The following is a 42,242-nucleotide window of genomic DNA, read 5'->3' as shown; positions in this document are numbered from 1 at the left end:
TCTCTAATTTCTTCTAAATCTACAGTATCAATAATAAATTCCATTTTTTAATCTCCCTTGATTATATTTTTTATTCCACTATCAGATACAATCTGATAGTAATGGCTTAATTCTTCCTGGCTATAGGCCACTGCATCCTCTTTGACACCATATTCAAATTCAGTCAAATCATATTTTGCGGATGCAAGAGGATTATAATTTAATAATTCATAACGTACTTCTGGATATAAACTATAAAGATAAGAGGCAATACTCTTAATATTGTCATCATCACCTGTATATCCAGGAATAAGTGGTGTTCTTACAATCACTTTATCTTTATGTTCACTTGTGAGTAAATAAGATAGATTTTCTTTAATAATTGTATTTGATACACCAGTCGCTTCTAGATGAGCTTTGTCATCTTCTATCTTTAAATCACAATAGATCTGGTCAAGATAAGGTGCTGCCTGCTTAACTAAATCTAAAGATGTATAAAGTGATGTTTCAATGGCTGTGTGTACTTTTGTATGAAGTTCCTCTAATAATTGTATCAGTTTTTTCTGCTGCATAAAAGGTTCTCCACCAGAAACTGTCACACCTCCACCATATTTAAAGAAAACTTCATCTTCCATCACCTTATCAACAAGTTCTTCTAAGCTATAATAAGAGCTATCATACTGAATCGCATCAGTAGGACAATACTTAAAGACTTCATCCAAATCATCTTCTATAAATACAGGTCTATCTTGATAGACTATTTTACCTGCTCCCTGCTTCTCACAGTTTCGACAATGCATGCACTTGTTTTCTAAGTAAATAGGTTTTCTTTGTGGTAAAAGTCCTTCAGGATTCTGACACCATCTGCATCTTAAAGGACATCCTTTAAAGAATATCGTAGTACGCAATCCTTCCCCATCATGTACCGCAAATCTTTTGATATCAAATACAAGATATTTAGATGTTATCATAGGTTGTTCTCGCAATAATTTCATCCTGTAATTTACCTGCCAGTTCTACAAAGTAGGCTGTATATCCAGCAACACGGATTGTGAGTGAACGATGTCTTTCAGGATGAGCTTTCGCGTCTAATAAATCTTTTTTATTCACGACATTGAACTGAATATGAGGTACATGCAAGTCTACAAAAGCACGAAGGAAATTTTCAAACTTCATACGTCCTGTTTCTGTTTTAAAGAAGTCTGGTAAGAACTTCATATTGAGTAATCCCCCATTGGTTGTGAGATCATCGTCGAGCTTAGAAACAGATTTCAAGACAGCTGTTGGTCCTGCTAAGTCTCTACCATAGACAGGTGACATACCACCATCCGCAAGAGGTGTATAAGCGTTTCTACCATCTGGAGATGCTCCTACATTTTCACCCATTGGAACATGCGCTGAAACAGTATACATACCTGTATGAATAGGACCACCACGATAATTCTTATACTCTTTCATCTTATTTCTAAAGTAACGTGCCCATTTAGCGCCGCATTCATCTACCCAGGCAATATCATTACCATATTTAGGTACTTTATTTAAAAGCATGGCTTGTGTAATTTCATGTCCTTTAAAGTCGTCCTGTAAAGCTGTAAGTAGTTCTTTTGAATCTAAGAGATGGTCTTCATAGACTAGCTTTTTAATAGCGGCAAGAGAATCCGCTAAGTTCGCAATCTGAATCATCTGGATACCAGATAAATTATACTTAGCGCCACCTCTTGTAACATCCATACCTTTTTCTAAACAATCATCAATGACACATGATAAGAAAGCTGTAGGTAAACATTCCTGGTGAACTCTTTCTACAACTTCTTCCGCTTTCATCATCATTTCAATAAAGTAATCAATCTGAATCTTGAAGGCTTTTTCTAATTGTTCATATGTCTTATATGTTTCAAGTGATCCCATATCCAGGCCAAGTTTCTGCCCCGTCAATAAACATTTACCATTATTTAAAGTAAGTTCTAATGCCTTATTGAGATTGAACATAGCCGCATCACTCCAGCCTAGATTATTGCCATGGGTTGTAAGTTCTACGCATCCTACAATCGCATAATTTAAAGCATCCTCGTGACGGATACCAAGTCTTTCCATTGCAGGAATAATGGCTTCATCATTAAAGAACTGAGGCATACCACTACCTAATGCAACAACTTCAATCGCCTTCTGCATGAGTTCATGAGATGTATTCTTATTAAGTCTCACTGATAGGTTAGGCTGAGGAAGACATAATTCCTTCTGTGCTTCTAGACAAAGCATGGATAAATCATTATATGTATCATGTCCTTTTTCATCCAAACCACCTACCGCAATATTAAACCCAATCGGAAATCCCGCAAAGTATTTAGCTGAATTACTGTTACGAAGATAAACAATCTGATTAAACTTCAACCAGAGACATTCTAATATTTCTAATGCATCAGTTTTCGTAATAAGTCCTTCTTTTAAATCATGTTCATAATATGGGTAAAGATACTGATCCATACGTCCTGGTGAGAACGAAGACGCATTGGATTCCATATGTAAAATCACAAATAAGAACCATAGAGACTGTACAGCTTCATGGAATGTTTTTGGCGGTCTTTGAGATAAAGAGAGGCAGTTATCTGCAACACGCCTTAAATCAACACTGTCATGATATTCAGGCATAGAGATAATATAGTCATGATATCTTTTCATGAAAATAATTGCCCCTTCTAATACAAGTTTCGTACATGTATAGAATTCTGTTTCTTGTTTTTCATTAATCTTATCTAATAATCCCTGAGGTCCATACTTTAACCATAAAGCAGAATCAGGACAGATATGACCCTGTGCATGGTCTTTCTGATTGATCTTGACTACTTTACTGATATGATCAATTTCTTTGCCATAGCGTATTCTAATGACATCCTCCATAGAATGTCCTTTCCAGTATGGGTAAATCGTTTCTCTAAATTCTTTGATATCCTCACTTCTCACTTCAAAGCGGTCCTGAGGACGGGTAGGAAGTGTTTCAAATTCTTTATCAATCCAAGAACAGCCGCTTTCAGGGAATACAACACCTGCACGTACACCTTTTGTACGATTTCCAACAATCAATTCTTCTTTTTCAACACCAATTTCTATTTCTTCTAACGCTGCTTTTAAAGAGAGGGCACGTTTCATAGGAACAGAAAGAGTTTCATTCTCTTTATAAATACGTGTTATGATACGCGCTTGCTCAATAGATGCATAACGTTTTTCATCAAGCATCTTCTCTTTTAATATTGTGATTCTGTTTCTCATACTCTTCTCTCCTTTTCAACTTAATTATACTTATAGAATTATTGTTTTCAATACTTTCATTATTGTTTTTGATAATTAAAAAGGCATGCATCACCTGCATACCTTATATCTTATCTCCTGCAATCAAATCTTCATGCTTAACGCTCTTTTCATGTGCATCTTCTTTCATTGTAGCAAGGAAAAGATAAAGTATTTCTATTACTGCAATGGCAATCACATGAGAACAATGGCCTTATAAAAACAAAATACAGAAGCTTGCACCACTAGCCTGTGACAAGTCTTCTATTATCATATTGACCACTTCACTTGTATGATGCATGATATATTTCGTATTTTTTCTGAATCAAAGAAATGATCATAGAATGAACAAATCTCTTCAATAACGTTCTTTGGCTCATTTACTCCTTTAATCTGTACGTAATGCTTTGACAGGATCCTCTTTAGCTGCTTTACGAGATGGAATTAATCCACCTAGTAATGTCAGCCCGATACTTAATAGTATAAGAATAATTGCACCACTTACTGGCAGCATCGCATTGATAGAGGCCTGGTTGGATACATTATGAATAATTATATTTGTAGGAATTAATAGAATCAAGGTAATACCAATACCCATGAGTCCTGATAATAAACCAACAATGAATGTCTCCGCATTAAATACCTGTGAAATATTATGTTTAGATGCTCCAATGGCACGCAGTATTCCAATTTCCTTCTTTCTCTCTAATACACTGATATAGGTGATAACACCAATCATAATTGAAGAAACCACAAGTGAAATACCCACAAAGGCAATAAGCACATAACTAATAACATCCACAATATCAGTGACTGAAGACATAAGTGTTCCAACAACATCTGTATAAGTAATCACTTTTTCTTCATCTATCTTTTTCATCTTCTCATTATAATGGTCTAAATAATCAAGGACTGACTGCTTCTTTTCAAAGTCCTGAGGATAAATACTAATACTACTTGGATCATCAAAGCTGCAATAACCGAATTTTTTCATATTATTATCATAGCTTGACTGCTCTGTATTCATCATTGATTTTAAAAGTTCAGTCATATCCGCACCATCTCTATTCATTTTAATGGCCTGTTTAAAGACATCTGGATTAAAAGTAAATGCCTGAGAAAGAGATGTGGACATCTGTTTTGTGACAGTCTGCATGTAACCTGACATAATTGTATTTAATTGTGCATCAAGATGATTATCCTTGATCACTTTATCAATAAACTGATTGATGACCTGCTTAGAATCCTGTGAATTGAGATAGTTCATCATACTATTCTGTAACCCTTGCGTAAATGAATTGATATCTTCTTTTGCATAATCACTAAAGTCATCCGCTACATTCTTCATAATCTTCTGCATCTGTTCTTCAGTGATCTTTATTTCACCATTTTCTCTAATTGCATCATCAATGCCTTTCTTGATTATATCAGATGCTCTTTTTGATTGAAGATATTTTTGAACCAGCGCATTTAAATTTTCTGCTTCTTTTAAAGGATGCTCCTTTAAATAATCGCTATAACCTGAAGTAAGAGTGGACATAAAAGCACTTGCATCTGTAGCAGAAATATCAATCTTAATCTGGCTTAATACCTGTGACAAGTCCATTAGTGGCATGGACATATTCACCTTGCTTGTATCAAACTGAAATGCATTCTTTAGTGCATTATTGTCTACTTGAAACATAGAAGATAAATCAAATGACTTTTGAGACTGATCATTAAAAGATTGTCCAGTAATCACATTTATATTTTTGTTTTCTAGCTGTTCTTTAACTATCTGGCTATTACTCGCATCTTTAATAGTAGAAGTGGCAAGTGAGTAAGGATAATAAATACCCATAGCAAGCATAGAAGCATTCATCGATTCTTTAGGTTGTACAACACCAACAATCTTTAAATCACTGCCATTTTGTACAAGTGAATCGATATAGTTTGTATCATTACTTTTATCTTTATATACCTTATATGTATCATCATATTGATAATAAGAAGAGGCATTCACTACTTTAAAAGTAATACCTAATAGATCTTTATAACGATAACCTTGTTTACCTGTTGTGACTTTAACACTTTTCTCTTCACTAAAAGCTTCTAACATCTGATCTAATTGTGCTGGGTCTCTTAAGCCTAATGTATAAAGCATAAAATCACTGATTCCACCTTTTTTAGAAAGAACCAAAACACACTCATTTTTATTTTTAGGCCAGTGCCCCGCTTTTACATCATATTGATCATCATATAAAGATGCATGAGATGGAAGAGAATAAAAAACATTCGTATTCATCATACTACTCATCATAGAATTACTACCTGTTCCCATTCCAAGCTTCTTCATAGTCGTATCAGGGTTCACCTGTCTTATACCATATTGGTCATTTGTATAGATCTGTGGTGAGATACCATAATCATATTCTACAGCACGGGCATATTGATTGATTTCTTTATGTTCTTCAATATAAGATTTTAAGTTCTTTAAATCATTAGAACCGATCTTAGAGAACATATTCTCCATCATATCCACAACCTTAACTTCACTGTTGTTTCTCTTCACAGGTTCACCCATCATCGCGCTCATATCAATTCCTGTAGATTGAATAGAGAGTGGATATTCTGATAACGTCTCTTTTTCAATGGATGAGATATAGGCATTCACACCAGTAGAAATAGAAAGAATAAGCGCAATTCCAATAATACCAATAGAGCCAGCAAATGACGTGAGTATTGTACGGGCTTTTTTTGTCTTAAGGTTATTAAAGCTAAGCATTAATGCGGTTAGGAAGTTCATAGATGTCTTTCCTAGATTTTTATGAACAGGCTTTTCTTCGTTAAAAGATACTGGATGAGAATCAGAGACTATCACACCATCTTTAAGAGTTACAATACGATTGGCATACATATGCGCAAGTTCTGGATTATGAGTGACCATGACTACAAGTTTTTCTTTCGCCACCTGTTTAAGAAGATCCATAACCTGTATACTTGTTTCACTATCGAGTGCACCTGTTGGTTCATCCGCAAGTAAAATATCAGGATCATTCACTAAAGCACGGGCAATAGCCACTCTTTGCATCTGTCCACCGGATAACTGATGAGGAAGCTTATGAAACTGTTCTCCAAGTCCTACCTGAGTCAGTGCACGTTTTGCACGACATGTTCTTTCTTCTCTAGAAACACCTGAAATTGTGAGAGCGAGTTCTACATTTGCAAGAATTGTCTGATGCGGTATCAAATTATAGCTTTGGAAAATAAAACCTATTGTATGATTTCGATAAGAATCCCAGTCCTTATCCTTATATTGTTTTGTGGAAATACCATTGATGATAAGATCTCCTGAATCATATTGATCTAAGCCGCCAATCACATTTAATAAAGTTGTTTTTCCTGAACCAGATGGTCCTAATATTGCGACAAATTCATTTTCTCTTAAACATAGAGATACATGATCAAGAGCTGTCTGAGTGAGTTCACCTGTATGATATTGTTTGCATACATCCTTAATTGTAAGCATTCTTCTCAACTCCTTTTTTCTATCATAACATAATATATTATGTGTAAAAACAAAGATGTTTCACTTAATTTTCACATATTTTAAATAGACACCTTATTAAAGGAGTTGTCAAAAGCATACATAACGCATTCTATTTTATAAATATATATAATAGTTATAGAGGTGAGAATTATGAAATCTTATTTATATGTTTATAAAATAAAAAAAGAAGAATCAAGTGATATCTTCCTAAGAATATGTCATTCTATAGAAAATAAACTTCATCCTTCTTTTATTGATCAACTGATTGTAGATTTTGATAAGTCACGTGTTCAACGTTATATATTTCCTAATAATCGTATATTACTTTATGATGATATACAATCAGATTGCGTTATCATGCAGACTGATCAGCCCTGCACGCTTTCTAATTTAAAGGAATAAATAATACATCATTGCGACCACCACAGATCATACCTAGCTTGGCACCTTCTTTATTGCTTAATTCATAGTGATGAGAACGAATACCTTCCTCATTTCTTGCATCGCGTATTGCCTGGTATTCTACACGTCCACCACCAATTGTTTCAATGATTTTTTCATCTGTAACAAGCATCATACTACCTACTCCTCGAGGTGCAGATCCTTCTTTAGATGTAATGATACAGAGAGTTCCTTTCTCTTCTGTATAATAGAGATCACTTGTCATTGTAGAGTATTGATGCGTATTTTTAATCTGTATAATTTCAGCCATAATACTTATCGCAATTTCTGCAGGTGTTTGTGAATGGATAGGAAGACCAATAGGTGCATGAACCTGTTTTAATAAAGATTCGTCATAACCTTCTTCTATTAAAGCATCCATTGTCTTTTTCACTTTGCCTTTGCTTCCAATCATACCTATATAAAGTGCTTTTTGATTAAGAACTTTTTTCAGACAGACCTTATCATCCTTATGCCCTCTTGTCACAATAACATAACATGCATTGTCTTCTTCAGGGAAATAGTGATCTGCTTCTTCATAGTTGACACAATGCACTTCCTGGGCCTTTGTAAAGATAGCTGAATTCGCAAATTCTTCACGATTATCAATGACTATTGTATAGAAATCTAATAGATGTGCTGTTTTTTCAACATACTGTGAGACATGTCCTGCACCTAGTAATACTAATTTTGGCTGAGGCATGAACCACTCTTTTTGTATACATGTCACATCTACGTTATGTTCTATTAAGGAAGCCAAAGCTCTTTGATAAAGCCCTTGCGGCTGTTTTACTTCTATAACTGCATCAGGATATCTTTTCAAATAATATCTTACGAGCTGCTGAATAAGTGCACCATCTACTATTTTTTCTGGATCAAGATGCAATAATTCAAAATGATGCACCACATCTTTCACACGTTTTCCTAAGCCTTTCATAGATGTAATCAAAATAATTTGATCTGTATCCTCATCTAAGACAGGTTCATAGTCTGCAGGCACCTTTAAAGGCATACCTCTAGAGCCATCCGCTTCAATTAAAATGACATCCACTTCTTTTTTTAATTGATTGAGTAAATCATGATCAAGTGCCTTGATTTTCTTTTCATTAAAACGATTTCCTGCAAAGGCATATCCTTTGTTTTTTAGTTCTTCATGAATTTCTTTATAACTTGGATCAACTAAAGTATCTTCTTCTATACGCATATGTGTAGAAGTCGTCATAAGAACTGTTTTTCCCTCTTCCTTATACTTAAAAAGCAGTTCCTTCATACGTGTTGTTTTTCCACCTGACCCAATAATACTAATGATCATTCCTCACTCATCTCCTTTAAGACATCAATGACAGTATTGACTTCTTCCATACTATTCATAAATGATAAGCTGAAACGTACAATACCTCTTTCTACTGTATTAAGATGTGTATGCATCAGTGGAGCACAATGGGCCCCACAGCGTGTAATGATATCATATTTATAACTTAAGACATCACTGATTTTAGATGAATCATAGTCTTCAATATTAAAGGCAATGATAGGTGTATGGCTACAGGTATCATAATCACAATAGAATGTGATTCCGTTAATACGTTTCATACCTTTATATAAAGCATCAAAAAGCTGTTTTTCTTTTTCTTCTATCTCTTTTTGATGTTCTAATAAATAAGTCATGCCTGCATTTAAAGAGGCAATACCTGGTATATTCAAAGTACCTGCTTCTAAGTGTTCAGGATAACTATCAGGCTGGTTTTTATTAAAGGAATCAATGCCTGTTCCACCTGTCTTAAGTGGGTGAATGAATATATCTGTATTGACACAGATTCCTCCTACCCCGCTCATTCCTAGTAATGCCTTATGACCACTAAAAGTTAGCAAGTCAATATGAGATTTCTGCATATCAATAGATATATGACCTGCACTTTGTGCACTATCAACCACAAATAGGATATGATTTTCATTGGCTATTTGACCAATGGCATCTATATCATAGAGTTCACCTGTCACATTAGAACTATGCGTCATAACAATCATCTTTGTGTCTTCTCTTATTTCTTTAAGAATATCTTCCTTATAAGGTGCTGTAACAGTTAAATCAACACCTATTTGACGAAGTGGTCTTAAGACAGAATTATGTTCTGCATAAGTTGTAATGACATGATCATCCTTTGATAAGATTCCTTTTAAACATGTATTCAAGCTTTCTGTATTACCACTATTGAAGATAACATGGTCAAAAGAAGGTAGATTAAAATACTGTGCAATGAGTTTACGAGTTGAATATAAAAGACGGTCCGTCTTAAATGCGCCTGTACTTCTTTGAGCATTCATATTATGGTCAAGTGCATCCATTACTGCCAGTTTGACAGAGGGCAGTTTAGGAAAACTTGTTGCCCCTTGATCAAGATAAATCATGCTGACCCCTTAAATAGAAAATAGCTTCTAATACACCACCTGCAATACATCTTGCTTTATCTGAAATAGTGAAGCAGTTCTCATATTCATCTAAACGAGGATCAATATCTGCCATCTTGAATCCCTTTGTGACATAATATCCTTCACGAATCAAACCTCTAAGTAACCCTGACATAGAAGCATATACAGGATGCTGTCCTTCCTTGTTTTCTATATAAGCAAGCACATCTCCTTTTTCAACTATATCCGTAATCTTCTTAACCTGATGAACAGTACCTTCTACTTCTGCATGAATGACACGTTCTTTTCCATACCCCTTAATAAGTCCTGGAATCCCTGTATTTTTCATTGCTGGTCCTTCTTCAATCAAGCGACCTAAGCGATGACCTCGCATTGTTTCAATCACGATATCTACATCTTTTCCTGCATTAAATCCAGGACCTAAACCTATCGTGATAGGCGCCATATTTCTTGAAGTACCCATATTCTTTTTCGCAAGTATCGCATCAATCATAATTTCTGGCTTTAAGATATCAATAGAACTCCCTTCAGGATCTACCATCATCGCAATCTTATTTTCTTTAAATACAGACTCTAATTCATTAAGTGAATGAATCAGTACGCATTCAATACCTTCTACTCCCTTATGACCATCATATACTGCTTCAGAGTATGCAACATTACGTCTAATCGCACTTGGGTGGGCAATCTCTAATACAAGAACATGAAACCCACAGCGGGCAAGCTTATAAATAGTGCCAGTCGCAATATCACCGCCACCTCTTACTACTACAAGATTATCCATATTAGTTAGGCTTGATGACTTTTTCAGCCTTTTCCATTCTTTCTACAATATCATACATATTTGTTATGCTGCCCACTTTTAAATCATCTTTTAACTTAAAGAAATCCAAGCATGTTCCACAGTTCACAATTTCAACACCAACAGAATCTAAGAATAATAAATCATTCACTGTATCACTTTCCTGTGTAGTGATCTTTACACCTTCATTATAGAAAAGAATTGTTTCTGGGAAGGCATCCTGCTTAGTAAGCGCAAATATGAAAGATTTCATTAAAATTTTACCTAATTCCTTGTCACTTCCTAAACTATTACTGCTTATTACAACAATCTGTCCTTTCAAGATATTGTCAGCCTTCTCTTCTTCTACAACCTGTTCGCCTGAACTGATTACTACAGTATAATCTTCGTTGACTTTACTACTTACGGCATCATAACCCTTTACTTTCGCAAACTTCTTTAGGTTTTCTACAGCTGTTTCATTATCTACTAATACTTCTACTGCTTCACTACTTTCCTTTAATAATTCCTTAGTCTTTACAACTGGTAATGGACATTCTAATCCTCTTGCATCTAACTTTCTCATTTTTATTCTCCAACATATATACTTTTATCTTTTAAATCAATAACCTCTCCAATGATATAACATTCTCTTCCTGCTTCTTTAAATGCATTCATTATATCATCTAAATCCTCTTTTGCGACACTTGCAAGTAATCCCCCACTTGTCTGAGGATCATACATAATTTCTTCTAAGAAGAAGTTTTCCTTCTCAAAAACAACTTCTTTTTCTACACTATTTCTATTTGTCTGAGCAGCCCCACTTAAATAGAATTCATCTACATAATAAGGACAATCTCTAAAATAAGGAATATTGTTTCCATAAAGCAGTGCACTCTTTTTATGATCTAACATCTCATTTAAATGAACCATTAAGCCAAAACCTGTGACATCAGTCAGTGCATGAACATCATATGGTTTCAGTAATTCTGCAGCATACTTATTAAGTGTTGTCATACTCTTAAAAACATCATCTAATACTTCTGGCGCCGCGTCTTTCATACGCATCGCATTGAGTGTCATACCTACACCTAATTTCTTAGTAAGTATAAGTACATCTCCCGTCTGGGCATTATTGTTTGTCTTAATAGAATCAACATCCACAATACCAGTCACGCTTAAGCCGTACTTAATAGAAGTATCTCTAATAGAATGCCCTCCAGATAGTGTTACATGAGCTTCTTTTAACTTATCATTGCCACCTTCGATAATTTTCCCTAATATATTTAAATCTTCTTCATCTGGGAAACAGACAATATTTAAAGCCGTTCTAGGCACACCGCCCATAGCATAGACATCGCTTAATGCATTAGTGGCTGCAATCTGACCATAAAGATAAGGATCTTCTACCATTGGAGGAAAGAAATCCAGTGTAGAGACAATTCCTTTATCTTCCGTTATCTTTAATACAGATGCATCATCATGACTATCAAAGCCTACTAACAAGTCTGGGTCTTCATACTTATCAATCTTTTCAAGGATGCGAGAGAGCTTCTTTGCGCCAAGCTTTGCGCTGCATCCTCCACCCTGACAGTAAATCTTTTCACTCATCAGAAAATCACCTCTTTCATATAAGCATATTGTACATGTTCTTCTTCTAAGAATTTATGCCATTTATCTTGGTTGAGTTCTAAAGAAGCAAAACATAGTCCACATCCTGCTTCTATTTCTCTTGGAAGAGGAATCAGCCTTCCCTGCATCTTATTTTTTGCTTTATCCTCTAAGTCTAGTGCATGGCTTGTAGAATCAAACGCAATAATCAAATATTTATCTTTCTTCATTAAATAGTTCTTGAAATGTTTCTTCTGCGAAGTCTTTCATTCTTTTCTGGAATTCATCATATTTCTTTAATAATGTCTTTCCTTCTTCGCTTAAAACACTTCCTCCTCCATTACTTCCTCCAGATACACGCTCTAATAACTTCATATCTAGATCTTCTTCAGCTCTCTTTAATATCTTCCATGCTTTAGAATGGGACATCCCCATAACCTCACACGCCTTACTTAAAGAGCCATATTCATCACATAAATGAAGTAACTGTGAGACACCTTTTCCAAAACAGGGTTCTTCATTAAAGAGTCTGACTCTAAAATCAAATTTTTCAGGATTATGATACGTCATCCTACCAGCCCTTTCCAAAACCACAATTTGGGAATGTACATTGTGGACAGTTTAAACATAAACCACCTTCACCAAGCATTGCAAGTTCATCAGCAGTGATTGGATCATTGGCTACAAGTCGAGGAAGAATTAAATCAAAGACTGTTCTTTTTGCATACATCACACATCCTGGTAAACCAACAATTGGTGTATCTCCCTTATATGACAATAAGAACATCGCACCTGGTAAAACAGGTGAACCATAACTAATAATATTGGCCCCTGTGTTCTTGATTGCGAGTGGTGTCTTATCATCTGGATCAACGCTCATACCACCCGTACAGATCACCATATCTACATGCATGTCAAGTGCTTCTTGTATAGCACTTGTCACCATATCCGGATTATCTGGACATAGTTTATGGAATACAACTTCTACATCATATTCCTTTAATTTATCAATAATAACAGGAGTAAATGTATCCTTGATACGTCCTTTATAGACTTCACTTCCTGTAGTAATAACGGCTGCTTTCTTAAGTACAAAAGGCTTTACTTCAAGTATTGGTGTATCGGTGATTTTTGATGCTTCTTCCATCTTTTCCTTTTTAATAACTAATGGAATAATACGCATACCTGCTAAATGATCACCTGAATGAACAACTGTATTTCCATTTCTTGTTGCAATCATCATTTCACCCATACGATTCACTTCTAATAACTTTTCTCTGTTCACTTTAAATAAGCCATCAATGGTGCTAATCAATTCTATTTTACCTTCTTTAATTTCTGTTGTAGACATATGATCATTTTGACACAACTTGCATAATACTTCTGCTGCTTCATTTTCATGCATCATTGTCTCATCATTTTCCCATACATAGAGGTTTTCTTTCCCTAAAGACAACAATACAGGAATATCTTCTTCTTTTACGATATGACCTTTTTTAAAGCGTGCGCCTTTTCTCACGCCTCTCACAATTTCAGTAATATCATGACATAATACTGCCCCTACTGCATCTTCTGTCTTGATTTGTTTCATGATTTGTCCTCCTAACAGTTAAAGTTTATTTCTTATTATACGTTGTGTCAATACTCACAAAAAAGGAGGTAAGCCCCCCCAACTACTACTTACAGATAGTAAAACCACTCTTCTTGAATGTTTCTTTCGATTCCTTAGTTTCTAAAAACTTAATTAAGTTATTTGCTTGTTCTTGATGTTTAGTTTTAGTTACTCGTCCTACTGGATAAATAACTGGTGTATCTAATAAGTTGTTGTTGACCTTTTCAAGTACTGTGACTTTAGAACTGCTGGCTGCATCTGTAGAATAAACAAGACCTACTTCAGCACTTCCGCTTTCTACCCAGCTTAATACTTCAGTGACATTACCACCTAATGAAATCTTATTCTGGATAGCTTCCCAAGAATTGGCTTTAGTAAGTGCGATTTTCGCATATTGACCTGCAGGTACTACTTCAGGATCACCTACCGCAATCATCTTCGCATCAGTGATGTTTGAAATACCTTTTACAGCGGTTTTTGTATCTTTCCCTTTGATTAATACAAGTTTATTCTCTAATAGATTTACAACACTCTTAGAATCAACAAGTTTTTCATCTACTAAGCTATCCATCTGTTTAGTGGCTGCACTAAAGAACACATCAGCATCTAATCCTTGTTCAATCTGAATCTGTAATTTACCACTACTGTCATAAACACCCTTTACGTTCACATTTGGATATTTCTTTTCAAAACGAGGAATAAGTGTTTCTTCAAAAGTCTTTTCCAAACTAGCTGCAGCCGCAATAGTAATTGTAACTTTCTTTTCAGGCTTCTTTTCTTCCTGTCCACATCCAGCTAAACCGAATACGAGCGCAAAAACACATAAAATACTAACTAATTTCTTCATGAGCCATTTCTCCTTTTTTTATAATATCCATTTCATGACTCAAAGTTTTGATTTCATCCTTATTATGGGATACAAAGACAACAGGTCGATGGTAAGCATCTAGTTTAGTCTTCATCTCTTTTAGAAGTTTCCCTTTTAAATCTTCATCCAAGGCACTAAATGGTTCATCTAAAAGAATTGCCTCAGCGTTGTAGATCAACAGTCTTGCCAGGGCAACACGCTGTTTCTGTCCCCCTGACAACTGTCTTGGATAACGCTTTTCTAATCCTTCTATATGAAACTCCTTCATCAGCTGAATCACTGAATCATGAATTATAGTCTTATCAAGTCTGCGAGCCACAAGAGGTGAGGCAATATTCTCATAAACTGTCATATTTGGAAATAATGCATAATTCTGAAACATATATCCAATATTTCTTTCTTGTGGTGATAGATTAATATGTTGATCTGAATCATAGAGTACTCTTCCATCTAAGACAATTCTTCCTGAATCAGGTGTTTCTATACCAGCAATACATTTAAGTGTCATACTTTTACCACTGCCACTTGGCCCCATGACACCCAAGCATATTTCATTAATCTTAAAATGAACATCTAAGTCAAATTCACTTAGTTTTTTATAGATATCCACTTCTAATAACATATTAATAACCTCTCTTTTTCTTCACCCATAACTGATAGATATTCAGTAATATCACAGCCGTAAAGCATATAGCGATAATAACAACAGCATAGAAAGATGCGCTATGCATATCACTGCTGACAACTTCGCCATAGACAGCTAAAGGCAGTGTACGTGTTTTTCCAACAATATTACCTGCAAGCATAGCTGTTGCACCAAATTCCCCCAAACCTCTCGCAAATGATAATACGCCACCGCTGATAATACCTGGTAAAGCGTTAGGTACGAGTATCTTGAAAAAGATGCTTGTTTCACTCATACCAAGTGTTCTTGCAGCAGCGACCAAATCTTCATCCACCTGTTCAAGAGCTCCTCTGGCTGAACGATACATGATGGGAAAAGAAATGACGACTGCCGCAATCACTGTGGCACTAAAGCTAAAGGCAATACGCACGCCTAGCACATTTAAGAAAAATGAACCAATCGGCTGATTAACTCCAAATATCAATAATAGGAAAAAGCCCATTACTGTCGGTGGTAAAACAAGTGGGAGTGTGAAGATGCCGTCAAAGATGAGTTGAATGACCTTATTTTTAAGTGTCATCATCCATCTTGCTGCAAAGAGTCCTAAAAAGAATGTGATAAAGATAGAAAAAGCAGCGCATTTAAATGAGATCCATATAGGTGAATAATCAATCATCATTTCTTGCACAATCGTGTGCATCTCCTTTTAAGATTTCTAAGCCATGATGAAGAGGATCTATAATAATATCCAGACTCTCCTTCACTGCCTTGACACTTCCAGGAAGATTAATAATGAGCGTGTTGTTTCTAATAACACTTACACCTCTAGATAACATGGCACGATTTGTATATTTCATAGATTCATAACGAATTGCTTCAGAAATACCTGGCACAAGTCGTGTGGCTACTTTTAATGTCGCTTCAGGTGTGACATCTCTTTGTGACAAACCTGTACCACCTGTAGTCAAAATCAAATCATTCTCACATCGATCACTTAGATTAATAAGTGCCTGTTCAATCATTTTCTGATTATCTGGAAGAATATCTAATGATGTGACATGATAACCTCTTTCTTCCATATATTCCTTAATAGAAGGACCACTTTCATCCACTCTTAATCCTTGACTTCCTTTATCGGATAAAGTGAGTATTGCGACACGCATGCGTGAATCAGCAGGTGGTGTATAAGTCACCTCATCATCACAATGAATCACTCCGCCATGAATGACTCTTGCGAAAATACCAAGTCGAGGCATAATACATTCACCTACCTGGTGATAAATACGACAATGAGCATGACAGCTTTTACCTCTCTGTGTGATTTCTAAATCCACTTCACCAATATGAACATGACTTCCTACAACAAGCTCATTAAAATCAATACCAGAAATAAGAAGGTTCTCACCAAAAGCACCATCTTCTACATCTCCACCACGTCTTTTAAAGTCTTCTCTTTCTTCATAAGGTAATAAGCTGACCTGTCTATGCCATTTACCTGCATGGGCATCATGTTCTAAGCCAAAGTTTTCTATTATTTTAGTTTCTTGTATAGGTTTCTTTTCAGTCCCCTTCTTCTCACTAATACAAATTGCTTCTATTTTTCCTGCCAATTGAATTCACCGCTCTTTCCACCTGTTTTCTTTAATAAATGAATATCTTTGATTTCCATTTCTTTACTGATTGCCTTACACATATCATAAATAGTTAATAATGTAACACTTACTGCGTGTAATGCTTCCATTTCCACCCCTGTTTTCCCTTTACATTTCACTGTCGCAAAGGCATGAATCTGATTGTTGTCTTCATCTATTTCAAAATCAACAGTGACATTAGTAATCATTAATATATGACAAAGCGGAATCATATCGCTTGTCTTTTTTGCGGCCATGATACCTGCAATTCTTGCGACACCAAGAACATCTCCTTTTTCCACTGTATTGTTTTTTATATGTTCAATAATCTCATGATTGACTTGAATAGTCCCTCTTGCATAAGCTGTTCTTTTTGTAATCTCTTTATCAGATACATCCACCATAATGGCGTTTCCATCATCATCAAAATGCGTAAATCCCATATTACCCTCCTATTTGATTCATTACAGTACCACTTTGTTCATCTTCAAAATGGTGCTGTTCTGGCTTCATATAAATTGCATCCCTCATCACTTCTTCTAGTTTGATTTCATTACATATATAAGGCTTTAATGCGATACTATTCTTATGAAATAAGCATAATTTTAATGATCCTGTACTAGACAAACGCACACGATTACATTCATGACAGAACTTATGATGTAAGGCTTCAATAAAGCCAATGACACATTTCATATTCTTTATTCTTATATAATGTGCAGGACCATTGCCTAATCTTTCTGTGATTTCTTCTATATTATAATGTAATGCAAAATATGACTGTACCTCTTCTATTTTATTTTCTCTTTTATTTGAACCAAGTGGCATGAGTTCTATAAAACGAAGACTTACTGATAAATTTTCACAAAAATCAATCAAGCCTTCTAAATCACTTTGTGTAAAAAGTGGTCCTACGACTGTATTGATTTTTATATTGAGTCCAATAGAAACACCATAGAGAAGATTATTTAATACTGTATCAAGTGTATCTTTGCCACAGATAGAAGCATATTTCTTTGAATCAAGTGTATCTATAGAGAAGTTGATCCCATCAATGCCTATATCCTTTAACTCATCCATAGTATGTGCATCTAGTAATAAGCCATTGGTTGTAAGAGTTACCTGTCTCACACCCTCTAGCTGTTTGAGCTGTCTTAAAAAAGAAAGATATCCTTTTCTTACCGTCGGTTCTCCACCAGTCACCTTGAAGTTCACTATACCTAGCTTAACTGCCACCTTGCATATATCTAGTATCTCTTCATAGCGTAAAATATCATTATGTGAAAGAGATTTTAATTTATCTGGATTACAATATACACAATGATAGTTACATCTATCTGTAATCGATATTCTCATATAATCAATTGTACGGTTATAACGATCCTTCATACAAGCCCCTTTCCGTTATTCTCACTTGAGAACAACGCCATACATAGTGTACAATGATGTACATTAATATACAACGATTTTGTGAAACAAATGAGAAATATCGCTTTGTTGACTTGTTTCAAACGCATTAGCGTATTAGAATAGTATCTATATTACTAAACAAACGGAGGATAACGTATGAATTTCGTAAAAGATAGCGTAAATCAGCAGCCAATAGTAGATACAGTATTTACTATTGTTGCGAAAGCAAAGGAAGCGAAAGAAAAGTATGGAGCTGATCAGGTTGTAGATGCAACTATCGGTTCTTTATATAATGAAGAAGGTCAGCTTGTCGCATTGGACAGTGTCTTCAATTCTTTAAAGAATCTTGATAATAAGGTTCTTGCGAAGTATGCAGCAAGCTTTACTGGTAACCCTACTTTTAGACAGAAGGCTTATGATTGGGTACTAGATGGTAATAGCCATCTTGAACATGAAGTAGTGGCAACTCCAGGAGGAACTGGTGCTGTATCTATGACTATTCAGGAATGTTTAGATGAAGGTCAGACTGTCATCCTGCCTGAAATTGCATGGGGTAGTTATGCATTAATGGCTCAGATGCATAATCTTGAAATGGCTAAATATTCTTTATTTGAAGGAGATCATTTCAATATTGCCTCTTTCAAAGAAACATGTCTTGAAACAATGAAGAAGCAGAATAAGTTAGTGATTGTTATCAATGACCCATGTCATAACCCTACTGGTTATTCTTTAACTCATGAAGAATGGGATGAAGTGATTACTTTCTTAAATGAATGCAGCAAGACTCATGCTGTTGTATTATTAAATGATATTGCTTATATTGATTTCTCAAGCCGCCAGAAAGAAGCAAAGACTTATTTTGGTCAGTTTGACATGATCAGCGATAATGTGATTGTAGTTGTTTCATTCTCATTATCTAAGTCAATGACAAGCTATGGTTTAAGATGTGGTGCAGCAATCATCCTAGGTCAGAAGAAAGAATCAGTGAATCAGGTAAAGATCGTATTTGAAAAGAATGCTCGTGCAACTTGGTCAAATATCAACAATGGTGCAATGGAAACATTTGTAGATGTATTAGATAACCATGGTGAAGAATATGATCAGGAAAGATTAAAATATGTTCACTTATTAAAAGAAAGAGGAGATATCTTCACTTCTGAAGCGGATGAAGTAGGATTAAAGTATTACCCATATAAAGAAGGTTTCTTCGTTACACTTGCCATGGATAATGAAACTCGTGATAAGTATCATGAAGCTTTAATGGCAAATAATATCTTTACTGTAAAGGTAAATCTTGGTATTCGTGTCGCTATCTGTTCATTATCAGTAGAAAAGACTAAAGGTCTAGCAAAGAAAATGAAGGATATCTTAGATACAATTCAGTAAGGCAAAAGGATTGAGTCAAATGGCTCAATCCTTTTTATTTGTTTTAATCAACAGTTTTATTGTAAAATTCATCAGAATTCAATGTATTCTCATAGTTGATAGCACATAAAGATGTAAAGAATAAATCAAAGATAAACTTTGTAGAAATACTGAAAATAACATCTCGTAATTTCATAAATGTCTCATTGCTTTCTGCCTTAATTGTATATGTGACATATTTAGAGATTGGTCCTTTATTATCTGGTGTAATAGCAATAGTTGTAATACCTCTACGGCATAATATACGTGCATTATCCAGAATATGTCGTTTAAAGCCAGTTTTAGTGACCAAGATAACAACATGAGTTGATGGAACATTTAGACTAGCATGTACCTGTAAATCCTGATTTTCATAAACATGAATTGGTTTACCAATTGGCATCAAAATATGTTGCGCATAATGCGCAATATCTGCGTTCATATCTGTCGCAATAATATCAATTGCCTCACATTTATTTAATACATCAATAATTTCATCATATTGTGCAAGTGATATGTTATTTTTTGTACGTGAGATTACATTATCATAAAGCTGTGCTGTTTTATTAATGCATTCAAGTCCACTATCATTTTTGTTAAGTTCTACTTTAGGCATATGCATATCACGTAGTTTTAATACAATATCAAATTTAAAGTCATTAAAATTGGCATAACCGAACTTTCTAGAGAGTCTCAATATAGATGTTGGATTAGAATAAGTCAAACGTGCTAATTCTCTTGAAGACATATAAGGCACCTGATCTAAATGTTCGATAATATACTGACAGATTGATTTTTCAGCATCACTGAGTTTTGTATTTAATTCAATACCTTCCTGAAGGTTTCCTCCAGATTCTATAAGTTCATCTAATAACATTACTTTTCCTCCCTTATACGCATAAAAAAGGTACTTTCCCGCCTAGAAAGTACCTAGAAATGATTGATTATTCAGCCTCAGACTGTTTAGCCTGATACTTTTCGTAAGCAATCAAGAATGGTGTATAGATTACAACAGATAATGCGATAACGATTAACTGTGATAATGCACCCATTGGGTTAGCACCTGTACATATGAATCCAAAGAATACTGGTGGCATTGTCCAAGGTACTTCAAGTACGATCTTAGGACAGAATCCACTAGTAACTAATAGATAACCTACAACAAGTGTAACTACTGGAGCTAAGATAAATGGAATATCTAGAATTGGGTTCAATACTAGAGGCATACCAAATGTCATAGTTTCGTTGATGTTGAATAAGGCTGGAACGACAGAGATACCAGCGATAGTTCTGTTATCTTCACGTCTAGAGAAGATAAAGATAGCGATAACTAAACCGATAGTAACACCAGAACCACCGAATTCACCAAACATTGATAACATAGTTAAGTTCATTACATATGGAATGTCCTTCTGAGCAGCACCTGCAGTAAATGCAGCTGTGTTAGCATATAGTAATGGTCTGAAGATTGGTTCCTTAACAGCATTAACCATGTTGTTACCATGAATACCTACGCACCAGAATAATGAAATAACTACATAAAGAATAGCAACTGCAAAAATGTTGTTACCAATTAAGCTCTGTAATGGTTTCTGAACGACATTAAAGATTAATGCGTTTAATTCAGCGCCAGTAGCTAACTGACATACTAATCCAATAGCACCAATAATGATTGCAGTTAAGCAAGTTGGAATTAATACTTCGAATGCACGAGCAACTCCAGGTGGAACCTGTTCAGGCATTCTGATCTTTAATGCATCATTCTTACGGAACATGTTGTAGATTTCCATACCAACGATTGCAACAATTAAACCTGTGAATAAACCAGTTGCAGCAGTGTAGTTATTTAAAATACCACTGTAAGTGAAGCTATCGGCTGTAATTTTATGCTTAGCAGCTTCACCAGTCACATTAATAAAATTACCTAAAGTATAACCATGAGATTTACCAGCTTTATCGATGAATGAAGCAGATAAATCTTTTGCAGCAAATGATGTAGGAGTAACCATCATCCATAAGATGAAGCCTAATACAGCTGGGAAAGCACCAGTTTCACCATTTGCTTCAGCAATTTCAGAAGCAAGTAACATAGTAACACTAATAGTAATACATGAGATTGTAGCATACTGCATTGCAGTAAAAATTGGGTTAAGAACTTTAAGTACCATAATTGGTGGCCATAAAGCGCCTAAACCTGTTGTTTCGTTTACTAAAACGTTTGTCCAAAGAACACCAATGGCACCTGAGATAGTTGCAGGCATGAAGTTCTGGAATGCATTCTTGATTGCATTCAAGTACTTATTCTGACCACACCAAGCACCGACACGTCCTAGCTTATCAGCAAAAGCGTCCATTTAATTTCCTCCCTTTCAAGAGTTGGCGTAACTCTTGTACAGGTACTATTTTACACAATCTAAAATGTAAGTCCAAGGATGCGCTATCACGAGCACGATTGTTACAAAGAACTCTTTTTCACATATCATTATCTTGTAAATATGATACAGTTATCATCTATTTACCAAAGTACTTTCACTTCCATTATAGCCATTCACTCCTTATTTTAGAAAACTTTTTTTAAAACAGTGATTATTTTCCATTATTAAAATGATGTATGATAAAATATTTGTATAAATTTACATTACATAGAAGTGCATTAGAAAGGTGGTAGATATTTATGAGAGATTATCATGCGCACGAAATTGGAAATGTAGCTGTTTTAGGACATTCTGGATGTGGTAAGACAAGTATAGTAGAAACAATGGCTTACCGTGCTGGAGCAATTGGTCAGATTGGTGATATCCAAAGTGGTAATACAATCAGTGACTATAGTGCTGAGGAGATTGCACGTCAGTCTTCTATTAATTTATCAATCGTTCCTATTGAATGGGATAACTGTAAGATTAATTTAATAGATGTTCCTGGTACTTTTGACTTCGTAGGTGAAACAGAAGCAGCTTTATCCGTTTGTGAATCTGCTTTAATTATTTGTCCAAGTTATGCTGGTATTTCAGCAGGTACAAAACAGGCAATGTATAAGGCTAGAAATAAAGGTAAGATCATCTATATTAATGGATTAGATAATCCAAATAGTGATTATCCTACAAAACTTCAGCAGTTAAAGGATACTTATGGTAAGGGTATTGCCCCAATACAGGTACCAATCATGGATAATAATAAGATGGTTGGTTATGTCAATGTTGCAAAGATGGAAGGACGTATGTTTGAAAATGGTCAGACACATGAAGCCCCTATTCCTGAAGATATGATGGATGAAGTATTACCAATCAAGGCAATGATTGATGAAGCTGTTGCGAATACAAGTGATGAATTACTTGAAAAATATTTAGAAGAAGAACCTTTCACAAAAGAAGAGATTTCTAATGCATTAAGACAGGGTGTAACTGATGGTAGTTTGATTCCTGTACTTTGTGGTACTGATCGTATTGGTATTAGTATTATCTTAAATTCTATGTGTGCTTTCTTTGATTCAGCCAATCATCCAAAGAATGCACTTATTGTAAAGGATTTAAAGAAAGATGATGAAAAGATCTTAGAATGTAATGAAGATTCACCTACAAGCTTATTTGTCTTCAAGACAATTACTGATCCATTTGTAGGTAAGACATCTTATTTTAAAGTGACAAGTGGTACTTTATATGCAGGTATGACTCTTTATAATCCAAAAGAAAAAGAAGATGAAAAGATTGTGAAGATTTATCAGCCTATGGGTAAAAACTTGATTGAAGTAGATAAACTTCATGCAGGGGAAATTGGTGCATTTACACGTTCAACTACATGTCATACAAATGATACATTATGTGATCCACGTTCTCCTATCCTTATTCCTGATACAGAATATTCTAAACCATATTATAAGAAAGCGATTGTACCTCTTGGTAAGAGCAATGAAGAAAAGATTGCGAATGCGATTAATAGATTACTCGAAGAGGATCCTACTTTAGTTTATGAATACAATGAAGAAACAAAGCAACAATGCTTATCTGGTATTGGTGATATTCATCTTGATACAGTGCTAAATAAATTAAAAGCAAGATTTAAAGTAGAAGCAAAGTTTGAAGATGTCAAGATTCCTTATCGTGAAACAATCAAAAAGGAAGTCACTCAAAGAACAAGATATAAGAAACAGTCTGGTGGTCATGGACAGTTTGGTGAAGTAGAAATTACTTTCAAACCTTCTCGTGATTATGATAAGCCTTATATTTTTAAGGAAGAAGTATTTGGTGGTGCTGTACCTCGTACTTATTTCCCTGCTGTTGAAAAGGGACTTATTGAAAGTGTAAAAGCAGGATGCTTAGGCGGTTATCCAGTATTAGGTATTGAAGCAACTCTTATTGATGGTGCTTATCATTCTGTTGACTCTTCTGAAATGGCCTTTAAGACTGCAACATCTATGTGCTTCAAGGAAGCAATGCCTAAGGCAGAGCCTGCATTACTTGAACCATATATGAAGATGAAGGTTATTATTGATGATGAGTTTACAGGTGATATTATGAGTCATTTAAATACATTACGTGCGAGAGTTATCGGTTCTGATGTATTTGAAGATGGATTAATTAAGATTATAGCAGAAGCACCTATGAGTGAAGTGATGAACTATGCAGTTGATCTTCGTTCTATGACTCAAGGTCAGGGTGTCTTTGAAATGGAATTCCTTGATTATGAATTTGCACCTGCGAATATAGTAAAAAAGATTTTAAATAAATAATGAAGCGAGGGAGTTTAATTAAAACTCCCCCGCTTTTCTATTGGAACAATGATTGAAGATTGACTAAATAGCTTTGTTTGTCATCATAGATGATCAATTTGTTTTCTCCTTCATATTCATAGAGTGAAATATCAACACCATTTTTAAATGGTAAAGATAATGGAACATAGCTATTCTTTTGAATATCATAGAGATAATAATTGACATGCTTATCATAGAAAGAATCTTCATTTTCATTTGTGATAAGAAGATATTGACTTGTAGAACTTGCAATTTTTATACGATAATTTTCTTCCTTTATTTCACAACTCTTTCTAGTGACATGATTAATGATTGTATTATCTACTAATTCAAATGCAGACGCAAATTCAGTAATACCATTCCATTTTTCAACCACCTTCTGTGTTGCACAATCAATCACAATCGTATAATCATCACCATAAGTAATAATATAATCATCACCATAAAATGAATGTTCATTTGATAAAGCATACCCACATATATCAGGCACAATTTTTTCTGTCTTATTGACTGTATCATAGATTGTCCAATACTCATCCTGCTTATTAATAAGTAAATAACGTCCATGAGGTGATAGGTATGGATTTACAGAGCGATGATCAGTGGTTATTGCTTCAATGTTTCCCGTCTTCATATTCAAGGCAATGATATCATTCTTTTTTGTACATAAATAGACATTATTATTGAATATACGATTGACACCATACTCTACATAACCTGAAAAATCATACAAGAAAATATCATGGTGGTAACGCACATATTTAAAAGAGAATGGCTTCTTATAAACACCCTTATATGTACGTGGTTTTTGTAGTTTGATTTGATTATGATGCATAAGGTAGATATTTTTTATTATATCATCCTTAGTATATGTATATCCAAAAGGGGCCTCCCCCCAGCTGATATCCTTAAAAGCCACATTCTCAACAGCATGAATGTCCTCTTTAGAAAAGTGATTTGTCAGCCATTCTGACATATCAGAATGAAATGCACTGACAGTTATTAAAGAAATACATACAATAACAGCCGTTAAAACCATAGAAAATGAATAATGTTTTTTCTTTTGTGTATATGTGATCTTCTTCCAATCTTCTGGCGTATGAATATCATCAAATTCTTTCCATTTATTCATCATCCTCACCAACTTTCTTCTTTAGTATCTCCCTTCCTCTTTTTAATCTTGATTTCACTGTATTGATATTCATCTTTAATATTTCTGAAATTTCATCTGTTTTATATCCTTCATAATAATATAAATAAAGTACATTCTTATAACGCGTTGGCATATCTAATATCACAGGAAGTAATACATAATCCTTCTTCTCATCTTGAATAAGCAAATCTTCTATATTAATTGTCTTCTTATAGAAAACACGACGATAATCCTTACATGTATTGATTGTGACACGAATCAGCCAGTGTTTTAGATAATCAGGGTCTTCTATCCTGCCATGCTTGTAGAGTTTGATGAAAACTTCTTGAAAACAGTCTTTCGCATCATCACTATTTCTCAAATTCATGATACAAATGCGAGTCACCATATCCCCATAGGTATCAATTACATCTTCTATTGTCATGATATTTCCCTCCCTTCACTATTAATACGATGATTTCCTCCATTTGGTTGCACATATGTGCTGAATTATTTTACTTTAGGGTCTATAATAAAGCCTACAAGGAGGAATGAATGTATGCCATGTACGACATTACTAGTAGGTAAGAATGCATCTTATGATGGTTCTACCTTAATCGCAAGAAATGATGATTCACAATCTACAAGATTTACACCAAAGAAACTTGCAGTGATTCATCCAGAACAACAAAAAAGAGAATATGAAACAGTATTATCTCATTTAAAGATTCAATTACCTGATAATCCAATGAGATATACTGCAATGCCAAATGCCTTAAAAGGTGAAGGTATCTGGGCAGCAAGTGGAATTAATGAAGCAGAAGTCGCAATGACAGCGACAGAAACAATTACTTCTAACCCTCGTGTATTAGGGGCTGATCCACTTGTAGAATATGATGAAGAAACAAATACACCAGGCGGTATTGGTGAAGAAGATATTGTCTATCTTGTATTACCTTATATTCATAGTGCAAGAGAAGGTGTATTAAGACTTGGTTCACTACTAGAAAAGTATGGAACATATGAAATGAACGGAATTGCCTTCTCTGATCATGATGAAATCTGGTGGTTAGAAACTATTGGTGGTCATCATTGGATTGCAAGAAGAGTACCTGATGATGCTTATGTTGTAATGCCTAACCAGTTAGGTATTGATACATTTGATTTAAAGGATGCTTTTACTGCTCAAGAAAATCATTTATGTAGTGATGATTTAAAGGAATTTATTGAAAAGAATCATTTATGTTTAAATCTAGATGATTCATTTAATGCACGCTATGCATTTGGTTCACATGATGATTCAGATCATGTCTATAACACACCACGTGATTGGTTTATTAGACGTTATTTAAATCCACGTACTTATAAATGGGATGGAGAAAATGCAGACTTTACACCGTTTTCTGATGATATTCCTTGGACTATGGTACCTGAAAGAAAGATTACTGTTGAAGATGTAAAATACGCATTATCAACTCATTTCCAGAATACGCCTTATGATCCATATATTACGCGTGGAGATTTATCCAATAAAGGTGCATTACGTCCTGTAGGAATCAATAGAAACGACTTCTTATCTGTATTACAGGTAAGACAGGGACAGGAACCTATTGAATGGTTTACATTTGGTTCAAATGTATTTAATACACTTGTTCCATTGTATATTCATATTGATACTGTGCCTGAATACTACAGCAATACAACTGCTGAAGTATCTACTGATAACTTCTATTGGGCCAATAGACTTATAGGAGCTATGGCTGATGCATGTGATAAACAGTCAGCCATCCATATTGAACGTTATCAAAGAGTGGTACAGTCTCATTCACATCATATTATTCATACATATGATGAACTAATTGAAAAAGAAACAGATGAAGCAAGAAAAACAGAATTAAGACATGAAGCCAATCAAAAGGCAGCTGATATGTTGAAGAAGGAAACTTCAAAAACATTACATCTTGTCTTAGATGAATTAAGCTTTACTATGAAGAATAAATTTGCCCGTTCTGATGCATAAGAAAAGAAGCCTCGGCTTCTTTTTTTAGTTATTTGAGGCTGAACACTTTTCAGCATCTATTGCAAGTACAACAAGTAATGCATATAGTGCATCCTGGCTATTATGTACATCAATGACATAGACATCTGTAAAATGAAATAGTTCTTTTGATATAGTCGCAATTTCATGATAAGAATCGCTTATAGTGTAATTCCAGTTCATAAAATCTCCATCAATAGACCAGTCGTTAAATTCTAGGACATATTTAGGAAATAAGAAACTGAGTTTCTTCTGGAATGAACCGATATAATGATCATCTATGTAGATACTAAATCTTGGCATGAATGTCAATATTTCTTCTTTAATGGTTGCTAGACAATGACCTGATGGGTCATATACATCTAATTTATGACCCCATGAAAGACGACTGCTTACTGTATAGACAACCTGATCATATTCATCATAGATATCATAACTATCCATCAAACTAAAGATCTTTTGTTTTAATATAAGTTTCATATATTTCATCCTCTCTAGAATATAATTATATCATTTTCTTTATTTTTAATACCATAAACTAGATAATCATTCCAATCTTTATGCCTATAAGGATAGGCTACATCTATTTTGATATAGGGATAGTTCTTATTTAAAATATCAACGATTGTATGAACTGCCCATCTTCCTGCTTGATCATTGTCTAATCTTAATAGGACTCTTTCTATTGGTTGATGTTCTAGATGATAAAAGAGTGCACGATAATGAGAGACAGAATTCAATGATAGATAATCATAATTATTTAAATCGTTAGTTAAAGTCATTAGAGACATCATATCAATAATAGATTCAGTCACAATTAACTGCGACGTGTTATGCGATATATAAAAACAATGGTTATAATCATTCCCTGCCTGCTCACGCATATAACGATTATTTATCACGCTTCCCCTTTTACTTATGAATACTGGTTGACTTCCTTTATAAGATACAAAGACAAGATTATGATGCACTGATTCCTGATAGAGATAATCATGATTAATAAAGTAATCAATAATATCGAGACTAATGCCTCTTTCATATAAATAGTAATAGACCTTCTTATTATTAATGTCTTTACGTGGTAAAACAAGTTTTCTCTCTTGTCTTTTAATCTTTTTAAATTCATGATGAGGATTCTTATACATTCTCATTTCCAGATAAAGAATCGTATAGATAAAAGAATGAAATTCTGGACTCTTTTCTAAACCCAATGTCTGGCATAACGTAATCGTGTCTCCCCCAAATCCTTTTGAATACCAATAGAATCTATTGATATTTACTCTGATTTTTAATGAATCATGTTCCTCAAGATGATAGTAATTAGAACTCTCATAAACAAGAGTAAAGCCTAAATCTTCTATAAGAGAAAGCATACTATATTTCTTCACACGTTCTATACGACTTTTTTTCATTAAGTGATCCTCCTCTATATAATATATTCCATATAATTTAGGAGAAATCACAAAAAAAACAGTGGAATATCCACTGTTCACATCAAACTGCTGATAAATACGAATATGACCGCAATAGGTAATATAATTGTAAGATAACCCTGCATCCAGTTATGAATCTTAGGACCATCCCCCATATTGGCTTCTGTTTGATAATTCTTGAATCCCCACCCTAGGCGAGATGTACAGAATAATAAATAAACAAGAGAACCAAGTGGTAAGAGAAGATTACTTACGATAAAGTCTTCTAGATCTAATATTGTTGAACCACTGCCAAGAGGCTGCAAGAAGTCAAGGACATTAAATCCTAAGGCACATGGTAATGAGAATACAGTAATAAGAATCAAGTTAATGATTACTGATTTCTTTCTTGTGATGTTCCATAGTTCCATTGTACAGGCAATAATGTTTTCAAATACTGCAATGACTGTAGATAATGATGCGAAAGCCATAAATATGAAGAATAGAGCACCCCAGATTCTACCTCCTGTCATTGATAAAAAGACATTAGGCAAAGTAATAAAAATCAGACTAGGACCGCTGTCAGGATTTACTCCAAATGAGAAACATGCTGGAAAGATAATAAGACCTGCCACAATAGCAACAAATGTATCCAACACCGCAACATTCACTGCTTCCCCTAAAAGAGTTTTATCTTTCTTTAAATAACTACCGAATATTGCCATTGAACCAATACCGATACTTAAAGTAAAGAAAGACTGGTTCATTGCCGCTACGATCACATTTAATAAGCCAATATGTTTGATTTTATTAAAGTCTGGATATAAATAGAATTTAACACCTGTCATCGCATTATCAAGTGTTAAACCATGTACTGCAAGAACTACAATGAGTACAAGTAAGCCAATCATCATGACTTTTGTAATTCTTTCTACACCGTTCTGTAAACCCATTGAACATACTAACATACCAATAACAACAACTAATACCATCCAGAATACATTCTGAGATGGACTAGATAATACATTCTGGAAAACGGATGCAACCTGAGATGTTTTGACTCCTGTAAATCCACCAGTCAAGAACTTATAGAAATAGTTCAACATCCATCCTGATACTGTAGTATAGTAAATCATTAAACAGAAATTACCTAATAATCCAATATAACCATGTAAATGCCATTTCTGTCCTGGCTTTTCTAAAGCCTGATAAGCTTTAACTGGACTTTTTGCACTTGCACGTCCGACAGAGAATTCCATGCTTAGAATTGGAACACCAATAAGAAGCAAGAAAATCAAATAGAAGAAGACAAAGATTCCTCCACCATTTTGTCCTACAACATAAGGGAATCTCCATACATTTCCAATACCAATAGCACATCCTGCAGAAAGAAGCAGGAAGCCTATCCTTGATTTAAATTGTTCACGTTCTTTCATAATTTCACCCTTCTTTTAAACATACCGCCTTATAATAACATATACAAAAAAATATGCCTTTTTATTTTAATATATATAATTTGTGCAATTATTCCTACCACCGTACCTGATACAATCCCAAGTAATATCAGATATGGAAGATAATAGATAAAGGCAGAGGTAGAAAAGAAGACAAAGGCAACTAGTAACTGCCCTATATTATGAGATACACCTCCTACTATAGAGACAACGATATTTGAGAAGAGATGTGTCTTTACCATCGATGCCATAATACTAATAGAAAGAAATCCTCCAACTAAGCTATAAAGCATCATATAAGGATTTGTGAATGTGATTCCTATAATAAAGATACGAAGCAATGCGACACCCAATGCATATTTAAATCCAAAGCATAAAAGAATTGTCAAAGACACAATATTAGCTAAGCCAAGTTTTGCGCCAGGGATTCCCAAATAAATAGGAAACAACATTTCTATATAATTCAATATGATGGATATAGTACAGAATATTGCAAGAAAGCATAATTGTCTGACTTTAGTATGCTTGATCATCTTGTTGTTTTTCATCTCCTGACACCACCTCTACAATGAGTTTATGAGGAAGACAGATGATACTCTGCCCCTTTTTATTAATTGTCCCCTGCTTGATACATAAATGATCTGGACAGGTGGCTGAAATCATTCTTATTTTATGATTTTCTATTTTTAATATATTCTCTTTATTAATATGTATTGTTTGATTTTTATTTAGATCATAATAGCCATAAACTTCTTTGTTTAAAGTAATTTTAATCATATTACTCTTAGACTGAGGACGAAGAAGAAAACCAGCAGCAACTATAATTAATAAAATAGCCAATACATAAATATCATATTTTCTGTTTTTCATTATTTACTCCTTGTATAATAGAATAAGGAGGTGCTTTATGAATAGAATATTTTCACTTATCCTATGTTTTTCTTTACTTAGTGGCTGTAAGCCTAATAATGAACCCATTACTCAGAAAGAGTTCTGTTTAGATACCATTGTCTCTATTACTTTATATGATTCATCTTCAAAAAAGATTCTAAATAAGTGCTTTGATTTATGTAAGAAATATGAGCTACTTTTCTCTACAACGAACACAAATAGTGAACTCTATCAAATTAATCATAATAAGAATAAGACCCAATATCAAACTATTTCTAACGAACTCGCCTCTGTTATTAAACAGGGACTTTATTATAGTGAGTTATCAAAAGGCACTTTTGATATTACGATTGGTGCTGTTAGTTCTTTGTGGGATTTCAAGAGTGATAAAGCAACTTTACCTAATGAAACTCTCTTAAAAGAAAGTCTTAAAACAGTCAACTATCAAAATATTATCTGTGATCACAAAAGAATACTCTATAAGAATCCTGATACAATGATAGATTTAGGTGCAATAGCAAAAGGATATATTGCAGATAAACTCAAAGAGTATTTAATCCAACATAAAGTCAATAATGCCTTGATTAATCTTGGCGGTAATATCCTATGTGTCGGAGATAAGATGACAGAAGGATATCGTATTGGAATCACCAATCCTCAAAAAACAGATGAATCTATTATAAGTACTAAGATAGAAGATAAATCAGTTGTGACAAGTGGTATTTATCAAAGACAGATGAAACTCTACCATCATGTTTATCATCATATTTTAAACCCTCGTACGGGTTATAGTTATGATAACGGACTTGCTTCTGTCACTATTATATCCCCTTCTTCAATGCAGGGTGATGCATTAAGTACTGTATGTTTCTCACTTGGATTAGAAAAAGGCAAAGCACTCATTGAGTCACTAGACGATGTAGAAGCATGCTTTATTGATACAAATAACCAAATCACTTATACAAAAAACTTCAATCACTCTTAAAAAAACCCAATAAAGGGATTTTTTTATTGGATGACTTTTCTAGAACATTTTTCTACACATGCCCCACAATTTGTACACTTAGAATAATCTATATGTGCTAAGAAATCATCGACGGTAATTGCTCCATTTGGACATACCTTTGTACATAAACGACAACCAATACAACCTGATTGACAGCTTTTAGTGACAACTGGTCCCTTATCATGAGAATTACATTGAACACGATGTATTGCATCATAAGGTACCATTTCAATCAGATGATTAGGACATGCTTCCATACATTTCTGACATCCTTTACATTTTTCCTTATCTACAACAGCTACACCATCTACAATATGGATTGCATCAAAATCACAAGCCTGCACACAACTTCCTAAACCAATACAGCCTGAAACACACATCTTACCACCTTTACCTGGCACTAATGCAGCACTTAAACAATCTTTAATACCTGAATAATCAGATATAGGTGTGACTTTATCACAAGTTCCTTTACATTTCACAAAGGCTGTATAACGTGTACTTGCCTGTGCAACCTGTCCTAGAATAGAAGCAATCTTTGCACCTACTTCATTGCCTCCTACAGGGCATTGATTACTAGGTGCTTCTCCTTTTGCAATCGCATGAGCTAAACCATCACATCCTGGATAACCACAGGCACCACAGTTATTACCTGGAAGAATAGATCTGATTTTCTGCTCTTTTTCATCTACAACAACCTTAAACTTCTCACTCGCAATACCAAGAACTATTCCAATAAATAGTCCAATCAAACCAACAAGGAGAGTCGCAATCATAATTGACTTCATATTCATTCTCCCCCTTTAAATCAAGCCTGAAAAGCCAATAAAGGCAATGGCCATCAAACCTGCAGTAATCAATACAATAGGAGACCCTTTGAAGCTATGAGGAATATCATTATCTTCTATTCTTTCTCTAATTCCTGCAAGAATAATAATAGATATAGTGAAGCCTGCAGCTGTTCCAAAACCAGCGACAACACTTGTGATGAAATTATAATGATTCTGTACATTCGTCAAAGCCACACCAAGTACGGCACAGTTTGTTGTAATCAGTGGTAAATAAACACCTAGAGACTGATACAGCCCTTGTGAATATTTCTTTAAGAATAATTCTACTAATTGGACAAGTGCTGCAATAATAAGAATAAACGCAATTGTTTCTAGATATTCTACATGGAATTTCACTAATAATCGATAAAGAAGTGAGGTGACAGCTGAGGCAATCGTAATAACGAATATTACGGCACCTCCCATACCTGCTGCTGTTTCTATTTTCTTAGAAACACCTAAGAATGGACATAAGCCTAAGAATTGAGATAAAACAACATTATTGACTAATGAGACACTAATTAAAGTTAAAAGTAATGTTTTCATCATTTCTGCGCCTCCTTCTTGTATTCTTCAAAGCAAGTAATACCATGACAATGTGTGCAATCTCCGCCACATTCTAGTGTAGACGAATGTTCAATGTTGGTTGCGCTTGGTAGTTTTAATTTATTTTGTATCGCGGTTAACATAGATAAGACAAAGAATGCCCCTGGAGCCATGATAAAAATAGAAATAGGTTCATAGGCTTTTGGCATGATTGTATAACCAAAAGCAGTACCAGCACCTAAAAGTTCTCTCACGAGTCCAATACAAGTAAGGGCTAAAGTAAATCCTAAACCCATACCTACACCATCTAATATAGAAAGAATAGGATTATTCTTAGATGCAAATGCTTCTGCACGACCTAGAATAATACAGTTAACCACAATAAGAGGAATATAAATACCTAATGTATCATATAAAGATGGAAGATTTGCCTGTAATAGGAGCTGTACAACTGTCACAAGAGTTGCCACGATGACTATATAAGCTGGAATTCTAACACGTTCAGGAATAATCTTACGTAATGCGGAAATCACAAAGTTACTCATAATAAGTACAGCCATTGTCGTGAGTCCCATACCCATCCCACTCATAGCTGAAGTTGTGACAGCAAGAGTTGGACACATACCTAACATTAAGACAAATGTAGGATTTTCTTTAATAATGCCATTATAGACTGGCTTGATATATTTATTCATGTTGTCCATCACCTTTCAACAGATCATAGAAATCAAGCGCACCATTGACACCATTTGTGACAGCTTTAGAAGTGATAGTGGCACTAGAAAGAGAATCAATTTCATTATCTTTCTCTTTACCTGTTTTAGTAATGACAAATGAATCCACCTTCTTATTCAAATATTGTAATCTAAAAGATTCATTCTTCGCGTTCATACCAAGCCCCACTGTTTCATTAATAGATAAGATTTCTACACCTTTAATCTGTTTATTTAAATCAATTCCAATAATAAGTTCTATTTCACCACCAAAGCCATCTTTATCAGTTACCTGGATAACATAGCCTTGTAGTTTATTATCTTTATAAGCCCCTAAAGCATTAGTGATTTCAATACCATTTTTACCATAATCTTTTGTAAGAAGCTTTGGACTCTGTTGAATGAGTTTGCTGTAATCTGCCTTGAAATCATCTGCTTCACTCATAACCTGCTTATAGGCAAGAAGCTTTGTTTCTTCCTGTTTTGCGGCTATTTTATCTTTTGTAGAATTATAAACAAAACCAAGGAGACATCCAGATACAATAGTAATGATAAATAAGATGCATGTATCCTTGACGATTCTCTTTATATTCATGATACCACCGCCTTCTTTGTTTTATAGAGAAGTGTATATTTCTCAATAAGAGGTACAACAAGATTTCCTAGAATAATCGCATAAGAAACACCTTCTGTGGTTGTCCCAAAGAATCTAAATAAACCAGTGAGTATTCCTATTAAAATACCAAAAATAATCTGGCCTTCAAAATTAATAGGTGTTGTCACATAATCAGTGGCCATAAAGAAGCAGCCAAGCATTAAGCCTCCACCACATAACTGGCATGCGAGATAATAGAAATCAAAACGGAATGGTGAAAAAATAAGAGTAAAGAGTGAGAAAGAAAGAAGATAAGCCACTGGTATAGTTGGTTTAATGACTCTCTTTACTAACATATAAGCGCCACCTAGTAAAATCATCAGAGTGGATGTTTCACCAATAGTCCCTGCTGTTGTACCGATAAATAAACGGAACAAGTCATAATGAGATCTCGTTTCAAGAATTGCGAGTGGCGTTGCAGTAGTGACACCATCAAAGACGAAATTTGTCATTCGACCAGTAAATGAAATAAGCAAGAAACAGCGTGCTGCCAAGGCAGGATTCATAAAATTCTGTCCTAGTCCACCATATAACTGTTTTACGATTATAATCGCAAATAGAGCACCAATGATTGGTATCCATAAAGGAACAGTGGATGGAAGATTTAATGCAAGAATGAGTCCTGTTACAATCGCAGAACAATCCTTGATTGTAATAGGCTTCTTCATAAAGTATTCAAATAGATATTCAGATAATACACAACTAAGTACTGATACAACGACTATAAGTGCTGCATTTAACTTAAATTGATAAATACCATAAAGTGTTGCAGGCATCAATGCGATAATGACATCAATCATAATACGTGTTGTATCTGTTTGATCACGTACATGAGGTGATGATGATGTATGTAATAGTTTATTCATAACATTCCCCTACTTTCTTTTAAGAGATGCAACAGTTGACTTACATTTTCTAATAGCCTGCGTCATATTTCTTTTTGCAGGACATACATAACTGCAGCATCCACATTCTATACATTCCATACCATTCAGTTGTATGAATGTATTGATATCATTCTTCAAAGAAGCCTGATAAAGCTTTTGAGGAATAAGATGACCTGGACAGGCATCTATACAGCGTCCACATCTAATACAAGCAGTAGGCGTATTTAATGCCACTTCATCATGAGTAAAAGCAAGAATAGAACTGCTTGTCTTTACGGCAGGAATATGAAGAGAAATAAGTGAACTACCCATCATTGGACCTCCACTGATGATTTTCTCTACATTCTCTTTCAAACCACCACGTGATTCAACAATAAACTGGAAATCAGTTCCTACAGGAACCTCTACATTACAAGGTATATTTACTCCATCTCCTGTAAGAGTCATGACTGTAGAAATTAAAGGACGATCATATTTAATCGCATCTCTAAGCGCAAGAACTGTGGCCACATTATCTACAATACAACCCACATCAAGAGGAAGCATCTTTGAATTGAGTCTTCTTCCAGTCAATGCTTCTATCAACATTCTTTCTCCACCCTGTGGATATTTGGTCTTCAATACTTTAACGCTTATTCTTTCTTCATGTGCGCATAGTTTTTCTAATGTATGAATCGCTTCTTTCTTATTATCTTCGATTCCAATATAGCCTACAGCATGAGGATAAAGAGTTAACATGATCTTTAATCCTTCAATCAGTTCTTTAGATCTTTCAAGCATCAAACGATAGTCAGATGTAAGATAAGGCTCACACTCAGCTCCATTCACAATAACATATTCTATTTTTTCTGGTTCTCTTACATTGAGCTTCACATGTGTTGGAAACCCTGCCCCACCTAGGCCAACTACACCTGCATTTTTTACTTTTTCTATCTTTTCTTCAAAAGTAAGTGTATCAATATTATTTTCATGTGCCTCATAATCCGATGTATAATTTCCATCATTTTCTATAACGACTGCATCCTGATAATGACCTGATGCATCCTGTCTTTTTTCAATACGTTTCACTATTCCTGACACAGAAGAAATAATATTTGCGGAAACATAACCACCCGCCTGAGCAATCAATGTACCTACATGTACTTCATCTTTAACCTTTACTACAGGAATACTTGGTGCACCAATATGCTGTTTCATTAAAAAAACAACCTCCTGGCTGGCTTCTAATTTTTCTATTTGTTTATCTTTCGTATATTCTTTTCCATCATAGGGATGAACGCCACCTCTAAAAGTAATCATATTTCAAATCTCCTTTAATACTATTTTAGGACGATATGAGAAAAAATGAAAGCCTTTACATTAAGTTAATTTATTCACTAAACGTTTATAAATTCACATAAAAAAAGACCATGCATTAAGCATGGTCGAAGCAAGTATTAGTCTAAATCAGCACCGTTAGATTCAAATACTTTCTTGATATAATTATAAGATTTCTTTGGAATACGTTTCATATCTCTTAAATCTTTATTTGTTCTATTAACATAAACAAATCCATAACGCTTATCCATATTACACATACTAGCTAGGATATCAATTGGTCCCCAAGTAATATAACCTAAGCAGTCTACACCATCTTCAAACATTGCGTTTTCCATTTCACGGATATGGTCTCTATGATAGTTGATACGATAATCATCTTCGATTGTACGACCTTCAGCAAGCATTTTATCTACTTCTTCCTGAGTCATATCTTCACGCCATCCAATACCGTTTTCAAGTACGAATACTGGTAAACCTGTTCTATGATGTAAATCATTTAAAGTCCATCTAAATCCAACTGGATCGATTTCCCAATGCCATTCATTGGCTTCACAATGAGGATTCTGGATCTGCTGTTCATTCACACAGTCACAAGCTGGTCTTTCATAATCAAAGACACCAGTCTTCACTGTATTAGAACGATAATAAGAGAATGCGATATAGTCTACAGTATATTTTAATAGTTCTTCATCGCCTTCTTCAAATGTAGGCATCCATCCACGATTTTCTAAGTAAGCATTCCAGTAATCAGGATATTTACCCTGAGCAAATGTATCAACAAGATAACCATTTAATAAATTATAAGCCTGAGTTGCGAATAAATTATTTTCCGGGCTGTTGTCATATGCATAAATATTAGTGATTGCACCCATACCACAGAACTTAGCATCTGGCTGCATTTCTCTTAAAGCACGTACTGCTTTACAATGAGCCATCATAACATTGTGATTTACCTGGTATAAATGTTTAGGAAGACTTACACCTTCAGGAATTTCTTCAGCGTTAGAAACTCTTAACATCATTGAATGAAGGTTCTGTTCATTGAATGACATCCAATGTTTCACTCTATCACCGAATCTTTCAATACAAACTTTTGCATATCTTTCAAAACAGTCTACAACATATCTTGAAGCAAAACCATTGTAGTTCTTTACAAGATGATAAGGCATATCGAAATGTACTAAAGTGATCATTGGTTCAATGCCTGCAGCAAGTAGCTTATCAATTAAATCACTGTAGAACTTTACACCTTCTTCGTTTACTGGTTCATCTAATGTACCATTAGGAATGATACGGCTCCAGCAGATTGAGAAACGATAGAAGTTGAATCCCATACCTTTCATTAAAGCAATATCTTCATCATAACGAGTGTATTCATCAATTGCATCATTCCAGTCAGAGAATTCAGGGTTCATAGGTCTTACGTCATAGATACAAACACCCTTTCCACCTTCGTTTCTGTGTCCTTCAGTCTGGAATGATGATACTGAACCACCCCAGTAAAAATCTTTTGGCATTTTTCTTTCCATTTTATGTGTCTCCTTTATCTTATGAACTCATTTTATCAATCACACCTCATATATGTAAACTGTTTCAAGGTTGATTATTATGACGTTTCATAAAAGATGTAAAAAGAGGACAATTAATGAAACTCCGTTTCATTAATTCAAAAGAAGATACTTGAGATAGTTTTTAATATCCTGTCTTTTGGCTTCTATCTGAAGATAGATATAATCATCACGATAGTCAATCTGTTCCACATAGGTATGCTCATAGAGATATTTGAAATCTTCCCCCTTATCATAAGGAATACCTAATTGGAAAGTTTCATAATCCTTAAAGAGGATATGACTTATTTCATCTTCTAACAAATCTAAACCAATCTTTTCCTTCGCAGATATAAAAACATAAGGAGTTACAGGATGTACATAACCATACTTATTTAAATCGACCTTGTTGTACACATAGATCATAGGTGTATTTTCAACACCTAATTCTTCTAATACCTTATTGGTTGTATCAACCTGTAATTGATAATCTTCAAAACTTGAATCAACAACATGGAGTAATAAATCTGCTTCTTTCACTTCTTCTAAAGTGGAACGAAATGCCTGAATCAGATTGTGTGGTAAACGTTCAATAAAACCAACTGTATCAGTAAGCAAACATGTATGATTCTTAATCTTTATATTTCTAGTAGAAGTCTGTAATGTTGCAAACAACATATCCTTCTCAAATACTTTTTTCTCTTTATTTTGACATAAGGTATTGAGTAAAGTAGACTTCCCACTATTTGTATAACCTACTAAGGCAATTACAGGGACATTATTACGTTTACGTCTTTCTCTTTGTGTTTGTCTTTGTTTTACAATCTGTGCGAGTTCTTTTCTAGAACGGGACAACTTTATAGAGATAATACGACGATCTAACTCAATCTGTTTTTCACCAGATCCTCTAAACCCAGAACCACCTTGCTGATGTGACATATGTTCCTGCATTCCTGCAAGTCTTGGTAATAAATATTGGTCTCTGGCTATTTCTACCTGTAATTTTGCTTCTTTTGTCTGTGCACGCTGTTCAAATATACGAAGAATTAAATCTGTACGATCTGTTACTTCTGTTTGTAATTGGTCAGTAAGGTTCTTTACCTGTAATGGAGATAGTTCATCATCAAAGATAACCATTTCTCCATCTAATCTTAATCTGATTTCTTCTATTTTACCTTTACCAATATACGTGGCAGGATTAATTTTTTCTAATTTCTGAGTAACAACATCTTCTACTTCAATATCACATGCAATACATAATGATTTGAGTTCATCTACGTAGAAGGGATTGTCCGATGTTATAACTAATATAGCTTTATTCATATAATAAAAGAAGAATTCCTTTCTTTAAACTTTTACTCATTATAACATGAGTTTTAGAAAAGAATTCTTTTAATGTTTATAAACCGTCAGTATATTTATTTAGTGAGGAGAAGAACGATATATTAATAGTCATAGCTATCAATGGTTGTTTACAAGCTTACCTTATGGATATCTCAAGTTATAATGATTAACTTCTGGTTCTATATTACAAAGGAGGATTTCTGCTCCCTCTCATTTAATTATTTAGGTAATACTACAAACATATAGTTTTCATCACCCATATCAAGTCTGTAATAATAATCACCTACCTGATTAGGACCATCCATTGAATCCGCAAGTAATGAAAGCCATTCTGTTGAAGAATGATCTTCTTCTGATAGAGTTCTCAACAAAACAATGGACCATAAATAGAAATCAGTTTTTTCTACACTTGTATCAGAACGACATGCAATTGTCTCTAGTTAGTGATTATCTAGAGAATACAATAACATATACTGAATATCTGTTGTGATTCCATTATCTTTGATATCATACACAATACCTAGATTTCCACTTGAACAAAGTATAGAATGAATCGATACATCATATTTTGAAGAATAAGAGTCTTGCATTTTCTTATTTACTTCAGCCGGATTTTTTTATAAACCCCTTCTGTATGAAAATCACTTTAGATAACTTAAAACAATTATTCATTAAACAGTTATAATTTACATTGACAAAAAAAGACACCAATTTTGTGGATGTTTAAATCCTTAAGTTGATGTCTTTGAACTCTTTTTGATTCAATTATTCTCCAAAATATCTATCTAATAAACCTTTTAATGCCTTACCATGTCTTGCTTCATCTCTTGCCATTTCATGAACTGTATCATGAATTGCATCTAAGTTGTTCTTTTTAGCACATGTAGCAAGTTCAACTTTACCTGCAGTTGCACCAAATTCACAGTCTACACGCCAAGCTAAGTTATCCTTAGTAGTTGCTTTCATATTTGGTTCTAAGTCTTCACCTAACATTTCAGCAAACTTAGCAGCATGTTCTGCTTCTTCATAAGCTGCTTTTTCCCAATATAAACCAATTTCAGGATAACCTTCTCTATGTGCGATTCTAGCCATACATAAGTACATACCAACTTCTGAACATTCACCTTCAAAGTTTGCTTTTAACTGATTAAAGATATATTTTTTATCTTCATCACTGATATCAGGATTATTTTTTACAGTCTTAGCATAAATACCATATTCATGTTCAGCAGCTAATTTCATTTCACCTTTTACTTCTTCAAACTGATCACCGCTTACATGACATACTGGGCATTCAGCTGGTGCTGCATCTCCTTCATAAACATATCCACACACTTTACATCTAAATTTTGCCATATTCTTTTCTCCTTTTTAATTCCTTATTAGGAATGATTACTATTTAAGTATAACATATAATTCTATAATGTCAATGGATTTGACTTTTCATTGTAAACAAAATCTGATTCCAATGTGATAATGTCTCAATGTATCCAAGTTGATAATGTCCCAATTGGGACATTATCAACTTGCCGTGTTAAACTATAGCCTCCGAGGGAGGTTATTATGAGAAAGGTTGAATTGAGAATGAATGAGCAGAATAAGTATGAAATAATCAAGAAACTTGTAGAAACAAATGGAAATAAGAAGAGAGCAGCTACTAGACTTGGCTGTACTGTAAGAACTATCAATAGACTTATCATTAAATATAAGGAACAGGGAAAGAAGGGTTTCGTGCATGGCAACCGTGGAAGACTGCCTGCTTCTGCAGTTCCTTTGGACATGAAGAATAAGATCATCTCCCTTTATATCAATGATTTCTCTGATGCAAACTTCACTCACTTCTGTGAAATTGTAGAAAGTGACTTCGGTATAAAGATAAGTGATACTACTCTCAACAGCTGGATGAGAGCTGAGGATGTGCTCTCTCCAAAGGCCAGAAGAAAAACAAAGAAAGCATTGAAGAAAAAACTTAAGGACAGAATGAATGACACTGCTTCTGAAAAGGTTAGGAATGAGATAAAGGAATCAATCAATATACTTGATTAACAGGATGCACATCCAAGACGTCCTAGATCAAAGTATGAGGGTGATATGATACAGATGGATGCATCATC

Annotated in this window: 42 protein-coding genes; 6 read left to right on the top strand and 36 right to left on the bottom strand. The window is 34.4% G+C overall.

From position 1 onward, the window contains the following. Window positions 1–47: 47 nt before the first annotated feature. From B2S90_RS10400 to B2S90_RS10390, 3 genes are all read right to left on the bottom strand, one after another. A complete protein-coding gene (locus B2S90_RS10400) occupies window positions 48–950 on the bottom strand; it encodes a glycyl-radical enzyme activating protein (RefSeq protein WP_055233705.1) in 903 nt (300 codons plus the stop codon). Further along, on the bottom strand, window positions 937–3,246 hold the full coding sequence (locus tag B2S90_RS10395) for a glycyl radical protein (RefSeq protein ID WP_278780775.1): 2,310 nt from the start codon (window positions 3,244–3,246) through the stop codon (window positions 937–939). Before B2S90_RS10395 ends, B2S90_RS10400 begins: the two co-directional genes overlap by 14 nt. A 406-nt stretch (window positions 3,247–3,652) precedes the next feature. Beyond that, on the bottom strand, window positions 3,653–6,772 hold the full coding sequence (locus tag B2S90_RS10390) for an ATP-binding cassette domain-containing protein (RefSeq protein WP_147556481.1): 3,120 nt from the start codon (window positions 6,770–6,772) through the stop codon (window positions 3,653–3,655). Window positions 6,773–6,943: 171 nt separating this feature from the next. On the opposite strand from B2S90_RS10390, the gene B2S90_RS10385 reads away from it, so the two are divergent. Beyond that, the gene (locus B2S90_RS10385; RefSeq protein WP_055233702.1) at window positions 6,944–7,195 is read left to right on the top strand and encodes a hypothetical protein; all 252 of its coding nucleotides are present in this window, start codon (window positions 6,944–6,946) and stop codon (window positions 7,193–7,195) included. Here the strand turns inward: B2S90_RS10385 and yqeC are convergent. The 14 genes from yqeC to moaA form a co-directional block, all read right to left on the bottom strand. After that, window positions 7,179–8,546 (bottom strand): selenium cofactor biosynthesis protein YqeC, encoded by a 1,368-nt coding sequence (gene yqeC / locus B2S90_RS10380; protein WP_286697016.1) that lies wholly within the window; start codon window positions 8,544–8,546, stop codon window positions 7,179–7,181. The two genes, B2S90_RS10385 and yqeC, sit on opposite strands and share 17 nt — an antisense overlap. Continuing rightward, on the bottom strand, window positions 8,543–9,643 hold the full coding sequence (locus tag B2S90_RS10375) for an aminotransferase class V-fold PLP-dependent enzyme (protein ID WP_286697015.1): 1,101 nt from the start codon (window positions 9,641–9,643) through the stop codon (window positions 8,543–8,545). The genes yqeC and B2S90_RS10375 overlap by 4 nt, the downstream gene beginning before the upstream one ends. Beyond that, the gene (yqeB, locus tag B2S90_RS10370) at window positions 9,630–10,448 is read right to left on the bottom strand and encodes a selenium-dependent molybdenum cofactor biosynthesis protein YqeB (protein WP_278780779.1); all 819 of its coding nucleotides are present in this window, start codon (window positions 10,446–10,448) and stop codon (window positions 9,630–9,632) included. The genes B2S90_RS10375 and yqeB overlap by 14 nt, the downstream gene beginning before the upstream one ends. A 1-nt stretch (window position 10,449) precedes the next feature. Then, window positions 10,450–11,031 (bottom strand): sulfurtransferase-like selenium metabolism protein YedF, encoded by a 582-nt coding sequence (yedF, locus tag B2S90_RS10365; protein ID WP_278780780.1) that lies wholly within the window; start codon window positions 11,029–11,031, stop codon window positions 10,450–10,452. Window positions 11,032–11,033: 2 nt separating this feature from the next. Then, window positions 11,034–12,056: a selenide, water dikinase SelD gene (gene selD / locus B2S90_RS10360; protein ID WP_279079545.1), complete on the bottom strand. Its 1,023-nt coding sequence runs from the start codon at window positions 12,054–12,056 to the stop codon at window positions 11,034–11,036. Next, window positions 12,056–12,286, bottom strand: coding sequence for a DUF3343 domain-containing protein (locus B2S90_RS10355; protein ID WP_055233697.1), 231 nt, complete (start codon window positions 12,284–12,286; stop codon window positions 12,056–12,058). Before B2S90_RS10355 ends, selD begins: the two co-directional genes overlap by 1 nt. Further along, window positions 12,273–12,626 carry a winged helix-turn-helix domain-containing protein gene (locus tag B2S90_RS10350; protein ID WP_055233696.1) on the bottom strand — a complete coding sequence of 118 codons (354 nt, stop codon included), beginning with the start codon at window positions 12,624–12,626 and terminating at the stop codon, window positions 12,273–12,275. Before B2S90_RS10350 ends, B2S90_RS10355 begins: the two co-directional genes overlap by 14 nt. Before the next feature lies 1 nt (window position 12,627). Beyond that, window positions 12,628–13,647, bottom strand: a complete 1,020-nt coding sequence (locus B2S90_RS10345; RefSeq protein WP_278860593.1) for a molybdopterin-binding protein — start codon at window positions 13,645–13,647, stop codon at window positions 12,628–12,630. 85 nt (window positions 13,648–13,732) lie between these two features. Continuing rightward, the gene (gene modA / locus B2S90_RS10340) at window positions 13,733–14,515 is read right to left on the bottom strand and encodes a molybdate ABC transporter substrate-binding protein (RefSeq protein WP_055289536.1); all 783 of its coding nucleotides are present in this window, start codon (window positions 14,513–14,515) and stop codon (window positions 13,733–13,735) included. Continuing rightward, the gene (locus B2S90_RS10335) at window positions 14,499–15,158 is read right to left on the bottom strand and encodes a sulfate/molybdate ABC transporter ATP-binding protein (RefSeq protein WP_286697014.1); all 660 of its coding nucleotides are present in this window, start codon (window positions 15,156–15,158) and stop codon (window positions 14,499–14,501) included. The genes modA and B2S90_RS10335 overlap by 17 nt, the downstream gene beginning before the upstream one ends. A 1-nt stretch (window position 15,159) precedes the next feature. Continuing rightward, window positions 15,160–15,840 (bottom strand): molybdate ABC transporter permease subunit, encoded by a 681-nt coding sequence (gene modB / locus B2S90_RS10330; RefSeq protein WP_278780790.1) that lies wholly within the window; start codon window positions 15,838–15,840, stop codon window positions 15,160–15,162. Next, window positions 15,830–16,771: an MOSC domain-containing protein gene (locus tag B2S90_RS10325; protein WP_278860595.1), complete on the bottom strand. Its 942-nt coding sequence runs from the start codon at window positions 16,769–16,771 to the stop codon at window positions 15,830–15,832. Before B2S90_RS10325 ends, modB begins: the two co-directional genes overlap by 11 nt. Continuing rightward, window positions 16,756–17,235, bottom strand: coding sequence for a cyclic pyranopterin monophosphate synthase MoaC (gene moaC / locus B2S90_RS10320; RefSeq protein WP_055289532.1), 480 nt, complete (start codon window positions 17,233–17,235; stop codon window positions 16,756–16,758). The genes B2S90_RS10325 and moaC overlap by 16 nt, the downstream gene beginning before the upstream one ends. Window position 17,236: 1 nt before the next feature. Further along, window positions 17,237–18,181 (bottom strand): GTP 3',8-cyclase MoaA, encoded by a 945-nt coding sequence (moaA, locus tag B2S90_RS10315; protein ID WP_286697013.1) that lies wholly within the window; start codon window positions 18,179–18,181, stop codon window positions 17,237–17,239. Between the two features lie 177 nt (window positions 18,182–18,358). Between moaA and B2S90_RS10310 the strand changes: the two genes are divergently transcribed. Next, window positions 18,359–19,588, top strand: a complete 1,230-nt coding sequence (locus tag B2S90_RS10310; RefSeq protein WP_278780786.1) for an aminotransferase class I/II-fold pyridoxal phosphate-dependent enzyme — start codon at window positions 18,359–18,361, stop codon at window positions 19,586–19,588. Between the two features lie 43 nt (window positions 19,589–19,631). Here the strand turns inward: B2S90_RS10310 and B2S90_RS10305 are convergent, their stop codons facing one another. Further along, window positions 19,632–20,483, bottom strand: coding sequence for a MurR/RpiR family transcriptional regulator (locus B2S90_RS10305; protein WP_055233690.1), 852 nt, complete (start codon window positions 20,481–20,483; stop codon window positions 19,632–19,634). Between the two features lie 67 nt (window positions 20,484–20,550). Then, entirely contained in the window at window positions 20,551–21,960 is a 1,410-nt protein-coding gene (locus B2S90_RS10300) for a PTS sugar transporter subunit IIC (RefSeq protein WP_055233689.1), read from the bottom strand. 320 nt (window positions 21,961–22,280) lie between these two features. Here B2S90_RS10300 and B2S90_RS10295 point away from each other — a divergent pair, with 320 nt between their 5' ends. Continuing rightward, the gene (locus B2S90_RS10295) at window positions 22,281–24,332 is read left to right on the top strand and encodes an elongation factor G (protein ID WP_055233688.1); all 2,052 of its coding nucleotides are present in this window, start codon (window positions 22,281–22,283) and stop codon (window positions 24,330–24,332) included. Window positions 24,333–24,369: 37 nt separating this feature from the next. Here B2S90_RS10295 and B2S90_RS10290 read toward each other — a convergent pair whose 3' ends face one another. Together B2S90_RS10290 and B2S90_RS10285 are read right to left on the bottom strand one after the other, a co-directional pair. Next, entirely contained in the window at window positions 24,370–25,485 is a 1,116-nt protein-coding gene (locus B2S90_RS10290) for a hypothetical protein (RefSeq protein ID WP_278780787.1), read from the bottom strand. Then, window positions 25,478–25,930 carry an RNA polymerase sigma factor gene (locus tag B2S90_RS10285; RefSeq protein WP_147556482.1) on the bottom strand — a complete coding sequence of 151 codons (453 nt, stop codon included), beginning with the start codon at window positions 25,928–25,930 and terminating at the stop codon, window positions 25,478–25,480. The genes B2S90_RS10290 and B2S90_RS10285 overlap by 8 nt, the downstream gene beginning before the upstream one ends. Before the next feature lie 114 nt (window positions 25,931–26,044). Between B2S90_RS10285 and B2S90_RS10280 the strand changes: the two genes are divergently transcribed. Continuing rightward, window positions 26,045–27,505 carry a C69 family dipeptidase gene (locus B2S90_RS10280; protein WP_278861282.1) on the top strand — a complete coding sequence of 487 codons (1,461 nt, stop codon included), beginning with the start codon at window positions 26,045–26,047 and terminating at the stop codon, window positions 27,503–27,505. A gap of 24 nt (window positions 27,506–27,529) precedes the next feature. On the opposite strand, the gene B2S90_RS10275 is transcribed toward B2S90_RS10280, so the two are convergent. From B2S90_RS10275 to B2S90_RS10255, 5 genes are all read right to left on the bottom strand, one after another. Beyond that, entirely contained in the window at window positions 27,530–28,003 is a 474-nt protein-coding gene (locus B2S90_RS10275; protein WP_055289541.1) for an LURP-one-related/scramblase family protein, read from the bottom strand. A 14-nt stretch (window positions 28,004–28,017) separates the two neighbouring features. Then, window positions 28,018–28,935, bottom strand: a complete 918-nt coding sequence (locus B2S90_RS10270) for a toprim domain-containing protein (protein ID WP_278861280.1) — start codon at window positions 28,933–28,935, stop codon at window positions 28,018–28,020. Window positions 28,936–29,012: 77 nt separating this feature from the next. Next, entirely contained in the window at window positions 29,013–30,371 is a 1,359-nt protein-coding gene (locus tag B2S90_RS10265; protein WP_278778661.1) for a sodium-dependent transporter, read from the bottom strand. A gap of 29 nt (window positions 30,372–30,400) precedes the next feature. Next, a complete protein-coding gene (locus B2S90_RS10260; RefSeq protein ID WP_286697012.1) occupies window positions 30,401–30,937 on the bottom strand; it encodes a Gx transporter family protein in 537 nt (178 codons plus the stop codon). Then, on the bottom strand, window positions 30,906–31,259 hold the full coding sequence (locus B2S90_RS10255) for a NusG domain II-containing protein (protein ID WP_286697011.1): 354 nt from the start codon (window positions 31,257–31,259) through the stop codon (window positions 30,906–30,908). The genes B2S90_RS10260 and B2S90_RS10255 overlap by 32 nt, the downstream gene beginning before the upstream one ends. A 37-nt stretch (window positions 31,260–31,296) precedes the next feature. Here B2S90_RS10255 and B2S90_RS10250 point away from each other — a divergent pair, with 37 nt between their 5' ends. Beyond that, window positions 31,297–32,265 (top strand): FAD:protein FMN transferase, encoded by a 969-nt coding sequence (locus B2S90_RS10250; protein WP_278778664.1) that lies wholly within the window; start codon window positions 31,297–31,299, stop codon window positions 32,263–32,265. 23 nt (window positions 32,266–32,288) lie between these two features. On the opposite strand, the gene B2S90_RS10245 is transcribed toward B2S90_RS10250, so the two are convergent. The 10 genes from B2S90_RS10245 to B2S90_RS10200 form a co-directional block, all read right to left on the bottom strand. After that, window positions 32,289–33,074, bottom strand: coding sequence for an RnfABCDGE type electron transport complex subunit B (locus B2S90_RS10245; RefSeq protein ID WP_286697010.1), 786 nt, complete (start codon window positions 33,072–33,074; stop codon window positions 32,289–32,291). Between the two features lie 15 nt (window positions 33,075–33,089). Beyond that, a complete protein-coding gene (locus tag B2S90_RS10240) occupies window positions 33,090–33,662 on the bottom strand; it encodes an electron transport complex protein RnfA (RefSeq protein ID WP_279079275.1) in 573 nt (190 codons plus the stop codon). After that, window positions 33,662–34,357: an electron transport complex subunit RsxE gene (rsxE, locus tag B2S90_RS10235; RefSeq protein WP_055233453.1), complete on the bottom strand. Its 696-nt coding sequence runs from the start codon at window positions 34,355–34,357 to the stop codon at window positions 33,662–33,664. The genes B2S90_RS10240 and rsxE overlap by 1 nt, the downstream gene beginning before the upstream one ends. After that, the gene (locus B2S90_RS10230) at window positions 34,350–34,970 is read right to left on the bottom strand and encodes an RnfABCDGE type electron transport complex subunit G (protein ID WP_286697009.1); all 621 of its coding nucleotides are present in this window, start codon (window positions 34,968–34,970) and stop codon (window positions 34,350–34,352) included. The genes rsxE and B2S90_RS10230 overlap by 8 nt, the downstream gene beginning before the upstream one ends. Next, a complete protein-coding gene (locus B2S90_RS10225) occupies window positions 34,967–35,896 on the bottom strand; it encodes an RnfABCDGE type electron transport complex subunit D (protein WP_055233452.1) in 930 nt (309 codons plus the stop codon). Before B2S90_RS10225 ends, B2S90_RS10230 begins: the two co-directional genes overlap by 4 nt. A gap of 9 nt (window positions 35,897–35,905) precedes the next feature. Next, complete coding sequence (gene rsxC, locus B2S90_RS10220; protein ID WP_286697008.1) at window positions 35,906–37,216, bottom strand: electron transport complex subunit RsxC; 1,311 nt, start codon at window positions 37,214–37,216, stop codon at window positions 35,906–35,908. Between the two features lie 137 nt (window positions 37,217–37,353). Further along, window positions 37,354–38,766 carry a glycoside hydrolase family 1 protein gene (locus B2S90_RS10215; RefSeq protein ID WP_055233450.1) on the bottom strand — a complete coding sequence of 471 codons (1,413 nt, stop codon included), beginning with the start codon at window positions 38,764–38,766 and terminating at the stop codon, window positions 37,354–37,356. Between the two features lie 132 nt (window positions 38,767–38,898). Beyond that, entirely contained in the window at window positions 38,899–40,107 is a 1,209-nt protein-coding gene (gene hflX / locus B2S90_RS10210; protein ID WP_286697007.1) for a GTPase HflX, read from the bottom strand. Window positions 40,108–40,346: 239 nt separating this feature from the next. Further along, on the bottom strand, window positions 40,347–40,499 hold the full coding sequence (locus B2S90_RS10205) for a hypothetical protein (protein WP_278778675.1): 153 nt from the start codon (window positions 40,497–40,499) through the stop codon (window positions 40,347–40,349). 394 nt (window positions 40,500–40,893) lie between these two features. After that, window positions 40,894–41,484: a rubredoxin-like domain-containing protein gene (locus B2S90_RS10200; protein WP_279079261.1), complete on the bottom strand. Its 591-nt coding sequence runs from the start codon at window positions 41,482–41,484 to the stop codon at window positions 40,894–40,896. Between the two features lie 207 nt (window positions 41,485–41,691). Between B2S90_RS10200 and B2S90_RS10195 the strand changes: the two genes are divergently transcribed. Then, complete coding sequence (locus B2S90_RS10195; protein WP_286697006.1) at window positions 41,692–42,174, top strand: helix-turn-helix domain-containing protein; 483 nt, start codon at window positions 41,692–41,694, stop codon at window positions 42,172–42,174. The last annotated feature ends 68 nt before the right edge of the window (window positions 42,175–42,242 follow it).

The sequence above is a fragment of the Catenibacterium sp. UBA627 genome (genome assembly GCF_002299355.1).
GTDB classification, from domain to species: Bacteria; Bacillota_I; Bacilli_A; order Erysipelotrichales; family Coprobacillaceae; genus Catenibacterium; species Catenibacterium mitsuoka.
This window is presented reverse-complemented; position numbering and strand designations above follow the sequence as displayed.

What these genes read in the sequence shown, in the direction of transcription:
- B2S90_RS10400 (WP_055233705.1), bottom strand. Translation starts at nt 950, where the DNA reads ATGATAACATCTAAATATCTTGTATTTGATATCAAAAGATTTGCGGTA.
- B2S90_RS10395 (WP_278780775.1), bottom strand. Translation starts at nt 3,246, where the DNA reads ATGAGAAACAGAATCACAATATTAAAAGAGAAGATGCTTGATGAAAAA.
- B2S90_RS10390 (WP_147556481.1), bottom strand. Translation starts at nt 6,772, where the DNA reads ATGCTTACAATTAAGGATGTATGCAAACAATATCATACAGGTGAACTC.
- B2S90_RS10385 (WP_055233702.1), top strand. Translation starts at nt 6,944, where the DNA reads ATGAAATCTTATTTATATGTTTATAAAATAAAAAAAGAAGAATCAAGT.
- yqeC (WP_286697016.1), bottom strand. Translation starts at nt 8,546, where the DNA reads ATGATCATTAGTATTATTGGGTCAGGTGGAAAAACAACACGTATGAAG.
- B2S90_RS10375 (WP_286697015.1), bottom strand. Translation starts at nt 9,643, where the DNA reads ATGATTTATCTTGATCAAGGGGCAACAAGTTTTCCTAAACTGCCCTCT.
- yqeB (WP_278780779.1), bottom strand. Translation starts at nt 10,448, where the DNA reads ATGGATAATCTTGTAGTAGTAAGAGGTGGCGGTGATATTGCGACTGGC.
- yedF (WP_278780780.1), bottom strand. Translation starts at nt 11,031, where the DNA reads ATGAGAAAGTTAGATGCAAGAGGATTAGAATGTCCATTACCAGTTGTA.
- selD (WP_279079545.1), bottom strand. Translation starts at nt 12,056, where the DNA reads ATGAGTGAAAAGATTTACTGTCAGGGTGGAGGATGCAGCGCAAAGCTT.
- B2S90_RS10355 (WP_055233697.1), bottom strand. Translation starts at nt 12,286, where the DNA reads ATGAAGAAAGATAAATATTTGATTATTGCGTTTGATTCTACAAGCCAT.
- B2S90_RS10350 (WP_055233696.1), bottom strand. Translation starts at nt 12,626, where the DNA reads ATGACGTATCATAATCCTGAAAAATTTGATTTTAGAGTCAGACTCTTT.
- B2S90_RS10345 (WP_278860593.1), bottom strand. Translation starts at nt 13,647, where the DNA reads ATGAAACAAATCAAGACAGAAGATGCAGTAGGGGCAGTATTATGTCAT.
- modA (WP_055289536.1), bottom strand. Translation starts at nt 14,515, where the DNA reads ATGAAGAAATTAGTTAGTATTTTATGTGTTTTTGCGCTCGTATTCGGT.
- B2S90_RS10335 (WP_286697014.1), bottom strand. Translation starts at nt 15,158, where the DNA reads ATGTTATTAGAAGTGGATATCTATAAAAAACTAAGTGAATTTGACTTA.
- modB (WP_278780790.1), bottom strand. Translation starts at nt 15,840, where the DNA reads ATGATGATTGATTATTCACCTATATGGATCTCATTTAAATGCGCTGCT.
- moaC (WP_055289532.1), bottom strand. Translation starts at nt 17,235, where the DNA reads ATGGGATTTACGCATTTTGATGATGATGGAAACGCCATTATGGTGGAT.
- moaA (WP_286697013.1), bottom strand. Translation starts at nt 18,181, where the DNA reads ATGAAGGATCGTTATAACCGTACAATTGATTATATGAGAATATCGATT.
- B2S90_RS10310 (WP_278780786.1), top strand. Translation starts at nt 18,359, where the DNA reads ATGAATTTCGTAAAAGATAGCGTAAATCAGCAGCCAATAGTAGATACA.
- B2S90_RS10305 (WP_055233690.1), bottom strand. Translation starts at nt 20,483, where the DNA reads ATGTTATTAGATGAACTTATAGAATCTGGAGGAAACCTTCAGGAAGGT.
- B2S90_RS10300 (WP_055233689.1), bottom strand. Translation starts at nt 21,960, where the DNA reads ATGGACGCTTTTGCTGATAAGCTAGGACGTGTCGGTGCTTGGTGTGGT.
- B2S90_RS10295 (WP_055233688.1), top strand. Translation starts at nt 22,281, where the DNA reads ATGAGAGATTATCATGCGCACGAAATTGGAAATGTAGCTGTTTTAGGA.
- B2S90_RS10290 (WP_278780787.1), bottom strand. Translation starts at nt 25,485, where the DNA reads ATGAATAAATGGAAAGAATTTGATGATATTCATACGCCAGAAGATTGG.
- B2S90_RS10285 (WP_147556482.1), bottom strand. Translation starts at nt 25,930, where the DNA reads ATGACAATAGAAGATGTAATTGATACCTATGGGGATATGGTGACTCGC.
- B2S90_RS10280 (WP_278861282.1), top strand. Translation starts at nt 26,045, where the DNA reads ATGCCATGTACGACATTACTAGTAGGTAAGAATGCATCTTATGATGGT.
- B2S90_RS10275 (WP_055289541.1), bottom strand. Translation starts at nt 28,003, where the DNA reads ATGAAACTTATATTAAAACAAAAGATCTTTAGTTTGATGGATAGTTAT.
- B2S90_RS10270 (WP_278861280.1), bottom strand. Translation starts at nt 28,935, where the DNA reads ATGAAAAAAAGTCGTATAGAACGTGTGAAGAAATATAGTATGCTTTCT.
- B2S90_RS10265 (WP_278778661.1), bottom strand. Translation starts at nt 30,371, where the DNA reads ATGAAAGAACGTGAACAATTTAAATCAAGGATAGGCTTCCTGCTTCTT.
- B2S90_RS10260 (WP_286697012.1), bottom strand. Translation starts at nt 30,937, where the DNA reads ATGAAAAACAACAAGATGATCAAGCATACTAAAGTCAGACAATTATGC.
- B2S90_RS10255 (WP_286697011.1), bottom strand. Translation starts at nt 31,259, where the DNA reads ATGAAAAACAGAAAATATGATATTTATGTATTGGCTATTTTATTAATT.
- B2S90_RS10250 (WP_278778664.1), top strand. Translation starts at nt 31,297, where the DNA reads ATGAATAGAATATTTTCACTTATCCTATGTTTTTCTTTACTTAGTGGC.
- B2S90_RS10245 (WP_286697010.1), bottom strand. Translation starts at nt 33,074, where the DNA reads ATGAAGTCAATTATGATTGCGACTCTCCTTGTTGGTTTGATTGGACTA.
- B2S90_RS10240 (WP_279079275.1), bottom strand. Translation starts at nt 33,662, where the DNA reads ATGAAAACATTACTTTTAACTTTAATTAGTGTCTCATTAGTCAATAAT.
- rsxE (WP_055233453.1), bottom strand. Translation starts at nt 34,357, where the DNA reads ATGAATAAATATATCAAGCCAGTCTATAATGGCATTATTAAAGAAAAT.
- B2S90_RS10230 (WP_286697009.1), bottom strand. Translation starts at nt 34,970, where the DNA reads ATGAATATAAAGAGAATCGTCAAGGATACATGCATCTTATTTATCATT.
- B2S90_RS10225 (WP_055233452.1), bottom strand. Translation starts at nt 35,896, where the DNA reads ATGAATAAACTATTACATACATCATCATCACCTCATGTACGTGATCAA.
- rsxC (WP_286697008.1), bottom strand. Translation starts at nt 37,216, where the DNA reads ATGATTACTTTTAGAGGTGGCGTTCATCCCTATGATGGAAAAGAATAT.
- B2S90_RS10215 (WP_055233450.1), bottom strand. Translation starts at nt 38,766, where the DNA reads ATGGAAAGAAAAATGCCAAAAGATTTTTACTGGGGTGGTTCAGTATCA.
- hflX (WP_286697007.1), bottom strand. Translation starts at nt 40,107, where the DNA reads ATGAATAAAGCTATATTAGTTATAACATCGGACAATCCCTTCTACGTA.
- B2S90_RS10200 (WP_279079261.1), bottom strand. Translation starts at nt 41,484, where the DNA reads ATGGCAAAATTTAGATGTAAAGTGTGTGGATATGTTTATGAAGGAGAT.
- B2S90_RS10195 (WP_286697006.1), top strand. Translation starts at nt 41,692, where the DNA reads ATGAGAAAGGTTGAATTGAGAATGAATGAGCAGAATAAGTATGAAATA.